The organism is Priestia sp. GS2, assembly GCF_036409025.1.
In the GTDB taxonomy this organism is placed as follows: Bacteria; Bacillota; Bacilli; order Bacillales; family Bacillaceae_H; genus Priestia; species Priestia aryabhattai_A.
This window is the reverse complement of sequence record NZ_JAZGJX010000001.1, coordinates 1,857,382-1,915,052: the sequence shown is the minus strand read 5'-3', so window position 1 is coordinate 1,915,052 and position 57,671 is coordinate 1,857,382. Positions and strand designations below refer to the sequence as shown.

Genomic DNA, 57,671 nt, shown 5'->3' with positions numbered 1-57,671 from the left:
TTCACCCGTTAGTTTCACGCTAATTTTATCGTTTTCAATTGGAATATCTCGAAGCGCCTTCATTTCATTGTCTAAATCAACCGCTGCTTTGTTGAAATGAATAATGCCATACGCAAAGTTACCATCAACGGTATCACTATCTAGAGAAGGAGCATCAACTTTTAATACATAGTCCTTTTTATTAATGTTCTCTAAGTAATTGCTTGCGCTCTTAATAAGTTCTTTGTTTGAGACGTTACCGTTTGTTTCAAATAAAACAATCGCTTGAGATTCGCTGACGTCAAATTCATCAACAAGAAGCTGTTGTGTTTGCTTAAATTCACCGTCCATCTCAAAGCCATTACCTCCAAGGACAGATGGGAGCTTGAGGGCGAAGTAACCAAATGTAACAATCAAAACAATCCATATAGCTAAAAAAAGTTTACGATATCGATATAAAACTGTAGATAGCTTTTTCATAATAACCTCCATTTCTATATAACTACTAGCCTATTTTATAACAATCACTCATACAAATAGAAGTTATTTGGCACATTTAGTAGCAAATTAATTGTCAGTTGTAACAAAGAAAAACTTGTTTATTTTCTTCATAAAAAAGGAACACTACACTATACAATCATTTGGGTAGGTGTTTTAATGAATCTAGAAAAAAAATTCTTTTGTCAAACGGAATATGACGTTTTAAAAGAAGTAATTGTTTGTCCTCCTACATATATGGAAATTAAAGAAGTCATTAATGAAACACAAAAGCACTATGCTGGAGAAAATATTGATGAAAACAAAGCTAGTAAGCAGCATAAAACATTTGTACAGTATCTTCGTACACAAGGTATTAACGTTATTGAGCTAAAAGCAGACAAAAGGTTTCCAGAACAAGTGTTTACACGAGATATTGGATATGTTCTTGGCGACGTAATTCTTGTTTCTAAGATGGGCAGCGATATTCGTGAAGGTGAAGAAGCCTATTTGAGAGAATGGTTAAACAATCATCACTTGCCTTATTATCAAGTAAGGGATGACTCAATTGAAGGCGGCGATGTAATTATTAACGGAGAGGATATTTATATTGGCGTAAGTGGTAGAACGACTATTGAGGCTACCAAGCAGGTTCAGGCAAAGCTTCCTCACATGAACGTTATACCAGTTCCTATTAAAGATGGATATTTACACTTAGACTGTGTTTTTAATATTATTTCTAAAACAGAAGCGTTAATTTATCCCGATGCTCTTGATAAAAAGGAAATCGCTTTATTAAATGAACGATTTGATTTAATTGAAGTAACGGAAGAAGAGCAGTTTACATTGGGGACGAACGTATTTTTAATTGGAAATAAAACGGTCATTAGTTTACCTGTAAATAATCAAGTGAATGAAACGCTTCGCAAAAGAGGGTTTGAAGTGGTTGAAATTGATATTTCGGAGATTATTAAATCAGGAGGATCGTTTCGATGCTGTACGTTACCTCTTCAAAGAGAAGCAAAGAAATAGGATTACAGAGAAGAGAAACCGGGAAAGAACAAGTTGAAAAGTTATGAAATGGGGGATTCAATGCAAGGCATCATTGGTTTTGTAAAAAAACTAATAACTGAGATTAAAAAGGATAATGCTACTGGACTTGCAGCAGAGCAAGCATATTACTACATGCTTTCGCTGTTTCCGATGCTCATTTTGCTTTTGTCAATAATACCATATTTATCTATTGATACAAACGATGCGATAAGCGTATTAGAAAGCGTTATGCCAGGTGAAACAGCAGATATATTTAAAGAAAATGTCGTTCAGTTTATCAATAACCCAAACGGTGGCTTGTTGACAATTGGTATTTTAGGGACAATTTGGTCAGCATCAAATGGAATGAACGCATTTATGCGAGCGATGAATGAAGCGTATAATGTAAAAGAAACTCGTTCATTTATAAAAGTGCGTGGCTTATCAATACTCCTAACAATTGGATTAATTGTAACACTTGTAATGGCACTTATTTTACCTGTTTTTGGGGGGGTTATTTTAAAAGCGCTAGTAAGCTGGGGGTTGCCAGCTAGCTTTGGGGCGTTTTTAAGCGTTTTAAGGTGGATTATAGGTATAACAATTACGATTGCTGTATTATCTATGTTATACCGGTTAGCACCTAATAAGAAGTTTCCTCTTGCACATGTATGGCCTGGTGCTGTGGCAGCAACGCTTCTGTGGCAGCTTACGTCTCTTGGTTTTTCATTTTATGTAAGTAATTTCGGTAACTACTCAGCTACTTATGGAAGTTTAGGAGGCGTAATCGTGTTAATGCTATGGTTATTCTTAACCGGTTTAATCCTAGTTGTTGGCGGTGAAATTAACGCGATATATCATCGAGATCGAACGATACCTCCTGTTACAAAAAATGACCAAATAGCGGTCGATTAGGAAAAAGACGGCTTCTTATTGGAAGCCGTCTTTTTTTACTACTCTTTTACATGTATCAACTGTATATAAAAATGCTGCTTGTTTATAAGCAATATCATTTTTAATAGCAGCCTGGGTTTCCGATAACTGATTCGATTGGTATTGGATAGAAGAAATACCATGTTGAATAGTCTCGTTTGCTATTGTTATTTGGTCCATAGTTGGCGTTATCTCTTTTTTAAAAGTGATAATGCGATAAATGAAAAAACAAGTAGACACAATTATAAGTGCAAGGCTTAAGTAGATAATAACCAAACTCTTCAACTCCTTAAGTAAAGTGATCTTATGAATAAATTACCCTCATCTCCTGTTTTTAAACGAGGAGTAGATATGGAGCTTAATCTCAATACGCAAATATTACTTCCTCTTTATGTTTGGAATTATTTTCTTGTTTTTGTTGATTCAAAAAAGAATAAAATGGTACAATAGACTTATAAAATATGATAGAACGTTGTTTTAACAGGTTTTATTGATAACAAATAAGGTGATTTTTTGAACGATAGAAAGCATGTAGGAAAACTTATTCAAAATTTACGAAATATAGCCAATTTATCTCAAGAAGAGCTTTCGGACGGTATATGTTCTAAAGAAGAACTTGATTTGTATGAAGCAGGAGCAGAAGCAATTCAAGGTGACATTTTGTATAAAATATCAAAGCGTCTAGGTGTAACCATGAATTATTTTTTTGAAGTAGGAGAGCTAACTCCTAACGATTATTCTAAAGAAATTAAAGAGACGATTCGCTATTATATTCGCAAAAGAAATTATGAGATGGTGTTGCATGTAGTAAGCAAAGAAAAGGAAAACCCAATGTTTCAAGATCCGTTTCATGCTCAGTTTTTTTTATGGCATGAAGCGATTTGTGACTATTATATTCATCATTCTTTTCCAACAGCCCTAGAAAAATTAGAGCGAGCTATTTCGTTCACTCGAACTAGTGAGCACTTTTATTCTGAAAAGGAAATAGCAATTTTGAACAGTATTGCTATTATTTATGAGGAAGAAGGACATTTAAAAAAAGCATTTAGTACGTATATGGAAGCTCTTCAACATATTACGCTTCTTCCAAAGTTAAAAGATCCGCTTGTGAAAATTCGCATTCTCTATGGACTCTCAAAAGCGTTGTGTGAAATGGAACGTTATGAAAAATCGATTAAGTACGGGAAGCTTGGCTTAGAACTTTGTGTAAAGCATGAAACGTTATATTTATTGGGTGAGCTACATTACCAAGTAGGTGAGTCCTTATATAAAATTGGTAAAAATGAAGAAGGGCTATCCTATCTCCAAAAATCGATACACGTATTTGAAATTGAAGAAAACGAACAATTTGTTTCGTTAGTTGAGAAAGAGATACAGATATTACAAAACGACATACAACAATTGTAGGAAACGAAAAGAATCTAGCGACGTTTTAGGTTCTTTTTTTTGATTAAAAATGAAAAATAAGTAAAAATAACTAGGTCATGGAAACGTTTCTTATCAAACTGATATTCGAATGCTATTTTATTAAAATAATGGTTTATCTTCTTGTTGATGGTGGAAATCCTGATTGATTGTTCATTTGATTAATTCATCGAATAAGCTAATACTTTCGTAGAATTTTAGATTTTTTTGTGTTTAGTCAGAATATATGACAAAAGCAAGGGTACAAGGATGTTTTTTTACATAGGATCCAAAAAAATAAAAACGATACAAATGACTCTTGTTTTCCCTTTTTGTTTCCAAAAAAGTAGGTATATTAACAATGCATAAAGAGATGTTTACAAATAAATCGAAAAATTTACAACTTATTAAAATCTTTTCTGCTATACTATTTTTTGAACAGTCTACTAATCTACTTGAAAGGTGAATGATACATGAAAAAGAGTAAACACAACAAAGCAAAGAAAATATTATCAACCTCTCTGGCGCTATCATTATTATCAATGCCTATTGTAACAACTACTGTATCCGCTTCTAGTAATCATGAGAACCACCAGAATTCATCCGCAAAAAAAGAGAAGCATTCAGGGAAAAAAGATTCAATTGTCAAAATGCGCTTAATGGAAACAACTGATATTCATACGAATCTATTAAATTATGATTATTACAAAGATGCTCCTTATGAAAAAGTAGGATTAGTGAAGACGGCTTCGCTTGTTAAGCAAGCGCGCAGCGAAGTGAAAAACAGTTTATTAGTTGATAATGGTGACTTAATTCAAGGCACACCGTTAGGTACATATAAAGCAACGGTAAAGCCGCTTAAAAAAGGTGAAGTTCATCCCGTTTTTAAAGCAATGAACGAAATGGATTACGATGTTGCAACTCTAGGAAACCATGAATTTAACTACGGCTTAGATTATTTGGAAGAAGCTTATAATGACGCTGAATTCCCTTACATCAATGCCAATGTATATATTGATGACCATGATAACAATCCTGACAATGATAAAAATAAATTTACACCTTATAAAATTGTAAATAAAAAAGTTGTAGATGAAAATGGAAAAAAACATGTTATCAAAGTAGGTTTTATTGGTTTTGTTCCTCCACAAATTAACGAATGGGATAAAGCAAAGTTAGACGGTAAAGTAATTACGAAAGACATTGTAGAAACAGCGAATAAGTTTGTGCCAGAAATGAAGAAAAAAGGAGCAGATGTTGTCATTGCTCTAGCTCATTCTGGGTTTAGCAGCAACAAAAATAACTCTGAAGATACGATTTATGCGCTAAGTGAAGTACAAGGTATTGATGCGATTACATTCTCTCATACGCATAAAGTATTCCCAGCAAAAACAGAAGCAGCACTTGATGGCTTATTTTTAGATGCAAATAAAAAGCCGCTTCCAGGCGTAGATAATGCAAAAGGAACAATCAACGGTGTGCCAGCGGTACAAGCTGGTTATGGTGGAGGTTCTCTAGGATTAATTGACCTGTCTTTAGAAAAGAAAAAGGGCAAGTGGGCCGTTATAAACTCACAGTCTTCAACAAGAGAGATCTATAAAGATGTAAAAGACCCACAAACAGGAAAAACAGTAACACAAAGTACGGTAGAATCCGACAAAAAGATTTTAAAAGCAATTCAAAAAGATCATATGGATACAGTAAATTATGTAAATACGCCGATTGGTAAAACAACGGATGATATTCACAGCTACTTTGCGCTTGTTCAAGACGACCCGTCTATTCAAGTTGTCACAAACGCTCAAAAATGGTACGCAGAAAAATATATTGCTGATAACAAGCCTGAATATAAAGACCTTCCAATTCTATCAGTGGGTGCACCGTTTAAAGCTGGTCGAAACGGAGTAGATGAATTTACAGAGATCAAAAAAGGCGACTTAACTATTCGCAGCGCAGGCGATTTATATTTGTATGATAATACGTTAAAAGCAGTTAAAGTAAAAGGTTCAGTTGTAAAAGAATGGATTGAAATGTCAGCTGGGAAATTTAATCAAATTACGCCTGGGAAATCGGAAGAGCAGCAGCTTTTAAACCCGTCATTCCCTGTATATAACTTCGACGTAATTGATGGTGTTCAGTATCAAATTGATGTAACGAAGCCAGCTAAATACGATGGAAATGGTAACGTAATTAATGCGAACTCAAGTCGCGTTACGAACTTAACGTATGACGGTAAGCCAATTGATTTAAACCAAGAGTTTATCGTTGTAACAAATAACTATCGTGCAAGTGGAGGCGGAAACTTCCCAGGTCTGAAAGGCAGTGAGCTAGTTGTAGATTCGGCAGATGAAAATCGCCAAATCTTAATGGATTATATTACAGAACAAAAGGAAATTACGCCAACTGCTGACAACAATTGGTCTATTGCGCCGATTAAAGGAGAAGCGAATGTTATCTTTACATCGTCTCCAAAAGGAGAAAGCTATGTAAAAGAAGGTAGCAACATTTCTTACACAAATAAAACAAATGACCAAGGATTTGGAATTTTCAAACTGAACCTAAGCGGTGGAACTTCAACAGATCCGGTTAAGGTTCAACTATTAGGAATGAACGACCTTCACGGTCAGCTAGATACGGATACAAAATTAACCCTAAACGGACAAAGTGTTCTTGCCGGTAGCATGGAGTACACAGCAGCAGCAATCAAACAGCGTGAAAAAGAAAATGAAAACACGCTTTTAGTTCATTCAGGGGATATGATTGGTGGAAGTCCACTTATTTCAGCTTTGTTCCAAGATGAGCCAACGGTTGAAGTAATGGAGGCAATGGGCTTTGATGTAGGTACGCTTGGAAACCATGAATTTGATGAGGGAATTGCTGAGTTACACCGCATGATAAAAGGTGGCGATCATCCAAAAGGCAATCCAGGATACGATGGCATGAACTTCCCAGTTGTAGCAGCAAACGCGTATGATACCTCAACAAATAAGCTAATTACCGAGCCTTACGCAGTTAAAGAAGTAGGGGGCCAAAAAATTGGTTTCATTGGAGTTGTAACGCAAGAAACTCCTTCGATGATTGTTCAAAAAGGAAATGAAACGTTAAAAATCACTGATGAAGCAACAGCAATTAACAAGTATACAAAAGAGTTAAAAGACCAAGGTGTAAAGGCAATTGTTGTACTAGCTCATAACCCATCTGTGCAAAACGGACGAGCAGATGCGTTTGATGCTGCTGACATTGCAGAAAAAGTCGATGATGAAGTAGATGTGATTTTTGCTGCTCATAACCATGCAAAAGTTAATCAAGTTGTTGATAATAAATTAATTGTTCAAGCGTATTCATACGGTTCTGCGTTTTCTGATGTAGATGTTGAAATAGACCCTACTACAGGAGATATTAGTAAAAAACAAGCAGAAATTGTGACTGTATATCAAAAGGATTATACGCCAGACCCTGCGGTTTCAAGTATTTTAAAGAAGTATGAAGAAAAAACAGCACCAATCAAAGCAGAAGTTGTTGGTGAATCATTAACAACATTACCTAAAGGGTACCCGACAAACGGTGAAGTGGGAGACGTTGCGTTAGGCAATTTACTAGCTGATGGAATGAAGTACGCAATGGATTCTGATTTCGCTTTAATGAATGGTGGTGGTGTGCGTGCTCAGCTTGATGCCGGTGAAGTAACGTTTGGTGACTTGTTCTCTATTCAACCGTTTGGAAATGTCTTAAACAAAGTGACCCTTTCAGGCACTGATCTTGAAAAGGTATTAAATAATCAAATTGCAGCTTCTGGACTCGATTTTCATGTTGCGGGCTTTCATTACACATGGGATCCAGCTACGCTAAAAGTAGTTGATTTAACTTTACCTGATGGAACGCCACTGGATCCAACAAAAGAGTATACAGTTGTTGTAAATAACTATATGTACGGAAATGCAAAGTACGGAATTGGCGAGCTGTCTAAGAATATGGAAGTTGGCCCGGAAGATTTAGAAGCTACAATCGCTTATGTAAAGACGCTTCAACAACCGTTTGATTACAAAGTAGAAGGTCGCATCAAGCAAGCAGTTGTAGGTGTTAACGGTCAGCAAGTAGAGTTAAAGAAAGCTCAATAATAAGATGTTTTATGTAAAAGGAACGTTCAATTGTGAACGTTCTTTTTATTATATAAGCAAGCTTATTTCGCTACGTTCAATGAATATTCCATAATGATAGGTGCTGATGCACAAGTGAGCAGAAGAATAATCCCTAATAGGGACGAGTGTAAAAAAATACGAACACAGATTCATTAATTAAGTTAAAAACTTAAAAAAAATAATTAAGTTAAGTTTTTTTCTGGTTTTCCTTATTTCTTTTCGCTATAATTAGCTCATATAAAAGTAAAAGGAGGGTATTTCAGTGTATCAAGAGCAACGCATGAGTGCGATTGTTGAATATCTTCATAAACACCGTACCATTACGTTAGAAGAAATTTGCGATATGTTTACCGTTTCAAAAGATACGGCGAGACGTGATTTAGTGAAGCTTGAAGAAAACGGTGAGGTTATGAGAGTAAAAGGCGGGGCGACGCTATCGTCAAGTCATATTATAAATTATAGTGAACGAACACCTACAAAAGCGAAAGAACAAATTGCTAAAGAAGCGGCTTCATTTATTTCTGAGGGGTATGACGTGCTCTTAGATACATCTTCGACAATTGCATTGATGGCAAAATACATGGATGTAAAGCACGTTACTGTTATTACAAATTCAATTGATAATATTCATTTTTTGGATCAGTATACGGCGTGCGACATATTTTTACTACCCGGAAAGTTCAATGGTAAAAGTCGTAACGTTACGGGGCCAAGAACCATTTCTACTTTACAAGAATACAAAGTAGATCAGCTGTTTTTAGGTACGTGCGGTGTCGGTGCAGATGGTATTACATCTCCAAGTGAAGAAGAATCTTTTTTAAAAAGACAGATGATTCAAAGTGCAAGACAAGTAATTATGCTTGCGGAACATAAGAAATTTGAACGTGAATTTTTACACCGAGTATGTGATATTAGCGATATTGATGTCTTAATTACGAATAAAGAGCCGGAAGCAGATATAAAAGAAAAAATAGAACAAAATCAGGTGCAGCTTATCGTAACAAATTTTAATAAAGGAGACGAAACAAGATGAAAAAAATAAAAGTAGGACTAGTAGGATACGGATTCTCAGCAACAGTCTTTCATACCCCTCTTTTAAGCGTATTGGAAGAATTTCAGATTTCAAAAGTCATGAGTTCAAATCCTGAAAAAGTAAAAGGTGACTTAGAAGACGTTGAGGTCGTAGGGACTCTATCTGAACTTTTAGAGGATGACAGCATTGATTTAGTTATTATTACAACACCTAGTGGTATGCATTATAAAATGGTTGAAGACGCACTGCTTGCAGGTAAGCATGTAATTGTTGAAAAACCGATGGTTATATCGGAAAAAGAAGCGAATGAATTAATTCAATTAGCGAAAGAACAAAATGTTAAATTAAGCGTTTATCATAACCGCAGATGGGATAATGACTATCTAACTGTTAAACATCTGATTGAACAAGGAAAATTAGGCGATGTTAAGATGTATGAGGCTCACTTCGATCGCTATCGTCCGACTGTTCGAGATCGCTGGAGAGAAAACGAAGGGCCTGGGTCAGGAGCTCTTTATGATTTAGGCTCTCATTTAATTGACCAAGCCTTAGATCTTTTTGGAATGCCTGACTTTGTTCAAGGAGATGTGTTTGGTCAGCGCGACGGCGCACGCACCGATGATTACTTCCATTTAGTGCTTGGATATGGGTCCCGTCGCGTTATTTTGCACTCAAGTGCCATTGTGCCAAGCAACGGTCCGCGCTTTCAAGTTCATGGAACAAAAGCAACCTACATTAAATACGGTATAGATGGCCAAGAAGAGTTGCTAAGGTCTGGTAAGAAGCCTGAGGACGATACGTGGGGAGCAGACAATCCTGAAAATTACGGAAAATTGACAACAGGTGAAGGCGAGGAAAAACAAATTAAAACCCTCCACGGATCTTACCTTACTTATTATAAAAAAATAGCTGACAGTTTACTTCGAGGAAATGAGCTTCCCGTTTTAGCAGAGGAAGCACGTGATGTGATTAAAGTGATTGAAGCGGCATTTGAAAGTAATAAAGAAAAACGAGCTGTCTATTTTAACGAAGGGGCGAAAAAAGGTTGACTGACCATTCGGTAGAGAAACTGCTTGAAAAAGTAGTTCGGCAAGAAAAAGAATTAGTTCTTCAGCAATTTACAAATGACCAGGCTTTGCAGATAGGAACTGCAATCATTGATACAGCCAAAAGCAAGGGAAAAGCAGTCACGGTAAACATTAAACGAAATGGTCAAACTTTGTTTCATTATGCAATGGAAGGTGCCATTCCCGATCACGAAGAATGGATTAAGCGAAAGTCAAATGTTGTTCTTCGTCATCATCACAGCTCATATTATATGAAACTATACTGTGAGTTAAAAGACCGTTCCTATGAACAGTTTTATGCAGCTGATCCTCAGGAGTTTGAAGCGGTAGGCGGGTCTTTTCCTATATCGATTAAAAATGTTGGTGTAGTTGGAAGTGTGACAGTATCAGGGATGTCACAAGAAGAAGATCATGCACTTGTGGCGGGCACAATTCGAAACTTTCTTTAGTAGTTCGGGGATCGAGATATTGGTATGTTAAACAGTTACCTATCCGAACGATTGAGAGATACCTCTTAATCGTTCGGATTTTTTGTTGATTTGAAAACTAATAAAAAATAAATGATGATAAATCACGCATTCTATTAACCTCTTTTAACTGACCTTTAAACTGCAAAGTATAAAATAAGAAAAAATAACAGGAATACTTTGAAAAGAAAAGTATATGCTTTAAATTATTTGAACTCATGTAACAAAATGTCTACACTAAACACTGAGGTAAATTAAGTGAGGAGAACGTGGACAATTTATGAAGTTAATTTCGTGGAACGTAAATGGTATTCGCGCTTGTGTGCGAAAAGGGTTTTTAGATTATTTTCAAGAAGTCAATGCTGATGTATTTTGTATTCAAGAGACGAAGCTGCAGGAAGGACAAATCGATTTGCAGCTAGAAGGTTACTATCAGTATTGGAACTATGCTATAAAAAAAGGGTACTCTGGAACGGCTGTATTTACTAAGCAGAAGCCTTTATCTGTTTCATACGGTGTTGATCAAGACTCTGAAGAAGAAGGGCGTATCGTCACCCTTGAGTTTGAACACTGCTATGTGGTAAATGTGTACACACCAAATTCGAAAAGAGATTTAAAGCGACTTAACGAACGGCTTCAATGGGAAGATAATTTACGTGCGTACGTAAAAAGATTAAATGCTCATAAAGCCATAATTCTTTGTGGGGATTTGAACGTAGCGCATGCAGAGATTGATTTACGCAACCCTAAATCGAATCGTGGGAATTCCGGTTTTACAAAAGAAGAACGAGAAAAAATGACGCAATTATTAGCAGAAGGATTTGTTGATTCGTTTCGGTATCTTCATCCAAATAAAGAAGGGATGTATACATGGTGGTCGTATATGAGTACGGTGAGAGAACGAAACATTGGATGGCGCATTGACTATTTTCTAGTTTCAGAGCAGTTGAAAAGTCGATTAAAACGCGCAGATATTCACTCTCATATTTTTGGAAGTGATCATTGCCCTATATTGCTTGAGCTTAATTAAGGAGGAATATACATGACAACCTATCGAAATCGAAAAGATGTACCAGTTCAAGAAACGTGGAATTTAGCTGATATTTACCCAAATATAGAGGAATGGTATGCTCAGTATAATCTTATTGACCAAAAGGTTTCAGAGCTAGAAGACTTTAACGGGAGAATCTCAAACGCTGAAGAGCTGTACCAGTTTCTAAGTTTAAAGGAAGAAATAACCTATGAATATAGCAAGCTATATGTGTATGCGTTTTTACAACATGACTTAGATACACGAGTTTCAACTTCTCAAGCACTTCTAGATAAAGCTAGGCACTTAGGCCAAAAAATAAGCAGCGCCACTTCATTCTTTATGCCATTTTTATTATCACTAGATGAATCTACGCTTACATCCTACATAAACGAAGTAAAAGAATTAACTTATTTCGAGGATTCGTTACTTGAGTCGTACAGATACAAAAGGCATGTGTTAAGTAAGGAGCAAGAAGAGATTTTATCGAAAATGGGAGATGCGCTAGGCTCTCCGCGTCAAACATTTGGCATGATCAATAATGCTGACATTCGATTTGGTGACGTAACGAATGACTCTGGTGAAAAGGTCACATTAACAAGAGGGATGTATAGCAAATTAATTGAGGATAAAAACAGGGAGAAGAGAAAAGAAGCATTCCAAGCATATTATAAGCCATACATGCATTTACAACATACAATCGCTTCAACGTTAAGCTCAGCAATTAAAAATACGAAAACAACATCTGAAATTAGGCAGTATCCATCTACTTTAGAAAGAGCGCTGTTTTCGGATAACGTTCCAAAAGAGGTATATGAGAACTTAATTCAAACGACAAAAGCACATATTCAGCCGTTGCATGACTATATGGATATTCGAAAAAAAGAGCTTGGCTTACAAGAGCTTCATCAATATGACTTAAGTATCCCCTTAGTGAAAAACCAAAAGCTAACGATTTCATATGATAAAGCATATGAAACAATGTTGGAGAGCTTGTACCCACTCGGCGAAGAATATGTCAATACACTAAAGAGCTTTAAGGAAAAACGATATATTGATGTAAGAGAAACACCAGGGAAACGTTCCGGAGCCTATAACTTAGGTTTATACGGCGTTCATCCATTCGTTTTATTGAATCATCAAGATGATTTATCCAGCTTATTTACGCTCACTCATGAAATGGGTCATGCGATGCATAGCTATTATTCAAATCAATATCAGCCACAAATTAAAGCTGGGTATTCAATCTTCGTAGCAGAAGTAGCATCGACTGTTAATGAAGTTCTTTTAATTCGTTATCTCATTGACCGAGCTAAAACAGAAGAAGAGAAAAAGTACTTAGTGAATCATTTTATTGATCAATTTAAAGGTACCTTCTTCACACAAGTAATGTTTGCTGAGTTTGAACAAATTACGCATGAAAAAGCGCAGAAACAAGAGTCGTTAAATGCTGAAGTATTTAGTGATGTATACGGGGACTTAATGAAACAATATTATGGGCCAAGTCTCGTAGCAGATGAAGAAACTAAGTTTGGGTGGGCTAGAATTCCTCACTTTTACCGTCCATTTTATGTGTATAAGTATGCGACTGGGTTCGTATCAGCTATTGATATTGCAGACCGTCTCATTAAAAAAGAAGAAGGAGCAAAGGAAGCATACCTACAATTTTTGCAAAGCGGAAGCTCGGATTATCCGCTTGAACTATTAAAGTCTACCAACGTCGATCTTTTAAAACCAGATGCCATTACCAATGCGATGTCCGTCTTTGCAGAGTTAGTTAAGCAGTTAGCGAAATAATTGATAAAAAGAGGCTGAAACATAAGTAGTCCAGCTAATGATAAACCTGAACGGTTGAGAGCTCCTCGCTTGTAATCGTTCAGGTTTTTGGTTATGGAGAAAAAACAGTTTGAAAACAGGGTGGAATGGAGCATAGGACACTCCACTCCTGAGGGAACACCCAGCTCACGAGGAAGCTCAAGGCTCCTGGCCGTAGCGTAGCGGAACGCACTTGTCCAGATAACGTAAAGAGATGAGCAAAGGAGCGTTCGTCTTTTTGGTAATTTGTTTTGTTATGGCTACCTTCTTTATCTTTATTTGAAAAAATTTCGAATGTCGAAAAAAATAGGTGAAAAGGATAGTGCATGTAGTTCAAAAGTGTGTTAAGATACGATTTGGTTGAAAAAGGATATCGGTAAAGAGGGTGAGGATATGACCGCTGTTGAGGTCAAAAAGGGTTCTGGAGAAAAGCTAAATCTCTTCTTTTTAACATGGCCTATTTTTTTAGAAGTTTTTCTTTTTATGCTGATGGGAATTGCCGATACGTTTATGCTAAGTGCGCTTTCCGATGACGCAGTATCAGGAGTAGGGGCAGCAAATCAATACCTACATATTGCTATTTTGATTTTGGAGGTAATTGGTAATGGTGCGGCGATTGTAGTTGCTCAGTACATCGGTTCCAAGCGCTATATGGAAGCTGCAAGAATATCTGCTTTAGCTGTTACCATGAATTTAATTGTTGGGTTAGTCATTAGCGGTTTCTTTTTACTATCTGCACGCAGTATGATGGCGGCCATGAACTTGCAAGGTGAAGTGTTGAGCTATGCACAAAGCTACTTAGCGATTGTTGGTGGAGCAATTTTCTTACAGGCAATTATTAATTCGCTAGCAGCTATAATCCGTGTTCATGGTTTTACAAAGCAAGCTATGTTTGTGTCTCTTGGTATGAATTTATTCCATATCGTTGGAAACTATCTATTAATCTTTGGAAAGTTCGGATTTCCGGAAATGGGCGTTCAAGGGGCTGCTATCTCAACAGTTGTCAGTCGTTTACTTGCACTAATTGTTTTCTTTTGGTTGCTATATCAAGTAATGGAGTACAAAGTAAAGGTTCAATATTATTTATCTCTATCCAAAGAATATGTAGGGAAAATATTAAAGATTGGACTTCCATCAGCATTTGAACAAGTGATGTACCAAGGTTGTCAAATTGTCTTTTTATATTATGCAACGTACCTTGGTTCAGAATCGTTAGCAGCTAGGCAATACGCTACTAATATTTCAATGTTCATTTACTTGTTTGCTATTGCTATTGGGATTGGAACGTCCATTATCGTAGGTCGATTAGTAGGTGGAAACGAAAAAGATGAAGCCTATACGCGCGTCTGGCACAGCGTAAAGTGGGCTGTCGGCGTTACGCTTGGAATGGTAGTGCTTGTCATTTCGTTTCGAACAAAACTAATGAGTTTATTTACAGATAATGAACAGATCATCACACTAGGAGCTACTGTCTTAATGCTAAGCATTGTCTTGGAAACAGGGCGAACAATGAATATTGTTTTAATCAATTCTCTACGTGCAGCTGGTGATGCTAAATACCCGCTATTTATCGGCTTATTTTCAATGGTACTCATGAGCTTACCACTGGGTTACTTTTTTGTGTTCCATTTAGATATGGGTCTAGCTGGCATTTGGTTAGCGATTGCTGCAGACGAGTGGACGCGAGCGGTAATCATGTTCTTTCGATGGAAAAGCAGAGCGTGGGAAAATCATGCACTTGTTAATCATGAGCAGACAGAGCCTGTGCAAGCATAAAAACCTTAAAGAATCTTTCTTTAAGGTTTTTTCGTGTGGAGAAAAGTTATACATCAGTAAAAACGTTAATATGATAGTGTCATAGAGCTTGACCACAATAGGGAAGTAGGTGGAGGCATGGGAGCGTTTTTAACAGATCTTTTAGAGCTACTAACTAGCTTTGGGTACATCGGTATTGCATTAGGGTTAATGGTTGAAATAATCCCGAGTGAGGTTGTATTAGCTTACGGTGGTTACATGGTAACGAAAGGAACGATTACATTTTGGGGAGCAGTTATTGCTGGAATAATTGGTGGCACGATTGCTCAATGGTTTTTATATTGGATTGGAGCTTATGGTGGACGTCCGTTTTTACAAAAGTATGGAAAGTACTTATTTATTCGTGAAAAGCACCTAGACGTTTCAGAAAAGTGGTTTAGAGAATATGGGACGGGAATTGTATTTAGCGCCCGGTTTGTACCCGTAGTTAGGCATGCTATTTCCATTCCAGCTGGCATTGCAAAAATGTCGTTTTGGAAATTTACGTTCTTAACTATTTTAGCAATGATTCCTTGGTCCATGCTGTTTATCTATTTAGGCATTCAGCTGAAAGAAAACTGGATCAATATTGAAGAAATTGCTACTAACTATACGATTCCTTTTATTGTCTTTGCGTTTGTAGGCGTCGTTTTGTATTTCGTTTTTAAAAAGCCTGCTCCTTCTCAAAAGTAAAAAGAGAAGCCAATTAGTTGTTCTTATGTAGAAGGTAGTGCTATGATGCCTATACGTAAGGAGTGATATAATGATAAATGAAGTATGGCTAAACGACAAAGAGTTTGTAGTTCGACATTTTCAAGAAAAGGAAGAACAAGAAAAACGCTATATTACATTTGAATTTGACGTAACAAGTGAAGCGTATCATGATGTTACAACTTTATTATATAAAAATAAATTTTATGTTCGTATTCCGGCCAAAAAGGAGTCTTTTGTGGCTGTCATTCACACATACTTTACATCAGTTACAAACTTATACAAGGAAAATCAAATAGGAACGTTTACCTTAACTCTTGCTGAGGAGCAACCTAGATGAAGCTTAGCATACTCGATCAATCACCAATAAGAATAGGTCAAGAACCTCAACATGCGCTAGTTGAATCTGTGGAGCTTGCAAAAGCAGCAGATAGACTGGGATATACGCGTTATTGGATGTCTGAGCATCATGATTTAAAGGGATTAGCAAGCTCTGCGCCCGAAGTCATGCTTAGCTATATTGGTGCACAAACAAAGAGAATTCGTCTTGGCTCTGGAGCCGTTTTGTTACCATATTACAAACCGTATAAAGTAGCGGAAGTGTACAATACACTTTCAACGATGCTTCCGGGTCGCATTGACGTTGGCTTAGGTAGAGCGCCAGGAGGCGGAACGGACGTAATGACGACTCTTTCAGATAACTTTCTACAGCAAGCGTTTAATATGCCTGCTTTAGTAGAAGAGTTACTTCATTTTCTACAGTATAAAGAAAGAGTTGATACCACTACCTTAAAAGCAGCTCCTTTACCTTTGGTTCCGCCTGTACCGTGGATTCTTGGAACAAGCAAAAAGAGCGCATTATTAGCAGCTAAGTACGGCATGCCGTATGCATTTGGACAATTTATGAGCGCTAAAGACCCAGGAGAGGTTTTACACGAGTACCGCATGAACTTTCAGCCTCATCAAGCACAGCATCATTCAAAAGCTTTGTTGACTGTATCTGTTATTTGTGCAGAAACAGATGAAAAGGCCAAAGAACTTGCCCTTAGCGCGATAGCCTGGAATATTCAAAGTGAAAGAGGAGAGAATAAAGCGGGCCTTCTGCCGATTCGAGAAGCAAAGGAATATATCGATAAATTGAAAGATAGTCAGGTTAAAGCAGAGATTGAAAAGAAAATACTGATTGGTTCGCCAAGGACAATCAAACATAAGCTTAAATCTATGCAGGATGCTTATCAAGTTGATGAGTTTATGATTGTTACATTCATTCCATCTCTTGAAGAGCGGCTTCAGTCTTATACATTGCTAGCTAATGAAATAATTAACAAAAAAACTTCCTGATAAAGGAAGTTTTTTTGTGAGGAAAATTAGTTATTTGCTAAAAATAATGGATTACTATTGAATTTTCATAGATATTATTGTATAAATATTTATATTGTTGTTTATTTATTCATAATTTAATGAAAGTAAATAGATAAGGATTAGCGGAAAGGAAGGGAGAGAATAATGGCTTACATAACAACAAATCGATTGCCTGCGTTTCATCAATTTGCATATCTTCATGAAGTGAGTGGCTTAAAGAAAAGTAAAAAAGCAAGCTATACGAAAGAGCAGCTTTACGAAGCAGTGTGCAATAGCTTTTATACTTTTTCCATTTATGATGATAATCAATTAATTGCTTTTGGTCGAATGATTTCAGATGGTATATATCAAGCTTTAATTTGTGACGTGATGGTAGACCCAAGTTATCAAAAAAAAGGGTTAGGAAAACAAATTATTAACGGACTTATAAGTAAATGTAATGAAAGAGGAATTGAATCCATTCAACTTTTTGCTGTAAAAGGGAAAGGGCAGTTTTATAAAAAACTTGGGTTCCAAGAGCGGGATGCAGAAGCACCTGGCATGTCGTTAGTACAATAATAAAAAGGTAGGCGAAAGCCTACCTTTTTATTATTGTACAGCATCGAATTTATTTACTTTCCATGTAGATCCTGATTTATAGAATGTGACGGTACGTTTTACAGTACCACCTTCCACGTCAGGAACAGTGAATTCGTAAGAGCGTACATCAGAACGTTGATATGTTAATTTTACTTTAGCCTTATTCCACTCTAGCATGTTGCCACCATCACCAACTGGACGAGCCAATTTACCGTTGTGTGTAATAAAACCGTATTTTGATAGTCCTGCATTAATTGCGCTATTTGTATAAACTCCACTTAAGTAAGAAGTAACTTTTTGTTTTGTATCAAATTCGTTGCAAACATAAGAATAATAAGTGCCTTTATAAGTAAATGCTTTTTGTGTACAAGCTTTTTGTTTGTATCCGTGTAAAGTATTCCAATAGCGAGCATTTGCATCCGCTGCAATTTTAATAGCTTGGTTATTTGATAGGGTTGCTGACGTTGTTGCGGCTGTAGCACCTGCAGTCATTGTAAAGAAAAGAGCCATTGTCATTAGAACTAGTTTAAATTTTTTCATTGTGATTCTCCCTCCTAAATGAATCATCTTTTATGTAACACTCATGTTGCTTTTGTTACAGTTATGTTACATTTATATTACAACATAATTCGAAAAAAGAAAAGAGTTTTCCCGAATTATGTTTATTTTTCCCTTTATATTTTAAAACAAACCTGAAGTTACGAAATGATTGCGACAAGTTTTGAATGTAGTTTGTTAAATGATATGGCTGTGGTAAGATAGGTATGTCTAGATTACACTGAAGGAGAGAGCGTAATGGGTTATTTGTTTGCAGCAACTATCTTTTTAATTATTGCTGTTGTTGTTGGGTTTCTAGTAACGGTTGTGAGTATTGCAAGACGAAATAAAAATGAAGGATCTAAATAAAAGCAAAAGTCATTTTAAAGTGACTTTTGTTTTTTTATGTATATATAAATACGACTCTCTTAGCTCACACCCCTTTGTAAAAAAAGAACTAGTTTTGTCATCTTTATGTCGTTTTATTGGAGATTCAAAGAGAGGTGTTTATTGATCTGTATGTAGTATAAAGGTTTAGCTATGAACATTTGTTATAAGTCAGGCAAGAAATCATTAATTATAAATTACGAAGAGGAAAAACAGTGTTTTTGTATAATTTGTTATAAAGTAAGAGTTTGCTAGGAGTTCTACCATAAAAGGAGATTTGCATCGATGCTTATGTCATAATAATGGATATTCATTTTCGACATCAAGTATTTTCCACATCATTCATTTTAAAAGAAACGAAGGAGTGGTTGCTTTGCAAAGACAAAAATTAGTAATAAACGGTAAACGGTTAAAACAAGAGCTTGAAGCATTTGCTGAGTATGGAAAAACAGCTCATAACGGCGTTACAAGGCTATCTCTATCTAAGGAAGATCGACTGGTACGTGATTATTTCTGTGAATGCTGTAAGAAGTTAGGCATGACGGTTAAAATTGATGATATGGGATCTATCTATGCAACTTTACAGGGAGTTGAAGATAAGCCACCTATTGTCATGGGTTCTCATCTCGATACGGTAAAAAAAGGTGGCCGCTTCGATGGCGTACTAGGAGTGGTTGCAGGGTTAGAGCTTGTAAGAACTCTTGTAGAGAACAACGTTAAGCCGAAAGTTCCTATTATGATTGTGAATTTTACAAACGAGGAGGGAGCTAGATTTGAACCTTCAATGATGGCTTCGGGGGTTTTGTCTGGAAAATTTGATAAACAGACCATGTTGAAGAAACAAGATGTGGAAGGAACAACCTTTGAGCAAGCTTTAGCAGCAAGTGGTTATGAAGGCGATATTACAAATCGCTTAACAGAAGCTTCTGCATTTTTGGAGCTACATATTGAACAAGGACCTGTATTGGAAAGCGAAAACCTCTCAATTGGAGTAGTGGAGTGCGTTCTTGGGATGGTTTGCTATGAAATTAAAATTACAGGTGAATCAGATCACGCAGGTACTACACCAATGAAAATGAGAAAAGATGCGCTTTTTGCCACTAATACAATTATCCAAAAAGCACGTGAAAAACTAAGCCAAATAGATGAAGAACTCGTCTTTACGATAGGACGTCTGAACGTTTTACCAAATATTCATACCGTCATTCCAAATCAAGTTATTTTTACCATTGAAGCTAGGCATAAGGATATGAATATTCTTGGAGAAGTAGAAGAAATAATTAAAAACCTATCTTCTCTAGTAGCAGCGGAAGGCTGTATGATGCAAGCAACAAAACAATGGGGACGAGATACCGTATGGTTTGATGAGAAAGTATGTGGAGTTATTGAGAAAGCAACGCAAAACCTAACGTATTCGTACAAACGAATGGTAAGCGGAGCGGGTCACGATGCGCAATTTATTGCTAGCTATATACCGACGGGGATGATTTTTGTACCAAGCTTGAATGGGAAAAGTCATTGCGAGGAAGAGTTTACTGATTGGAAGCAGTGTGAACAAGGCGTAAATGTATTATTAGAATCGGTGATGCAGCTACTAGAATAGAAGGAAAAGAGAGCTAACTCAAAGTTAGTTCTCTTTTTTTAATGAAGACTGCTCAACGTTTAGCTCAATTAAATTCCCATCAGGATCTGCGCAAAAGATTTGGGCAAAGCCGCTTTTACTCTTTCGTTTGTCAAGGATCTCGATTCCTTTAGAGGTTAAATGACGAAACGTCTTATCATAATCAGCAACTCGAAGAGCAAAGTGACCTTCACGACTGCTTAGCTTTGTTGTTCCACGCAAGGTTTGAGCAGTAGGAAAAGCAATCAAGTGGATTTGTTGATTTCCAACTTTGTACCAAGCTCCTTCAAAATCAAAATTCGGACGCTCAATCTCCTGTAATCCTAAAACATCTCCATAAAAATGTTTAGCTTTTTCAACATCTGTTACGGCTATGCTTACATGATGTATGGCTTCATATGTAATCATGATAAATTCCTCATTTCTCAAGAGTTATTATGTAAAACGATATCATAAAAACAAATAGATGACTACAAGCGAATGCATACTGAGGATAAACTTGTACACAATGAAAAAGTACAAAAGAAGGGAGTGCATGAAATGGATATGGAAATGCAAGGTAGTCCATCTACTGAGCGATTTATTCCAGTAACATCTGTAGCTAATGGCAAAGGAGTGGAGGTAGCTCCTGATATTTATAGTTATACCACCCAGATTGTAAACGTTTGCTTTTTGGGCAACCCGGAACATGAGAATGAATTTGTGTTAGTGGATGCAGGAATGCCAGATTCGGCTCCGATGATTTTAAAGGCAATTGAAGACCGGTTCGGTGTGGGTGCTCAGCCCAAGGCAATCGTTTTGACACATGCTCATTTCGATCATATTGGCTCTATTATTGACCTAGTTGATAAGTGGAACGTTCCTGTCTATGCTCACGAGTTGGAAATGCCTTATTTGACAGGTCAAAAAAATTATCCACTACCGGATAGTACAGTAGAGGGGGGGCTTGTAGCCAAATTATCTCCTCTATTTCCTACTGAAGCCATTAATCTAGGAATGCATGTTCAAGCTCTTCCAAAAGACGGCTCAATTCCCAGTCTATCTAATTGGAAGTGGATTCACACACCAGGTCACACGCCAGGGCATATTTCGTTGTTTCGACATCAAGACCAGGCTTTAATTGCTGGAGATGCGTTTGTTACAACAAAGCAAGAGTACCTTTTAGATGTTTTAAAGCAAGAGCTAGAAATTAGTGGACCACCTCGCTATTTAACTACGGACTGGTCAGCGGCAAGGCTGTCTGTTGAAAAGCTTCACTCATTACAACCAAAATTAGCAGTAACGGGTCATGGACAACCAGTTTCGGAAACATGGCTAGCTGAAAACCTGTTGATGTTAGTAAAAGATTTTGATCGAATTGCAATTCCTGACCATGGTCGTTATGTTGAAGAATAATGAAAACAAAAAAAGCGGATTTATGTTGGGGTCCGCTTTCTTTTTGTGTAGGAAAATTAACAACAAGTAATCAAGAAAACTCTACAGCGCTTTGTGCTTCTTTTAAGTGCTTTAAATGCTCTTCTGCTTTTTTTAACTCATTGCTATCTATCCCTTGGCTCTTTAACGTGATAATGTGTTGTTGAGCAATAGCTAGTTGGTTTTGTGCTTTTTGAAACTGTTCAGGAACAGCGTTCATTTGAAATTGATACACAGCATGTTCTGCCATTTGTAAGCTTTTTTCTATACTAGTAAAATCAGTCATTTATCGCTTCATCTCCATCTTTAAACTGTTAACTTTAAGATGTACGAATTTCATTTACTTTAAACGACCTGCGTTACTATTATTAAATTTTATGTTAATAGTGCATAAGCCTGAATGCCGAAATATATGCCAAAACCAACTAATGACACCCCAGAAACAATCGATATAAGCGTTAATAATTTTAAACTTAAGTATCTTCGGAAGGTACTGGATAAAGCAGCCATTGTGATATCCCATATCAGGATACCAACAAAGATTGCACAGCTAGAAATCATTAACTCTTGAACTGTAGATGTAGCCGCTGTTTTAGCCAATACAGACCCGTATATACCTAGCCAGAACAAAATTGTTAACGGATTAGTAAGAGAAAGCAAAAAGCCAGAAGCAAAGCATTTTAATACGGACTCTCCGCTTGTTTTTCTTGTCTCTGTGATGGTTTTTGCCGTTACTAAACCTTCAATACCCGTATAAATTAACACGAAGCAACCGAAAGAAAAAAGCAGCGTTTTCATAAATTCACTATTTAATAGGTGAACGGAGCCGAAATAAACCACCATCATATATAAAGCATCTACTAAGGTAGCCCCAATACCTAAGAACCAAGCGTGTAAAAAGCCGTGCTTAATGCCTTTATCTAGCTGGGCAGCATTAATTGGTCCAATTGGTGCTGCCAATGAAAGCCCCAAAATTATGTAGCTGAAAAAAGACCCCAACATCATTACCCCCTTATTTACCTTTGGATGTTCATGTGGACTACACTAAATTTATGCAGCTATAGTGGCTTGTACAACAAATTTCTTCATAAAACACATCTTTTTTACTCTAAAAGATGTATAAACTTCTAGTTCCTCACAAACGATAGGTTAGTGTAGAAGAAGATAGGAGGAATTGTCATTGAGCTGCGGAAGTCAAGTTCAAGGAGAGTTAAAATGGTGGCAATTATCTTTACTTGGCGTAGGTTGTACGATTGGAACGGGTTACTTTCTAGGATCAAGCATTGCGATTAAATACACAGGGCCTTCTGTATTAATTGCGTTTTTACTAGCTGCATGCGGTACGTTTATTGTATTTGAAGCTCTTGCTAAAATGAGTGCAAAAGACCCTCAAGAAGGTTCGTTTCGCTCGTATGCTAAAAAAGCACATGGTAGATGGGCTGGTTTCAGTAGCGGCTGGGTATACTGGAGTTCTGAAATGATGATTATGGGAAGTCAGTTAACGGCTTTATCTATTTTCACACGATTTTGGTTTCCTCATCTTCCTCTCTGGGTGTTTGCATCCATTTATGCAGTGTTAGGAATCGTAGCTGTAGCTATTGGTACAAAAGGGTTTGAACGCTTAGAAAACATCTTTGCCGTTATAAAGGTAGCTGCAATCTTTATGTTTATTATATTGGCCTGCTTAGCTGTATTTGGTTTTTTAGATGATGGTGCTAAGGAAGGGTTGCCAAACGGACTCAGTGGGTTTTTTCCAAAAGGAGCTATCGGTCTCTGGGGAGCGTTATTATACGCTTTTTATGCTTTTGGAGGAATTGAAGTAATGGGCATTATGACAATGCGATTAAAGGATAAAAAAGATGCAGCCAAAGCGGGAGCTGTTATGCTCTTACTACTTGTGAGTATCTATGTTATCTCTCTAGCTTTGGTAATTTATATGGTGCCTTTTCAAGTGCTTCATGAAAACGAGAGTCCCTTTGTTACAGCTTTAGAAACGTATAAGCTACCATTTTTTCCTCATGTTTTTAATGGAGCAATGATTATTGCTGGATTTTCTACGATGGCAGCATCTTTCTTTTCAGTGACAAAAATGATTATTACGCTGTCCAAAGAAGGAGATGCACCTGCTTTATTTTCAAAACAAAAATCAAAAAAAATGGAGTTTCCTTTACCAGCAATTTTATTGACAACATGTGGATTAATTATTTCAATTGTTCTTTCGCTGCTACTACCAGGGAAAATCTATGAATACATTACGACAGCAGCTGGTCTTATGCTACTATATAATTGGTTTTTTATTTTAATTTCCCGACAAAAGCTACTCAAATTAAGTGTAGGAGATAAAATTAAGCAAATTGTAGGAATGATTCTCATTGTATTAGCAGTATCTGGTACGCTCTTACACTCATCAAGCAGACCAGGTTTCTATGTGAGTATAGGATTTCTTCTTATTATTGCGCTTGTCATTTTAAAACTAAGACCTCAATGGAAGAAGGAAGAGAAAGAAGCTACTCATTAATAAAAAGCTCCTAATGTAAAGGAGCTTTTTATTTTTGTTTTACGTTCCATAATGCAAGAACAGTTCCCCATATGAAAATGACAAAATAAAATAATCGCTGTAATAAACCAACGGGCATTGGAAAGAAAAAAACAAACAGTACAAGCACTAGAATAAGAACTAGTATAATTAAACAAGCAAGGGTCCAGTTGCGCCCTGTCGGTAAAAGCTTCGCGTACATCCCAAGTCCGGCTATAGTAGTAAGCATTCCTACCTGAGCAATAATGGAGTGCCAAAACAAGTCAATATCAGCTGGAATGAACCCAGAAACAATATTTCCTAATGCCAATAGTAAAAGGAAGATTGTTGCTAGATGTCTCACTTTTGTTTTTTCAAGATGTTGTGCTAAATATAAGATTCCGATGGAAAGGGTTAAACCGTTTATAATAAACAAAGCGTTCATCCAAAGGTGGTGAGGAGAACAGATAGCATAGGGTGCCAGAGCGTAGGTATATTTACCACATGAAGTAACACCAAGATCGCTCATAGCGTGGTATAAAAAACTATAGGGAACAAGAGAGGTATAAATAAAAAACGGTTCAATTAAAAAATAGCAGCAAGTAACAAGCCAGCTTAAAACGCCAATTTTTTTTGATATATACAGTGTAATCACCTCTTTTAAAGTGTTATACAGTTATTGTATATCCAAAAAAAACCAAATTAAATAAGACTATAAGAGGAGTTTACGATAAGACTTAGGTCTGGTAAAGGTGGCGTTTCTTAGAGCAACGTGTTTTTTATTATTTTGTTTCTGTCCGAAAAGCTTGTAGCGTTGTTTTTAAAGAAGCATAGGAACCAATGGCGCCATATCCATAAAACCATCCCATAAAAAGGCCAGCAATTAAATTTTTTGGTGGCTGATAAAGCCAGAAACTGCCAATCCTATCAATAAAGCAACTGTTGGTACCTATTTTTATTGATTTTAAAGAAATTTTTTAGAGGCTGAGTTGCAATCATCACGCAAAGCACTGCGATTGTTGCATCCCAAAAATTTGTGTGAATTGTTGGAAAGTCCATGTAATCCCCTGTTCACATAAAAGGGATAAAAATGGCTGTGTATATAGTTAGAGTCTTCAGTTCCTTTCTTTATATGTAGAAAAGAGTAGAGTAGGTGCAATAGAAAGAAAAGCTACCAGGTTCTTTGGTAGCTTTTGGGTACTAACCTTTATAGGATTTAAAATGTTCAATCGTTTTCAGTAAATGCGTATACATGTCGCTAGAGGGTTTCCAGCCAAGCGTTTGAAGTGCTTTTTTGTTGTTTAATTGACTGTGTAAAATTTCCCCGTTTTGTCCAGGTAAGTAGTGAGGTATAGTAGATGGAGAAAGGGTTGCAGCTAATAGCTTGAATAGTTCATTAATGCTAATTTGTTCATTGCTGCTAATATTAATAATTTCATTTTCTCCTTTTGTAATAGCGAGAACGTTTGCTTTTGCTACATCTTCAACAAATACAAAGTCTCTAGTTTGATTTCCACTTCCGAAGATAGAAGGAGTTTTCCCATTTAGTAGTTGGTTAATAAAAATACTTATAACGCCACCTTCTCCGTCTGATTTTTGACGTGGTCCGTATACGTTAGCATAGCGGAAAATGGTAAAAGAGAGTCCGTGTAGCCGTTGAAATAACTGAATGTAAGACTCGGATACAAGTTTGGACGTTCCGTAAAAAGAGAGAGGAGATGTGGACGTTTCTTCATCGATAATTGTGTCAGCATCACCGTATACAGCACTAGAAGAAGAGAAAATAAATTTTTTGACCGCATGCTTTTGACACATATCTAGCAGGTTAATAGTTCCTAAGATGTTGGTTGCTGCGTCTTCAACGGGAGCTTTTAAAGAAGTCGAAACATTGACCTGTGCCGCTAAGTGGATAACAACTTCTGGTTTTTCAATTTTAAATACATGCTCAATCTCTTTTGACAAAATTGACATGTTGTAAAAAGGGACGTCATCAACAAGATTGTTTTTGGTTCCGCTTGATAAATCGTCAAGGACAACCGGAGTGTAACCATTTTCTAATAAACACTCAACAACATGAGAGCCAATAAAGCCTGTTCCACCTGTCACTAATACTTTCATAATTTATCACAATTTGATTTATTCATCACATTCATTCTCCTTTTCTGTATTTGCCTTCCACCACTCTTCATAGACTGCTTGTATTTTAGTGATCATTGCATCCACCGTTAAATGAGTAGTTGCAAACTCAAAGGCTTGATTCGCTATTGTTTCACGATATTCGTCATTACAAATAAGTTCTTCAATAGCTTGCTTTAATTCAGTAACATTTCCAGGTTTACAAATGATTCCTGAATGTCTGTTCGTAATAATCTCAGGTATCCCTCCACATTCGCATGTTATAATGGCTTGTTTTGCATGCATTGCTTCAATGATGGATAAAGGGAGGTTATCATTTAAAGTTGGCAAAACATAGATATGAGATTGTTGAAGAATGTCAAAGATATCATGACGTTTACCAAAAAACGTAACAAACGATAAATCTAGATCGCTACGAACTTTTTCAAGATGCTTTCTCATAACACCATCACCAACAATCCAGACTTCAATAAAACCTTCGAACTGTTTTAGGTGAGAAAGAGCTTGAAGAAAGAACTCATGACCTTTTCTAGGTCCTAGTCGTGCGATGCAGGTAATGATTAGTTTATTGGTTGCTTTGTTATAAGAAGTACGCAGTAGAGGAGGTTTCACACCGGTATGAACAGTTCTTAATTGCTGATCTGATGCTCCAAGCTCTTTTAGCCGTGTGTAAAATGAATCGCTGATGGTGATAATTCGGAAAGCCCCTCGTATGCCAACTCTCTCAATCTCTGTAAAATAAGCTTCTTCAAGGGATCCTTTTTCCATCTTGTGAAAATCAATACGGCTTTTAGTAAAATGACCGTGCGGAGTAAAAAAAATGGGTTTGTGAAGTTTTTGGTTGAGGTGAGTGAGAAGGTATGCTGCAAAGAGATCTTGAGCATGGATAATATCATAATCTTTAAGATTCTGTCTTTCTAAAAAAGCGCTAAAAACAGTAAGGAAGCTTGTGTTTTTAATTACTTTCTCGCTGATCAACCCATAGCGCTTGTTCATAAATTCTTTTGCTTTAGAAGCTTGGGCTGGAATATGAACCTCAATCTCTTCTTTTGACATGTTAAGAGGGGAAAGGACATCAACATGGTGTTCAAGCTCTGAGAAACCATCTTTAACGTGATTGATATAGTGAGCTAACCCTCCTGTATTTGGATAACGTAAAAAGGTTACATATAAAATACGAAGCTTCGACTTTCGAGTGAGCGCTTTTGTTGGTTGAAACCCTGGGCTAGGGATGAAAGCTGGATTGGTTGATGAAACAGCATAAAATTTATCCATGGTCTGCAATAAATCAGGGAAAAACGGAGGGAGGTTTGTAAGAAAAAAATCGTTCATAACATAACACCTCGATTTGTTCGCTTGCTATTTATAAATTCCAAGGTCTTTACCCCAAGTTTCAAGTTTATGAAGGTGATAAGGTAATAGTTCACCACCTCGATTTTCATAAATTCTTCTCAGCTGTGTTTGTAGTCCCTTTTCAAGCGTTCGTTGCAAATATGCCATTTTATAAAGGTGGGTGGGATTTTCTTCAAAGGAAATACCGTGTTTTTTCATCTCTTGAAGATAGGTTTTAATACACTCTGTTCGAATAGAATTGCCGTCTTTTTGCCAGTCTTTTCGAAAAGCAATTAACAACTCAACTAATACAATCAAATCTAGCCAAGAAGGAGCATATTTTGCAGACTCCCAGTCGATAAATTGAATTGGCCAAGGGCCGTTGTTTGCCGTATCATGGCTACAGATATTCTGCATGTGTAAATCGCCATGTGTTAATGAAGAACCGCTTTGTAATAACTCAGGGAAAAAGTCTGGGCCCTTTTCGTATATTTTAAATAACGAATTTTTATGAGGTGCAAGAACGGATTTTAACTCTCGATTCTTTGAGGATTCTTGAAGGAAATTTACCGTGTTAGCAATTGCTTTTGAGCGTTCTTTTCGCATGGTAGCTGAATCATATATAGGTAACCACGAACTCCATTCATTTACTTGTTCATTAAAGTGACTATCAAACGTCTGGGAATGCAGTTTTGCTACTGATGGAATAATGGACTGAAAATGCTTTGGTGTGAATACCAATTGACCGCGAATTTGGTGAACAAACTCCATAAATATCCATGTTTCTTCTTTGTATTCTTCTACTAAGTAGATAGTTGGGAAAAAGGACTTTAACGTTGAATAACTTTTTGTGTACATATTGATTTCAATATCGTTTTTATAATTAGCCTTACTGTACGTTTTAAAGATAAGAGGAAACGAATCATACTTTGTGTGCACAATCAGTTTATAGATACTACTTCGAGTTGTGGATTTTAAGCATTTCAAGTCAGTAGAATCGATTTTAACTTTTTTTCCAATGGAAGCTGATAACTTTTCTTCTATTTTTAAGCGGTGAAACGTAGAATATAATTCTTTTGGTTGATACATTTCTTATTTCTCCTTTCGCTTGTTTTTCCATGCGTTGACTAAATGTGAATAAGCGCTTCGAACAAAGGGCATCGGATCTCGTAAGTTGAACAATGCCCATTCTTTTTCACCTTTAAAACCTGATAGAAAATCTCGTAACGTCATGCCTTCATGCTTTCGCTTTGTAAGGTAGGTTAAGTAATAGCGTACGAGGTAAATCCATTTCACTCCGTCTTTTTGAACGAGGTGAGGAAGGGGCTTTTGTCCCGTCATAGATAAATAATAGAGGTAAACAAAGTCAATACCGGCTGCCCCTGTTAAGCTATGTGTTAGCCAAAAACGGGGGTTTATTTCGATAAATTTATAAATACCATCTCTTGGATCTTTTTTAAACTCAGCCATCGCAATCCCTTTTAAATGAATATCTTTAAAGAACGGGATACAAATATCAAATAGTTCTGGAATCGTTTTACTTACAATATGTGCCCCTGTTCCAAACTGAGCAGGAAACTGATGATTTTTTTGGAGAGAAAACTTCGCCAGCAAGTTCATGTTTTCATCAAAAAAAGTAGCTACCTTGTAAAAACAGCTGTTATCACCTGGAATAATCTCTTGGACAATTAGCTCTCCAGCTTGTTGATAGGTAGGGTATTCTGCTTGCAGCTGTTCAGGAGTTTGAATTAAGATTGCTTTTTTGTTAATAATCTTCCGAAATTCATGACCGAGTACAGGTTTTAAAATACATGGAAATTCCAGCGTATCTATGGCTGTCTTCATATCATCCGCATTTTTAATGATTAAAGTTTGAGGACAAGGGATGTTATGTTTTAAGGCAAGGTCATAGGCCAACTGTTTATCTAGCACTTGCTCAATTACATCATGGTCAGGGAATAGAAATAAAAAGTAGTTGGAAAGCTCCTCTCGGTGTTTGGAAATAAACATGACATAATCATCAGCACCCGTATACAAGACTGGTTTATATTCTTGTTCCTTAGCAAGCGTAATAAGAACATCGAGCAGGGCTTTCTCTTCGGTAAGAGGACTCGGACAAGGGTTACAAGCAGCTAACTTTGTTTTTCCAATCCGATAAGGTTTTTCTGTATCAAAAGCATATATTTGAATGTTGCGTTCCGCTAACCTTTTAATAATTCCTAATCCATTTGCGCTAAGATCGAGTACTACGGCAGCGTGTTTGTGGTTCATATCTTTTCACCTACCTTAAAAGCAGCAAGCCCTTGAACATAAAGGTTGTTTATAAAAGAGACCATTTTTTCGTTTGTTAATTTTGCTTTTGCGAAATGCTTTGCATTAGTAGCCATCCGCTCCCGTGCTTTTTTATTAGTAATGAAAAACGAGAGTGCTCGAGCTAACGTTTCAGTATCTCCTGGTTCGATAATAATTCCGGTTTTATTGTGTTTAACAATCTCTGGGATGCCTCCACATTCCGTTGAAATAATTGCCGTTTCAGCATGCATCGCTTCAATGATAGATAAGGGTAAGCTATCGTTCAACGTGGCGAGAACAAAAATATCGGTTTCATGTAAGATTTCTGGAACGTCGGTTCGAGTTCTAAGGAAATGAACCATATCTAAATTTAGTTGTTCTTTTTGTTCTTCTAACTCTTCGCGCATTTCCCCATCACCTACAATAAGAACTTCTACATTATCTAGCTGATGATTAATTGTAGACAGGGCCTTTAATAAATCTTTATGCCCTTTTCGGGGACCCAGTCTAGCAATTGATGCAATGGTAATTTTTTGATCTTTTTCTTTACGCTTTTTAGCGTACATCTTATTTTTAATTCCGGTGTACACGGTTGTCATATGCTCTTGTTTAGCACCAATACTTTCAAGGGGTGAGCGAAACCCATCATGTAAAATGATGATATGGCTTGCAAACGAAACAGCTTGCTGCTCCATGCGTAGATAATACGCTTCTTCAACCGAGCCTTTATCAAAAATATTGAACTTTAAGCGGTTAAAAGTATACATGCCATGAGGGGTATAAAAGAGAGGCTTTTGAAGAGATTTGTTGAAGTTCCCTAAAATATTGGCGGTGAATAAATCTTGAGCATGAAGGATGTCATATCTTTCTAAATCTACAGTCTTTAACATTTGTTCATAGATATAAAGTAAGCGGTGATTTTTTAAAATAAGATTGTTTACTTCACCATAACGAGTTGAAAAAAAGTCTTCGAGTTCTGGAACAATTTCATTGCGCATTTCTTCTTTTTTAAAAGATGGAAACTTGCGGGGAGAAATGACATCCACATAATGACCTTGACTACGTAAAGTAGCGCTTAGTTCTGAGATATAATTCGATAGCCCGCCTGTATGGGGATAATCCCAAAACGTTGTGATTAAAATTGACAGCCTGCGCTTTTGTGAGCCTTGTTTTGCTGTGAGTTTTAGTTTTTTGCTAGGTTGAAATGAACTGTATTTTTGAACATCACTCTTATTATTAACCCCATAAAATGTATCCAACGTATCAATTATATATGGATATGGGATGTTGCCACTGTGTTTCACAACCAAACCCTCCTTATAATTTCAAACGCTTCAGCATATGGAACACCAACGGTCATTCCACGAACTTTGGCTAATGCTTTGACACCTTCATATGATCTTGGGTGCGGAAAATCACGCATTTCCACGTCATATTCTTTTAGCGCTTCCACTTTTAAATCCATTGTATCAGTAACATTTACAAAATAATTTGGTTTAAATACTTGATCGTGTGTATACGTATTCCATTCGGTAGAAGATACGGTTTCAAATGTAATTAGCTCGATTGGTTTTTTGTTAGGAAGCGGACGAGTTGCGGTTAAAACTGCTTCAAATGTAATACGGTGATCGATGTTCATATCGCCATGATGATGAGTGAAAATTTTGCTCGGATTATATTTTGTTATTAATGCTTCGATTTCTTTTGTTAACTTGTGACGAGGCATCATTTCTAACTCTAAATTTTTATGACCTAGAAAAATAACTTCTTCTATGCCAAGCTTTTGGTTAGCTAGACGGCCAAATGCTTGAATGTGATGAGCTTCTTCTTTACGCCCTAACGCTGTAACAACAGATACGACTGTATACCCTTGATCAATCAAGCGTTTGATAGTTCCTGCAGAGCCTAAAAGTTCATCATCAGGGTGGGCTCCGATAACTAATATATAATCTTTCATTCCGATGTCACTCCTTATAGCCTTCTGTCTATATTACAATCAATATATGCGTAGCCTTTGCTGAAAAGAAACTGGCATTCGCGGAAAAAGAGCAAATAATTTCATAAGAAGTTCAGCATGAGCTTATTGATAGCGAACCCATTCTTTATATAGATCCGGACGTAGAGTTTGAACGCGTCGAAGGAATAAAGGTAGTGCTCCAAGTTTTCTTAAACCTTGGAATAGCTTCGTTGGAATAGATGTTGTAGAAGTTAACGATCGCTTTAAATCAATCACTTTTAGCTCTGTTGCATCTGTAATTAAAATATGACGAACCTCTGCATCCCATCTAGTAAATCCAATCGCTTTCATTTCATCAAAGAGTAGTAAAATCCTTTCAACTAAAGCAGAGGGAAGGCGATTATACTCTTTGATGTATTTTGAAAGAGATATAGCATGAATATATTCCATAACGGTGTAGTTTTGTCCGCTCTCGTATAGAACAGGAACGATAGATGATACCTGCCCTAGCTCTAAAGCCTTCAGTTCTTGCTGTTGAGTTGTTTCATCATAGTATACTTTAATACATTTATCTTGAGATAACCGATACACTTTTCCATCTTTTCCGCTTCCAACAACAGGATAATCTGCTAAGCTGCTAAAGGCAATGCGGCGGTTTGTTTTCTTATGTGGACTCATATTTTGTACTCCTCCTTTCATTTCATATGTTTTCAACTAATTATCTCTTAATAGTCTATGAGACATCTTATTGAGGTGGAACTGTTAAATTCTGTGCGATTTACTTAAAAATATGAGATGATAATAACAAGTACTATGTGGTAAGAAAGGGCGATGAGTGAAATATGTCTAAGCAGCCATATATTAGAGTAGGTTTGGCAAATCTAATGAAAGGACTAGAAGGTGTAGGAGGTAAACTGTATCTAACTTCAACTGAGCTTACACATAAGTCACATGCAGTTAATGTTCAACGAGGTACTGTAACATTGAACTTAGCAGATATTGAAACGGTAGAGAGAGTCCGTAACAAATTATTGGGAGTGCCTTTATTAAAAAATGGCCTAAAAATAACAACAAACGAAGGAGAAGAGCTTCAGTTTGTTGTGAACAAAGCCGACCAATGGATAGAAGATATTAAACAAGCGTTAAATAAAGAAAAGCCGAACGTTATGTGACAACGTTCGGCTTTTCTTTATTTACTATTCATGACTTCAGAAACAATTTCATATGAGCGTAGTCGAGCTTTGTGATCGTATATTTGTGCGTTGATCATCAATTCATCAGCATTTGTTTCAGCGATAAACCCTTCCAGCTTTCTCTTTACAGTCTCTGGTCCGCCGATAATCGATGAACCTAGCTGTTGCTGGAGAGTTGCCTTTTCAAATTCACTCCAAATCTCGTCCATGTTATCAACGGGTGCTTTCAGTTTTCCCGGTTTGTTGCGGATTAAGTTTAAGAACTGCTGTTGAAGAGACGTAGCTAATCGTTCCGCTTCTTTATCTGTATCTGCTGCAATTACATTAACACCTAACATTGCATAGGGTTTATCCAATACGTCAGATGCTTGGAAGTAGCGGCGGTACATTTGAAGCGCTCCAAGCGTATTGTTTGGTGAAAAGTGGCTTGCAAACGAAAACGGTAAGCCAAGCTGAGCCGCTAACTGCGCACTAAATCCACTTGAACCAAGTAGCCAAATTGGTACTTCAAGGCCTTCTCCAGGAACAGCCCTTACTGGTAGCGGATGCTCATCCGACGGAACAGCAAGATATGCTCTCAGTTCATCTAATAGATCAGGGAAATCTTGACCGTCACTCATGCGTCCTCTTCTTAAAGCTTGGGCAGTCAATTGGTCCGTACCTGGTGCGCGACCTAACCCCAAGTCAATTCGTCCTGGAAAAAGAGATTCTAATGTTCCAAAGTGTTCCGCAATAACAAGTGGTGAGTGATTGGGTAACATAATGCCGCCTGAGCCCACTCGAATAGTAGATGTACCAGCAGCCACATGTCCAATTACGACAGAAGTAGCAGAACTTGCGATTCCTGACATATTATGATGCTCTGCTAACCAGTAGCGGTTGTAGCCCCATTTTTCGACGTGCTGTGCTAGATCAAGCGTATTTCTAAGTGCGTCTGCTACCGTGCTACCTTCTACAACAGGTGACAAATCAAGCACTGAAATTGGAATGTTTTTTTTGTTGTTTGGATGTTGGTCCATTGACATATGCTCATCCTCTTTTCGTAATCATAATTTAATTATTCGATAATCATCGAACTATCTACAGGTTCCATTGTAACAAGAATGTGAAAGAGAGAAAAATAAAATGCCTGTGTCTAAACAGAGAAAAAATAATTCGACTATTCAATTATAGTGTGTTAGGTTCTCTTACAAAAATAACAAAAAGAATAAAATATTTGGTGATTATAGCTAATGTGAAATTTTAAAATTATCATTTATGTTAATGATTCTTGAAATTTAATGTAATAAAATAAACTTATTACACAAAAAGTTACATCTTATTACATCTTATGTTAAAAATTCAGAAAATAAAAAATTTTCCGAAGAGGTGAAAGCGTCATGAACAAACGGTATAGCGGTTCCGCATTTGAAGAGAATTTCTTACCAAGATTATCAAGTGTAGATATTGAGCAACTCTCTAAAGAGGATGCACTAGTCATTTTACCAATCGGTGCAGTTGAACAACATGGTCCACATCTTCCTGTTTATACCGATACTTTAATTGCAGAAGGGCTTTTAGAAGAAGCGTTACTTCAGCTTCAGCACGAAAATATTTGGGTTCTTCCAGCCATTCCTTATGGTAAAAGCAATGAGCATCTAGGTCTATCGGGAACAATGAGCTTATCAGCTTCTACATTACAAGCAGTTGTAATGGATTTAGCTATCAGCGTCCGTAAAAGTGGCTTTAAAAAGCTTTTGCTTTTCAACACACACGGTGGAAATCATGACCTGCTTAATATGATGGCAAGAGAAATACGCATAGAGACTGGGTTGATGGTATTTCGGTTGAATCCTGGATTTGAAGAAGTCAATCACTTAATTTCACAACAAGAGCAGCGCTTTGGAATACATGGAGGTGAAGTGGAAACATCATTAATAATGGAGTTGAAGGGGGATTGGGTGCAATTCGATAAAAGTCCAACAGAGTTTGTTAATTTGTCCAATAACCCTCATTTACATTTGAAAGGAAATAGTTACTTTGCTTGGGTAATGAACGATATTTCAAACACGGGTATAGCTGGAGATGCCAAACAGGCAACGAAGGAAAAAGGGAAAATGATGAAAGAACTCATCGTTGGTGAGCTTGTTAAAACATTAAAAGAAATGAAGCATTTTTCATTAGGTGATTTAAAGAAAGACTATGTAAATAAATGAAGCGAGGTGGTCAAATATCGTGAGCATTCAGCAGGTGAATCAAGTAAATGAGATAAACCACGAGAGTAGTCCAACAATTGTACAAATGAATCGTGTGAATAAAATGTATGCAAACGGTAAAGTCGCTGTTAAAGATGTTAATTTGGTGATTCAACAAGGAGAATTCGTTTCATTTGTCGGCCCCTCAGGTTGCGGAAAATCAACTATTTTCAAAATGATTTCAGGACTGATTGATCAAACAAGTGGTCACGTTGACATTCTTGGGAAGACACCTCGAGACGCTCAAAAAGAAAGTACCGATGTGGCGTTTGTATTTCAAGATGCTACGTTACTACCATGGAGGTCAGTTATTGATAACGTAATGCTTCCTTTAGAGTTTCGTAATATAGCTCATTCTGAAAAGAAGGAACGCGCTTATAAAGTACTAGAAATGGTAGGGCTGAAAGAGTACATAAAAGCGCTACCTCGAGAATTATCAGGTGGAATGAAAATGCGTGTTTCTATTGCCAGAGCATTAATTGCAAAGCCAAAGCTTTTGTTGATGGACGAGCCGTTTGGTGCCCTTGATGAAATTACAAGGCAAAATTTACAAAGTGAGCTATTACGAATTTGGGAAAACGAAAAGATGACGGTACTTTTTATTACACACAATGTATTTGAAGCCGTGTATTTATCGACCAAAATTGCCGTAATGACGCCTAGCCCAGGTAAAATTGAGTCAATGGTAGAAGTGAATCTACCCTTCCCTCGTGAAGCAGAAATTCGGACAGATCCACAGTTTAGTAGTATCGTTGCTAACGTATCTCACGATTTGAAATTTAAAATGAGGTGAATTATGGTGTGGTTACAAGAATTCATAAATGAGTTTGGAACTGATGCTGTTATTGTAAATGAGACCTTAAGAGAAAAGTTATCAAAAGACTACTATTGGTATTCTCCAGTACTGTATGAGCAGCTTAAAAATAAAATTGCTGATTGTGCAATTGCGCCTACATCAATTCATGAACTACAGCGTATCGTTTCGTTTGCCGTTAAAAATAAAGTACCTATTACACCAAGAGGAGCGGGAACAGGAAACTACGGTCAAGCAATTCCATTACAAGGTGGAATCGTTATTGACTTAACAAAACTTGACCGCATTGATATGAAAGGAGATCGCTTAGTTTCCGTGCAGGCCGGTGTGCGCTTAGGTGTATTGGAAAAAACGCTGCGTCAAAACAATCGGGAGCTTCGTATTTTTCCCAGCACTTATATGAAGGCAACAGTAGGTGGATTCTTATGCGGAGGTTCCGGTGGAATCGGATCGATTCGCTGGGGGAATTTATGGGACGATAATGTAAGTAGCGTTACTGTGATGACCGTTGAGGAAACGCCCCGGCTGTTAACTATTTCAGGTGATGATATGCAGCAGTACATCCACAATTATGGCACAACCGGTCTTGTCGTTGAAGCGAAGCTGCCGGTAGAACCAAAGGTGTCATGGTCACAGCATATCGTTTTCTTTCATGATTTTCGTGAAGCTATTAAGTTTAGCGATGAATTAGCTCATAGTGAAGAAATCCCTAAGCGTTTGGTTTCCGTTTGTGAATGGCCAATTCCATCTCACTTTCATCCCTTGAAGAAAGTATTACGGGAAGGTCAGTCAATTGTCATGCTTGAAATTGAAGAAAAATCAGTTCATCTATTAGATTGTTTGGCAGATAAATATGATGGAGACATAGGGTACACAATTCCTGCTGAAAACTATCAAAAAGGACTAAAGCTTTCTGATTTTACATGGAATCATGCGACACTATGGGCTCATAAGCATGGAGACAATTTAACCTATTTGCAAGCTCGCTTTCAAACTGATCGAATATTTGAACAGATGGCAGACCTTCGAAGTAAATTTGGTGATGAAATTCAGTTTCATTTTGAATACATTAAAATTCAAGGGGAAATTGTACCCGCTTCGCTACCGGTGGTGAAATATAAGTCAAAAGAGAGGTTGTATGAGATTATCCAGTTCTGTAGAGCGATCGAAGTAGAAATTAATGATCCGCACACATATATACTTGGGTTTGGTGGATACAACATGAGAATGAAAGAGTTATTAAAACGAAAAGAGCTAAACGACCCTTATAACTTATTGAATCCTGGTAAGTTGCCGACGGCTAAAGAAGTCCAAGAATTTCAGTTATAGGAGGGAAAACATGGAACATTCCCATCAGGAGTTAAATCGAGTCCAAGATGTACACGTTACCTACAAGAAAAATACATGGCCAATACTAAATACGTATCTTCCGCCTGTTATCGTATTTATGCTGTTTATGCTATTTTGGCAGTTTGGCACCCAACTGCTTCAAATTCCACCTTATTTATTACCAAAACCAATGGATATTGTAGAAGCTGCCGTAATGAACTGGAGTAATCTAAGTAGTGCTGTTATTCGAACGATTACAGAGTCGATGCTCGGGTTTATGTTTAGCGTAATAGGCGGAGTAATTGGAGCACTATTAATGTCTAGCTCTAAGCTTTTAGAACGCAGCTTATATCCATATGCCATTTTATTACAGACTATTCCTATTGTGGCTATTGCACCGATCATCGTGATTTGGTTTGGTTCAGGTATGAATGCTATTGTAATCATTGCGTTTACAATTGGCTTTTTCCCTATGCTATCCAACACGCTCATTGGCTTAAATGCAACGGATCGTGGCATGATTAATTTGTTAAAGCTTTACCAAGCGTCACCTTGGCAAATTATGTGGAAAGTGCGAATTCCAGCTGCTCTTCCTTATATCATGGCAGGATTAAAAATTTCCTGTACCTTAGCAGTGGTAGGAGCTATCGTAGGAGAATACATAGCCGGTATTGGTGGGGGTGACGGGGGTTTAGGCTATGCTATTACGGTAGCTTCGTCCCGGATGGAAACGGCTTACCTATTCGCTTGTGGTATTTCTGCCTCTATTTTAGGTGTTGGCTTTTTCTTATTGGTCAATCTATTTTCTAAGCTTTTATTAGGTTCATGGCATGAGTCAGAAATGAAGAGAGAGAATTAATTGTCTAAAAGGGGGAAATGGGTGTGAAACAAGGGGTTTTTAAAAAGATCGGCTTAATTGGTGCTGTATCACTGTCGTTATTGGTAGCAGGATGTGGAAGTGAAGAGACGTCTGGGAGTGATAATACGGAGAAAAAACTAGAAAACGCAACCCTTATTACAAACTGGTTTGCACAGCCCGAGCATGGCGGCAATTACGCGGCGTTAAAAAAAGGGTTTTATAAAGAAGAAGGTCTTGACATGAAAATTGAACCGGGAGGACCTCAAATTTCATCAACTCAAGTCGTTGCTTCTGGAAAGGCTGAATTTGGCTATACGCAAGCGGAAGATATTTTAATTGCAAGAGATAAAGGAATACCTCTTGTTGCGATTGGAGCAATTTTTCAAAAAAGCCCGCAGGTATTAATTACCCATAAAGGAACGGTAGGAGATTTTAAAGAGCTGAACGAAAAGACAGTGTATACAGCACCAGGGAGTGGTTATTGGGAATATATTAAAAAAGCCTATAACTTAGATAGGGTAAAAGATCGTGCGTATACGGGCTCATTAGCAACCTTTATTGAGGATGAAAATGCGGTCACACAAGGGTACGTGACGTCAGAGCCGTTTTCTCTTGAACAAGAAGGGGTAGAAAATGACTATTTATTCATTCATGATGCAGGATTTGAAACGTATGCAAACGTAATTTTCACAACTGAAAAGATGATTAAAGAAAAACCTGAAGTGGTTCAATCATTTATGAATGCTACGGTAAAAGGCTGGGAGTATTACCGAGAAAGTTCAGATGAAATCAATCCGTTCCTTCAAGAGAGAAATCCAGACTTGAAGATAGAAGCGATGGAATACGGTGCAAAAGCACAAGAAGAATTAATTTTTGGAGGAGATGCTGTTGAAAAAGGCTTCGGTTATATGTCATCGGAGCGCTGGGATAAACTTCAAATGCAGCTTCTGGATTTAGGGATTATTAAAAATAAAGAAGCTACCAAGGGAATTTTTACAACAGCATTTTTAAAGAAATAAACCGTAAGTGTAGAGAAAAAGAGAAGAGTAGATCTTCTCTTTTTTAGTAGAAAGGAAGATGCTGATGTATGATATGGTCATTAAAAATGCACGATTGTTACACGAAGCGGAAGTTGTAAATATAGGAGTGTCGAATGGGAATTTTGTGCATATTACAAAAGGTCTAGTAGATGGAAAGAAAGTGATAGATGTCAAAGGGGGGATAGCTATTCCTCCTTTCGTAGAGTTACATACTCATTTTGATACCGCTTTGACTGCGGGTTGGCCAAACTTTAATCAAACGGGTACACTACAAGAAGGAATTTCAATATGGAATAAACGAAAAAAAAGTCTTACCATGAAGGACGTGAACGAGAGGGCTGAACAAGCATTAAAGATGTACATCAAACATGGTGTGTTAAGTGTTCGAGCAGCAGTGGACATATCTGATGATGATTTAACGGCTTTAAAAGCTATTCTGCAATTAAAAAAAGGGTATGATCAAATTATCGATTTGCAAATTATTGCTTTTCCTCAAGATGGATTGAGGAAGTGTTTTGAAAATCAGGAGCGAATGCAAAAAGCGCTTGAAATTGGAGCTGACGCAGTAAGTGCTGTGCCGCATTTAGAACGTAGTCGAGAAGAAGGGGTGCGTTCTTTGGAATACTGCTTTCGCCTCGCCAAAGAGTATGGAAGCTATATTCATATTTTTTGTGACGAAGTAGACGAAGTAAGCTCAACATTTGTACAAGAAGTAGCGAATTTAACGATTGAAAATGGGTTTGAAGGTAGGGTTGCAGTCAGTCACGTAAATGCGCTGGCCTATTATGAAAGTAAATATGCTGAATCAGTAATGGAAGCTATAAAAAAAGCGCGTTTAACCGTTGTTAGCTGTCCTCTTATTAACAGTTCGATGCTAGGAAGAAATGATGCATATCCTAAAGCGACGGGAATTACAAGGGTGAAAGAATTGGATGCTAAAAATATTAATATTTGTATTGCTCATGACGACATTCAGACTCCTTTTTATCCCTTCGGAGACGGAAACATGCTAAAAGCCGCTTTTATGGGAGCGCACTTAGCTCATATGACAGGAGAAGAGCAAATGAAAAGAGTGTTATCCATGATTACAGAACGACCGGCGGCTGCTTTTGGGAAAGGCAAAGCGTATGGAATTCAACAAGAAAGCGAAGCTGATTTTTTACTTTTTGAGGAGCGAACGATTCGTGAGCTTATGCTCAATCAGTCGGTGCCTAGATATGTAATTAAGAGAGGGGAAGTTATAGCCGAAACGATTCCAGCTTATACAAAGTGGGGGTGTTCTTTGTAACTCACGTGAAAAAAGCCAACGCAAACATGCGTTGGCTTTTCTTTTATTAATAAGCTAGAGCAAATAAACCTTTAATGTGTGATAAGTAACGAACATTACTTGCTTCTTTCATTAGAGAAGCTGGTAAACCTTTTAATTGCGTTTTATTTCCGCCGATTGTACCAATCGCATCTTTACGGCCAAGACTTCCTAACGTACCAGAGAATACTGGAGAGAACCCGTGCATTGCGCCACCTTTAATAGCTACTGCTAAGTTTACACCAATAACTTCTCCCATTTGCCAAGCTAGCTGTGCAGTTGGTGGGTAAGGACGTCCTTCAGGTCCCATTACAACCGCGCTGTCACCAGCTACGAAAATGTCTTCGTGAGAAGTAGATTGTAAGAATTCGTTTACAAGAGCACGGCCACGGTTTACTTCGATACCAGAGTTAGCAACTACTGAATTACCTTGAACTCCGCCAGTCCATACCATTGTTTTTGTTTCAATTTTGCTACCGTCTTTAAGCTCAACTGTTGTAGCATCCATTTTTGTAACAGGAGTTCCTGTTACAAACGTTACGCCACGTTTCTCTAAGCTTGTTTGAGCGCGCTCTACTAGCTCAGTTGGGAAGCCAGGAAGAACAGTTGGAGCAGCTTCTACACAGTATAGAGAAACATCTTTTGGATCAATACCGTGTTTTAGACAAAGGCTTGGCATAAGGTCAGCATATTCACCTACAAGCTCGATACCTGTTAAACCGCCGCCGCCGACAACGATTGTTCCGTCAGCTTTGTTTTTTGTTTTGCTAAATTCAACAATGCGCTCTTCTACGTGTGCACGTAGGCGATTTGCATCGTTTACTGATTTCAATACAAAGCTGTTTTCTTCTAGTCCTGGGATACCGAAGTAAGCAGTTTCGCTACCTAATGCAGTTACTAAGTAATCGTAGCTTAATTTTGTTCCGTCTTCTAATGCTACTTCACGTTGGTCTGGTGAAATTTCTTTTACAGTAGCAATCTTTAATTCTACATCTTTACCTTTTAGTAACTTTTCTAATGGAAGAGCTACTGCTTGTTCAGATAGTCCACCTACTGCTAAACGGTGCAGTTCAGTAATGATTTGGTGAGTAGAAAAACGGTTTACTACTGTAATTTTTGCTTCAGATGCACTTAAGTGTTGACGAGCTGTTAGGGCTGTTAATAGACCACCATAGCCGCCACCTAGAATTAGAATATGTTTTGACATAGTAGATCGATCCTCCGTTCGTGCTTTATAAAATGATAAGTTTTTATTATTTTTGTTTTTCGCCTGTTACTTCTAAGTAAGCTTGCGCAAAGCGGAATAGCTTTTGAACTTGTGGATCTTTGAGCATGCGTAATAAACCAAATAAACCGATAGTTGTTGATTGGTTAGCTTCCGCACGATCATTTGCTTCGATTGCTGAAGCAGCAAGATCTTTTACTTTTCCTTCAACTGGTTCGATAAATTCTTTAGCACCAGCAAGTAAATCTTCTTTTAACACGTTATCTGTTAATAGAGATTGTGTTAAGTCGTACGTTTTTGTTAATACAGTTACCATTTCAGCTAACTTTGGTAAGTTGTCAACAAGTACTGTTAGTGATTCTTGAACTTCTGGCTTTAGCAATTGATCAAGTACATCTGATTGAGTTGCACCTTTAGCTTGAACCGCTTCTTCAGCCGGCTTTTGAATAGTTGATTGAGACATAAGAACGTCCTCCTTTGCTGTATATTGTTGCATATGTAGACACTTTAGCTGCTAGACTTCTAGTTTTGTTGTGAAGTCCTGCACATTTATCTATTGTAAATTTATTGCCTTATAAAAGCAACCAGTTTGTTGGAAAAAACTAAGAAAGAGTCGAACGATGCATTTATTGAAAATAAACTCTATTTATTCAGAAAATAAGAATAAATTTTGTTTTTTAGATTGACGGTTTCATCAATTCTCACATATAATCTAAAACATAACATTTAATGTGAGGAGATATGACATGAGGGTTGTGAGTGAACTATATCAAACAGTTATATTTGAAGTTAATCGTGAAAAATTAATAGATCAGTTAACGAAATTAAAAGAAAGTCATGAAGAGCAGATTGTCGTTATTAAAGACAAAATTGAGAAATATGAGCAGAAAAAAAGAGCCCAAGAAACGTGGTATCAATCGCTTTCTCCATTTCGTAAAATTTTTACTGGAAGACCTTTAAGTCACCATGAAGCTGTTGAGTATATGGTCCATGTAAAGGACAGGTTTCGTAAAATTGAGCAGTTTAAAGGGAAGATCCGTGAAGTCGAACGTGTAATTGAGCTGCTAACACAAGAAGTTGACATCGAAGAAGTCGTTTTAACATCAACGATTGTAGAAGGCTTATCACGAATGGAGGAAAGATAATGGGAATCGAAGAACTTAGCTTAGGTGTCAATACGACGTGGGTAGTACTAACCGCTGCTATGATTCTATTAATGGAAGGAGGATTTGCATTATTAGAAGCTGGATTTGTTCGGTATAAAAATAACGTTAATATTATTATGAAGGTATTTGCTGACATTACAATCGGAACGCTTTGCTTTTATATTATTGGGTTTGGACTTATGTATGGAGCTGATTTAGGTGGTATTGTTGGTACAAATGGTTTTGCGTTAACAGGTGATTTATCGCACTTAGATATTCCTATTGGTTTGGAAACGTTCTGGCTGTTTCAATGTGCATTTGTTATTGCCGTAATTTCTATTGTGTCTGGAGCCGTGGCGGAACGAATTAATTTCCGCGCGTATTTATTATATGCAATGTTAATGACAGCCGTTATTTATCCGATTGCAGGTCACTGGATCTGGGGTGGGGGCTGGATTGCATTACTTGGAGTGCAAGATTTTGCAGGGTCAGCTGTTATTCATGCGTTGGGTGGTTTTTCAGCTCTTGCTGCTGCCATGGCTATTGGGCCTCGTACAGGAAAGTTTACAGCTAACGGAGTGAGCTCAATTGCCTTACCCAGTAATTTGCCGTTAGCATCTGTTGGCGCGTTTTTGCTTTGGTTTGGTTGGTTTGGTTTTAACGCAGGGAGTACGTTAAGTGCAACTGATGTAAGAATTGGTCACATTGCGCTTGTTACCATGCTATCAGCTGCATCAGGTGGTGCTGCAACTTTATTCTACACGCTTTTTAGACATAATCGTTCAGATGCTCCATCCGTTATTAATGGATCGCTTGCTGGATTAGTGGGAATTACAGCCGGATGTGCATTTGTAAGTACACCTTCAGCTATATTTATTGGTGCAGTTTCGGGGCTGTTGATGATGGCTGCAACAAATTGGTTAGAGACAAGACGAATTGATGATCCTGTTGGCGCATTTCCAGTTCATGCTGCGGCTGGGGCATGGGGAACTGTTGCTGTAGGGTTGTTTGCTACAGATGGAGGTTTATTCTTCGGGGGGGGCTTCGAGCTATTAGGAATTCAGCTAATTGGCTTAGTAGCACTTTCAGCTTGGGGCTTTTTAGCAACATGGTTTGGTTTGAAAGCAATCGGGCTAGTTGTACCGCTTCGTTCCACTGAGGAAGAAGAAGAAGTGGGATTGGATATTAGTTATCACGGTATTATGGCGGCTAATCAGTCTCATGAGTTTATTCAGTATCATAATCAATATGAGCAAACCGAACAGAAATAAAGATGGGACATAAGCATCTCAGCAAACTAGGTATCCGAACGATTGCTAACCTGCAATCGTTCGGATATTTTTTGTTGATTTCCAAGTGCTGTTTAGCAATGAGCATACTGGAATAAATGTGTTTCTGCAGCTTTAAGCGGCTTTTTTCTAAGAAAACATCATCTTGTTATGCCTAAGCTTTAGTTGTATGGAGTACGAAAAAAATATAGATTCCCACAAAGATGATTGAAAAGTCAGAAAATTTATGTTATAGTATAAAAAAGACAAGGAGTTGATTTCTTATGAAGAAAAATTTGCTGAATTCGTCGCCGAAATCGAATGTGAAAGTGTTAGATTCCCTAATTGCCGAAATGTTCTTAGATAAAGTGATTGCAAACTTTCAAAAAGCTAAATTAAAAAAAGAAATCGACCAGTCATTAGAAAAGAAAAACAAAGAAGATTTCTTAAAGTTAACCAATCAGCTAAAGAGTATTTCCTAATAGATAGCAAAAGCTGCGTTCTTTAACTAAGAAGAACGCAGCTTTTGTGTTTTAGAATATTTAAAATATGATACACTAGAAGCAAATCAAAGGAAAGAAGTGGATAGTATGTCTGAAACCCTACAATTAATTAAACATTTGGTTTCAATTCCAAGTCCGTCTGGAAATACAGCTCGTGTAATCTCATACGTAGAAGATTTTTTAGATGCAATTCAAGTAGAATCAACGCGTACATATAAAGGTGGTCTCCTTGTAACGCTAAAGGGAAAAAATGATAATAAGCATCGTTTTTTGACCGCTCACGTCGATACCTTAGGAGCTATGGTAAAAGAAATTAAACCAAATGGAAGGTTAAAGCTAGATTTAATTGGAGGTTTTCGCTACAACAGTATTGAAGGTGAATATTGTGAAGTTGAAACATCCAGTGGAGCAGTTTACACTGGTACAATCTTAATGCATCAAACCTCTGTGCATGTGTACAAAGACGCTGGAACTGCGGAGAGAAATCAAGCGAACATGGAAGTCCGCTTGGATGAAAAAGTGTCTACTAAAGAAGAAGTGGAAAAGCTAGGGATTGGAGTAGGAGATTTTGTAAGTTTCGATCCTCGCGTAACCATTACTAAAAGCGGATTTATCAAATCTCGTCACTTAGATGACAAAGCAAGCGTTGCGATTTTGTTACAATTAATTAAACAAATCAATGAAGAGAATATAGTGCTTCCTTATACGACTCATTTTTTAATCTCAAACAACGAAGAAATTGGGTACGGTGGAAATTCCAATATCTCACCCAAAACTGTTGAATATTTAGCTGTTGATATGGGCGCGATGGGAGACGGGCAATCTACCGATGAATATACTGTATCCATTTGTGCGAAGGATTCAAGTGGTCCTTATCATTACGGGTTACGAAAACATTTAGTAGAGTTGGCTAAAGCGTATGCTGTTCCCTACCAAGTTGATATTTATCCATTTTATGGGTCCGATGCTTCAGCAGCAATGCGCGCAGGGCATGATTTAATTCATGGTCTAATTGGTCCTGGAATTGATTCTTCTCACGCATTCGAGCGAACGCACCAAGATTCTTTAGAAGCAACAAGTCGTTTACTGTGGCAATATGTTCAATCTGAAATGGTTTATTGATATCGTAACAACCTGAATGAACAAAATGAACTTTTTAAATAAAATGTTTCTTCTGACTAGTTTTGTAGAAAGGGTTCCCAAATCGTTTAATTCTGTCCATAATAGGTGGTGTTAAAGCAATTGTTGAACTAACTTTTGATGGGGGGACTTAGAAGTGTGGATTATTACCGTATATGCGAAAGATGAGACGAGAATGTTCGAGTATGACACAGAAAACCAAGCACGAGAAGCTTTTTCAAAGTTAAATGGTTGCAAAGTCTTATCGGAAGTTGTTTATTTTAATGATGCTAGACTAAAGTTGTCAGCAGTATAAAGATAACAAAAGTAAAAAAGCTGCAGGTGTTTAGGTATTCTAAGCGCCTGCAGCTTTTTCTATTCTATTAAAAGGAGTTGAAAAATTCAGTAATATAGGCTACTATGTGAAGGATTATCACGATAGGTATAGTGGGATATTGCACATTACATAAGTAAGGAGAAGGGAGATTGCATGTCTAATCGAAGAATAGTCATTGCAGGAATTGAAAGTGGAGTAGGCAAAACAACTCTTACAATTGGTTTGATGGGAGCACTTCGCCAAAAAGGTTATGTTGTACAAGGCTTTAAGTGCGGACCAGACTATATAGATCCAACGTACCATACAGCTGTTACGGGCAGGATTTCAAGAAACATTGATAGCTGGATGCTTGAGGAAAAGATGATAGCAGCAATTATAAACCATGCAAGTGATGGAGCTGATATATCAGTTGTAGAAGGAGTAATGGGTTTTTATGATGGAAAAGCACCGACAAGTAATCATGGAAGCACTGCTGAGCTTAGTATTCTAACAAACAGCCCCGTTATTTTAGTCGTTGACTGTTCTGGAATGGCAAGAAGTGCGGCTGCAATTGTGAAAGGCTTTCAGCTTCTTTCAGAAGAAGTAAATATCGTAGGTGTTATTGCTAACCGAGTAGGCAGTCAAGGACACTTTCAACTAATTCAAGCAGCCGTTGAGCAAGAGTGTGGAATTCCCGTTGTTGGCTACTTGCCAAAATACGAACAGTTTTCCATGCCAGAGAGACATTTGGGCCTTATCCCATCAATAGAGCGTGGTGACTTGCAGCCCTTTTTTCATGAGCTAAGTGAAGCAATTTTAAAAACAATTGATGTAGAAAAAATTTATAAGCTTGCCAAGGCGCCAACCCTTAAAGGAGATACTACTATCTTTTCACTTCAAACACCTTTTAAAGTAAAAATCGCTGTGGCAAGAGATGCGGCTTTCAATTTTTATTATGAAGAAAATTTACAGTTATTAAAAGCAAAGGGTGCGGAACTTATTTATTTTTCACCTTTGCAAGGTGAAGTAGTTCCTAGTAATATAGATGGTCTTTATATTGGAGGGGGGTTCCCGGAAGAGTTTGCAGAGGAGTTAGCGAGTAGAAACGAAGTGAAAGAGTCCATTAAGCAAGCAGTTCATCGCGGAACACCGACGTTAGCAGAGTGCGGAGGGTTTATGTATTTAACCGAAGCAATCGTCACGACAGATAAAGAGAAGTTTGAAATGGTTGGCGTTATTCCTGGAGAGGCATATATGCAAACGCAGCTTGCTGCGCTTGGCTACAGAGAAATTGAAGGCGCTAAAGGCAACTTTTTATTAGAAGGCGGAGTAAAAGCGAAAGGGCATGAATTTCATTACTCAACGTTTCATTCAGCCGAAAAGCTTCCGCACGCTTATCGAACAACAAGCATGATAGGTGTAAAGGATGAAGGATACTTAAAAGAAAATCTTATTGCAGGCTATACGCATTTCCACTTTGGATCATCAGCGAAGCTTGTTGAAAACTGGATAAACAAATGCGAAAAATTTAAAAAAGAAAGAAGCGATTCAATATGACAACTGGGAAAGTATTTCTTGTGGGAGCGGGGCCTGGAGACCCGAAATTAATTACAGTGTATGGCGTTGAATGCATTCAACAATCAGATGTTATTCTATATGATCGATTGGCTAATGAAAAATTACTAGATTATGCAAAAGCTGATGCAGAGCTGATTTTTTGCGGGAAGTTACCGGGAAAGCATGGGGTTATTCAAGATAAAATTCATAGTTTATTAGTAGAGCATGCGCTTGCTGGAAAAACAGTCACCCGTTTAAAAGGGGGAGATCCGTTTGTATTTGGACGCGGAGCAGAAGAAGCACAGTTTCTTGTTCAACATGGCATTCCTTTTGAAGTAGTACCTGGAATTACATCAGGAATTGCGGCACCTGCTTATGCTGGAATCCCTGTGACCCATCGCGATCATGCAACATCGTTTGCAATTGTAACAGGACATGGTCGAGAAGAAAAAGGACAGGACTTCCTAAATTGGCCCGCGCTTGCAACAGGTATTGATACGATTGCATTTTACATGGGAATTGGTAATCTGCCGTATATTTGTGAGCAGCTCATTAAGCATGGACGAAATCCGCATACGCAGGTAGCGCTTATTGAATGGGGAACAACAGAGAAGCAGCGAACGGTAACAGGAAAATTGGGAGATATTGTAACAATCGCACAAGAAGAGAAAGTGGCGCATCCTGCAATTGTCCTTGTAGGAGATGTAGTCGGAGTAAGGGAAGCTATTCGTTGGTTTGAATAACAAAATTAATCGAGTGGGCTACTATATCTAATGATATGTGATTTTTGAGAATTTTTCTAAAAAAAAGCGACTAAAGATGGTGTACCTGAAGTAGTAAAAACTTTATAATAAATGTAAAAGAATCCAAAGCTACGGGTGATTACAGTGAATAAAGTTGTCAATAAAGATGCGCTGACAGATATACTTCAAATAGCCATTAACCTCATTAAAAGTCGCACGGTTTTTATCGGCACGCTTGATGACGTGTTTTCAATTATGAAAATTGTAAATAGTGAAGGTGGAAGTTTACTCCATGAGGGATTAACGTTACCAATTGAGCTTTCAATTTGTAATTTGGTAACGTGTGAAGAGTCATTAGTTATTTCCGATACAAAGTGTGATGTTCGAACAAAGCATTTGCAGGCCATTTATGATGCAGATGTAGGTTCTTACTTAGGTGCACCAATTGTATTGGAGAATGGCAAACTCTTTGGAACTCTATGCGCAGTAGATCCGAATCCACAGACGTTTACAGAGCAAGAAGTTTCATCAATTAAGCGTTTAGCAAATGTACTAGGCACCATCATTTCTCAACAGCAGCAGGTCATTGTGCCAGAGTTTGAAGAGAAAATGCAGCACTTAGATAAGTTAGCGCTTGTAGGTCAACTTGCTGCTGGGTTAGCCCATGAAATTAGAAACCCTATGCAGTCAGTAAAAGGCTTTATTCAATTTCTATTTGAAGAACATAATGAAACGAGCAGTCATATTAAAGATCTTGTATTAACAGAATTAAATAGAATGAATGAGTTGATTAGCGATTTTTTACTAGTGACGCAGCCCACTGCGCCTAAAAAGTCACTAACGTCCATTACTGACGTTATGCAAGCAACGATTGGTGTATTGCAAAGTGAAGCAAACCTACATAATATTTCTATTTGTTTGGAAACGGACGACTATGTGCCGAAGCTGTGGCTTGATGCTTCACAGATGAAGCAGGTGTTTTTAAATATCATAAAAAATGCTATTGAAGCGATTGGTCATAATGGGAAAATAGGGGTTTATGTTCAAAATAAAGGGGATATCATCTGTTTGTTTATAAAAGATAGTGGTCCTGGTATTCCTTTGTCGATTATTAATAAAATTGGAGATCCTTTTTTTTCAACGAAAGATGAAGGGGTAGGGTTAGGTCTTTCTATTTGTCAAAGTATTATTAAAGAGCATCAAGGTTTTATGAGTATTGCAAACGATTATGAAGGGACGGTTGTTAGTATTCAACTACCCGCTACAACATAAGAAGAAGCTGCCAAAAGGCAGCTTTTTCTTATGATTCATTTCCGCTAACCTTTTCAGCATCCCAGTAAAATTCACTGAGAGCATCTGCTAGCGCTTTTACGGTATTTGTTAACTCTTCCATATTGTTATCAACGCCTCCAATTTCAAGGAGAATAGCATTAGTGGATAAATCTTGGTTGTAAACTCCGTTTCCACTCGCTTTACTTTTACCGAGTACACCACGACTTAATCCAGGATATTTCTTTTCTAAGCTTTCATGAAGCGCTTTTGAAAGCTTTAAGTTTTGCTCAAAGTTTTGATTTTCCTTCCCTAATACAAACATGACGCGTGCATACGGTTTATCATTAATTTCAATAGTTGTATCTTTTTTACGAAGGGAATCTCGATGCAGGTCAATAAGATAAGTTAAATCTTTATTATTAGCCATCGCTTCTTGTACGATGGTACGAGACATTGCATAAGAGCGAGGTGTTTTCCATCCTTTTTCATTTAGCTTTGCACCGATATTGGTTGTATCGACTTCAGCTCCAATACCTTGTGATTCTAGCTCTTTTCCGAGCATTTCACCGACCATGCTAATATTGGTTTTACTATCCGTCGCTTTATCAGCATTAGAGGCGCCTTCTAACCCTAATAAAGGCAAATAGGACTCCCAGCTGTGCGTGTGATAGATATAGACAACTTTTCTCCCATTTGTTGTGTTGGCTGGAGGCTTTTCTTCTTGGTCTTGTTCCTTTTCCGTCGAAGGCTGTTCAACTTTTTCTTTGGCTACTTCTCTTTCTTTTAACACTTCTTCAATTGGAGGAGCGGATTCTTTTGGGAAGTTTGTAAAATTAGTTCCTTCACCCGCAATAATTAAATTTGAGTCAAAAATGCTAAAACCTGGAATTTCAGAGCCGAATAAGCTTCGTGCATCTTGCGTCCGTATGCTAGTAGAAAGTTCTAGTAGAGTGGAAGATAAAGAAGGTGTAGAAAAATTTTCGTCAAATGCTTTCTTAAAGTGCTGGTTTTCTTGACTCATTAAATAAAATAAGCTTTCCGCTTTATGTTTTGATAACGTCTGATACACAATTGATGAATGAAACTGCTCTTTGAATGCGGAGTAGCTTACTACAAAAACTGCCGAAGAAATGAGTACAACAACGCATATAATGACCATAATCATTCTATATGTGAGAACAAAAAAGTTAGCACGATTATCGTTACTAGATTTCAATATCGCTTACTCCCTTCAAGAACGCTTTTGAATCTAGTAACTAGTTTATGAGGATTAAGAAGGAAATATGAGGACATTTTCTAAAATAATAGAGTAATTGCTAGAAAAAATGCTAGCTAAACCAAATCGGTTAGCTAGCAGAAGAATGTTTACCTTGCAGCAGTTGATAAATTTGCTGACCTCTAGGAGTCAGTGTAAAGCCTCGGCTGTTCTTTGTTATGAGTTCTAAATGTTGAAGCTGGTTAAATACTGCTATAATATGCTTTCTCTTCACGTTTTTTAAGAGCCCGTGTGCGTGTAGGTCTGTTAACCCTTTTTGACGCATGCTGTTTGTAGATTGGCCTTCAACTATTTGAAAATAAACTTCTTGCGCTTGAGAATCCTTTAGTAGATCTATTAGCTCTAAAAGCTTATAAAAAGACAGAGAAGAAAGTGGTTTCTTTTGAACCATTATCGGTGCTTTTAAAGATCCCTTTTGAATCTGCTCTAATTCTTGTTTATACATAGTTGAAAACTCATCGAGCTGCTGATGGATGACATTTTCATTTAGTAAGGCAACATAGTCTTCCATTGTTTGAAATAATGCAGTCTGAGATTCAACGTTCCACTTAGAGAAGTGGGGTAGTGACAGCTCAATTTCTTCGTTGATAGGGATATCAAGTGTAAGTAAGTCATTCATAAAAGCAAGAAATGGAGGCTCGTCTACATGATTAGAATGCAATGAAAACTGCTCAATTTGTTGAATTGTTTGGTTAATGTTCGTGATTACTAAACGATAATTCTCCGCTGCTATTTTCCATTTTTGGAGCTTACTCATTTTACAAATCAAGTCGTTGTTTTCTTTCAACAGCTCTTTGAATAAACGCTGCGTAGTGGCGAGGCGTTTGTTTGCTAACACGATATGAAACTCCTCACTTAGCGTAACGCAATCATCGATAATATGATAGGTTAGGGATAACCCTAAAGAGGAACAGTGAATCAGCAACGCTTCTTGGTCAGGTACGATTTGAATGATGCTTTCGTTTACACATGTTTTTATCCCGTATTCAAAAGCCTCATAAGAAAGCGAACGGAACGGTCTTAAACCAACTTCTAAACGGTTGCGAAAGTGCGCAACTTTTTCGGGGTTGTTCATTAAAAATAACAAAGGTGAGTTCTCACACTTTTCCATGGCTTGAATTGCTTCTTTGTTACGATTATAAAGTGAAACAAGCGGATGATCAAAAAAGCGACTGTTGACATGAAGCAGCCATTCTTCACGAGATGAATCGTGAATTCTCGCGCAAAACATATATTCTTTTACCAATTTTGAGAGGTAGCTATGTAGTTCTTCCTTAGACATGTTGCTAAAGTTCTCAGGGTAAAATTCATGCTCATGAATCGGGACACCACGATTTTTGTTGTAATCTTTCCATAGAAATGACTGAGGTTTCCAAAGGTGTGGATAAATTGTTTCCATTCTATCAATCGGAATAGGAAAACCGTCAGCTGAATTATTGTATAAAAATGAATTAAGAAGTAATTGTTCATCTATTGAGTACGTTTGAAGAGCTAATGAAACAGCTTCATTTAAACGAGTGAGCAATGCTTTTGTTTTTTTAGTGCTCAGTGAACGAACCGTTTTATTTTTGCGACCAAGCGGTATAAAAGTTAGCTGCGGATAGTCTTCAAACTGAATCGATAAGTTTTCAGGTACTGCCATTATCGTAACTCCTTTCTTGTAGCTTGTATTGTAGCTATATTTTCGTAAAAGAAAAAGTTTTGATGTGTTAATTCGGAATATTTTTTCATGGTTTAAATAAAGAGAAAAGTATATAACGTTAACTGTATTTATAAATGAAAGAAGGAATTAAGAACCTATTTGTGTAATTAGTGTATGTATGTTTTTTTGTTCAATCCAAAAATAGGAGGATCTTATGGTCAAAAAAACAATAAAGGCGTTAAAGCAGAGGCTATGGGAAAATAACGATGTAATTGAAGTGTATAAAGGAAATGGAGAAGTTGATTTCGTCACGTGCACATTTTACGAGGGTTTAGTAGAAGAAGCAATTCATCAGTTTGAACAAAAGCATACGTATGTTATGCCAAAAGACTACAGAGAATTTTTAAAGGAAACGAACGGCTGTCGCTTATTTGAACCAACTATAGAAGAAAAAAGCATTGTCTTATACAGTTTGGAAGATTTGGAGGGGCAATGTAGTGAAGGCTGCATGATCATTGGAACTTTGAATGACAAAGAGGTTTTACTTCGGAGAGAAGAAGCAAGCGAGCACTCAGTCATAATAAAAAGCAAATATGAGCCGGTTGAGCAAGCAGTGAACTTACATATGACTTTTGAACAGTGGTTTGATCGACTAATAATGAGCCAAGGGAATTTATTTTGGACGTGGTCTGTTCAGCTAATTCCTGTACGAATTAAACGATTTCAATGACAAAACGTGCTGCTATGAGCGGCACGTTTTGTCATTTGTCAGATCATAGGTATATAAAACATCTTCTAGAAGTACCCCTTCAAATTCATGAGGGTGTGTTTTTACAAACTGTGCTCCTTGACGTTTGTAAAAGTTGATCGCGTGCGTATTCTTTCCCAACGCCCAAATATCAATTGACCGAACTCCTGAGAAATAAAGGTCTCTTTTGATAAAGTCCATTAACAAGGTGCCAATTCCTTGACCCTTTGCGTGATCTGAAATGTATAACGCAACCAATTCACCTTTATGTGATGAGTCGCTGTACGGTTCGTATGCACCAAAACCAACGATATCTTGCTTATCGTCGAAGGCTGCCACAACAGAAGTCCCGTCTTTCTGTAAAAAAGTGCTCCATTTTTCCTCGCTGTCTTGATAGGAAAGCTTTTCTAAATAAGAGTCTGGAATTAGACCATGATAGGTGGTTTTCCAACTATCAGTATATAACGTTGAAATGCTGTGTATATGGCTGAAATTAGCTTTCATTAGCTGCAATGTGTGACCCTCCGTATACAAAAATGAATGAATAACATGAATAAATTGTAAATGAATGTAATATTAGACCATATTAAGAGATTCTTACTTTTTTTTATGATATGGTTTAATTATCAAAATAGTTTAATAATAATTTCTTTTTCAGCAAGAAGAAAGGATGTGGACATGTCATTAAAGCTTCGCTTTTTATTAACCTATCTTAGCATGGTTTTGGTTTTTGTGCTTTTACTTTTGCTTTTTGGATTTTTAGTGTTCTTTTCAATTACAGGAGATGCTAATTTTTTGCAAAAAACATACTCAAATGCATATGTATATAAGCTCTTAACACCGGAAGAAGAAACCACATTTCTAAATGTAAAGCTGCTGAGTCAAGAAGACCCAAACCAACTTCTGAATCAACAACTAATCAAAAGCTATGAACAAGAAGGCATTGATATAATTGTCAGAAAGAATGAAGAAGTGACGTACTCATCGTTTGCTATAAATCGACGAACAGTGCACAAAGAGCTGCCGTATTTTAATGAAAAGAGTACAAAGTCAGCTACATATGAACAAGATATTATTCGAATTCAAAATAAGTTTTATTCATATATCAAATTGGATTTTTACTTCCCCAACCGCGATGAAGGAAGCGTTTTGGTTTTACGAAGCATTAGCCCTTACGTCGGAATTGTTCATAAAATCTTTCCGTTTTTATTTATTTTTCTTTTGCTTTTATTCGTTGTGATTATTGGTTTTGTTAACTATGTTGTGTCTAGAAGCGTTATTAAGCCAATTTATACATTAAAGCGAGCTGCTGAACGCATTCGTCAAGGAGACGTTCATTTTTCAATACCGTACAAGCATAATTCCAAAGATGAAATAAACGAGTTAACCAATTCTTTTGAAGAAATGAGAAGAAAGCTGCAATCATCTATTGACCTTCAAGTTCATTATGAAGAAAACCGTAAGCAACTGCTGTCAAGCATTTCACATGACCTAAAGACGCCTATTACATCAATTATTGGTTATGTTGAAGGGATACAAGACGGCGTAGCCAACACACCTGAAAAGCTTGAAAAATATCTATTGACCATTTCGACGAAAGCAAAGGATATGAACAGCTTAATTGACGAGCTCTTTTTATTTTCTAAGTTAGATTTACATGAAGTACCATTTCATTTTGAAACTGTGAGTATTAATGACTTTATGGAGAGGCTTAACCAGGAGCTGCAATTTGAATTGGAAGAAAAAGGAGTGTTGTTGCATTTTTATACTACGCTTTCCAGAAGAGCGTATGTAAAAGCAGACACAGATAAGCTGCGGCGAGTAATAATGAACTTAATTACAAATAGCATTAAATTCATGGATAAAGAGAACAAGCGTATTGAGCTGATGCTGAGTGAAAACGAAAGTGAAGTAATTGTAAGAATAGTAGACAACGGGTGTGGCATCGAACCAAGAGCGCTTCCATACATATTTAACAGGTTTTATCGAGCTGAAGAATCGAGAAGTACGCAAACGGGAGGAAGCGGTCTGGGATTAGCAATTGCCAAACAAATTATTGATTCACATGGTGGATCGATTTGGGCAACAAGTACATTACATAAAGAAACAAGCATCTATTTCTCTTTGCAAAAAATAACTAAATAGAGGTGATAGTAAGAGTGAAGCGGATATTACTAATTGAAGATGAGCCCAGTATTGCAGAGCTACAGCGTGATTATTTAGAAATTAACCAGTTTGAAGCCCATGTTCAGCATAGCGGAGAAGAAGGGTTAGAAAGAGCTTTGAACGAAGAGTTTGACCTCATCATTTTAGATATTATGCTCCCAAAGCTAAACGGGTTTGAAGTGTGCAAACGAGTTCGGGCGGTAAAAGATATACCTATTTTACTTGTATCAGCTAAAAAAGAAGAAATTGATAAGATTAGGGGTTTAGGGTTGGGTGCTGATGATTATATCACAAAGCCGTTTAGCCCTGGAGAGCTTGTAGCGAGGGTCAAGGCTCATTTATCTCGCTATGAGCGCTTGAGCGAGCGCAATCATACAAAAAAACGAATTAATGTTCATCACATTGAATTGGATAAGCTAGCTCGTCGCGTCTTCGTTTATAATCAGGAAGTAACATTTACCACAAAAGAGTTTGATTTATTATTATTTCTTGTTACTCATCCAAACCAAGTACTTAGCAAAGAACAGCTGTTTGAAAATCTATGGGGATTTGACTCGACTGGAGATATTTCAACGGTTACGGTGCACGTAAGAAAAGTGCGTGAAAAAATTGAACAAAATCCTGCTCAGCCTCAGTACTTAGAGACAATTTGGGGAGCGGGATATCGGTTTAATATTTAAGGGGGAAAGAAATTGCGAGTGAGAACAGCTACCACATTAGATTATCCAGAACTGCGATTTATTTATCTGAAATCTCGCAGTCGTCACTTTCATTGGTTGAAACCTGAAGTCCTTCAGCTTGAAGATTTTGATAGGGATACAACAGGTGAACATATATTAGTTGCTGAGATTGATCGTAAAATAGCAGGATTTGTGTCTTTGTATCTTCCTGATAATTTTATTCACTGCTTGTTTGTACATCCCGACTATTCAAGGAAAGGTGTTGGAACAGCGTTATTAGATGCATCCATTCAAAACATGAATACGCCACTGCGTTTGAAGTGCGTATCAAAAAATGACAAAGCACTACTGTTTTATAAGAAAAATGGGTGGGCGCAAGTGGTTGAGGAAGGACCGATAGAGGAACGTTACTGGGTAATGGAGTACCGATAAATAAAAAAACGAAAAATCCACGAATATGGATTTTTCGTTTTTTGTTTAAGAAGAAAATGCGGGTTGTTTTGATTTGTTAGCATATGGCTTACTCTTTGTATGAAGGAAAGATTGTGCGTAATCAAGAGCTTTACTTGCTTGAGAAAAAAAGTGCTGTTTACCAATTCGGTCATAAAGACCTGTTTTAAGAAACATTTCTTTTGGCTGAGCATCTAGTCCTGTAATTAATAACGCTCGGTTATCCTCATCAAGCCTTTGATGAACGTTTGAAAGTAAATCTTCGCCTGAGGTGTCAATAAACGAAACTTGCTCCATTTTTAAAATAACAACGTCTGCATTCGATTGAATGATACTATCAGTTGCTTCTTCTAATCGTTCAGCTGAGCCGAAAAAGAGCGACCCTTCTAGCGTGTACATTTGAAGCTGGGATTTTTCATCATCGTTGTTTGTTTGTGAAACATGAAGTGATTGACTCATACGCTTGACAAACATAATAATGGCAAAGAGTAATCCTACGCCAACACCTGTTGTTAAGTCGAAGAATACGGTTAGCAAGAACGTGATTGCTAAAACCGCAGAGTCTGCAGTTTTTGTTTTGAAAATATGAGCAAATTCTTTTCGTTCGCTCATATTAAAAGCAACGACCATTAATACAGGTGCCATACTTGCTAGTGGAATATGAGAGGCATATGGTGCTAATACCAACAGAACGATTAGTACAACGAGGCCATGTACAACTCCTGAAATAGGTGACGTTCCTCCGTTACGAATATTAGTTGCTGTTCGAGCGATTGC

At 37.3% G+C, this 57,671-nt stretch carries 57 protein-coding genes and 1 pseudogene (2 of these 58 only partly in view); 36 read left to right on the top strand and 22 right to left on the bottom strand.

Translation table 11 applies throughout. From position 1 onward, the window contains the following. On the bottom strand, positions 1 to 459 hold the 5' end (the start) of the coding sequence (locus tag V2145_RS10015) for an MMPL family transporter (protein WP_330987657.1). 1,710 nt of this gene lie to the left of the window's left edge; 459 of the gene's 2,169 nt are visible here — the first part of the coding sequence; its start codon is at positions 457 to 459; its stop codon lies off the left edge, out of view. 177 nt (positions 460 to 636) lie between these two features. Between V2145_RS10015 and V2145_RS10010 the strand changes: the two genes are divergently transcribed. Both V2145_RS10010 and V2145_RS10005 read left to right on the top strand, forming a co-directional pair. Continuing rightward, entirely contained in the window at positions 637 to 1,488 is an 852-nt protein-coding gene (locus V2145_RS10010; protein WP_330987656.1) for a dimethylarginine dimethylaminohydrolase family protein, read from the top strand. 60 nt (positions 1,489 to 1,548) lie between these two features. Further along, positions 1,549 to 2,400 carry a YihY/virulence factor BrkB family protein gene (locus V2145_RS10005; RefSeq protein ID WP_330988135.1) on the top strand — a complete coding sequence of 284 codons (852 nt, stop codon included), beginning with the start codon at positions 1,549 to 1,551 and terminating at the stop codon, positions 2,398 to 2,400. A gap of 15 nt (positions 2,401 to 2,415) precedes the next feature. On the opposite strand, the gene V2145_RS10000 is transcribed toward V2145_RS10005, so the two are convergent. Then, complete coding sequence (locus V2145_RS10000; protein WP_330987655.1) at positions 2,416 to 2,694, bottom strand: hypothetical protein; 279 nt, start codon at positions 2,692 to 2,694, stop codon at positions 2,416 to 2,418. 237 nt (positions 2,695 to 2,931) lie between these two features. On the opposite strand from V2145_RS10000, the gene V2145_RS09995 reads away from it, so the two are divergent. The 12 genes from V2145_RS09995 (at position 2,932) to V2145_RS09940 (ending at position 17,798) form a co-directional block, all read left to right on the top strand. Then, positions 2,932 to 3,825: a helix-turn-helix domain-containing protein gene (locus V2145_RS09995; protein WP_330987654.1), complete on the top strand. Its 894-nt coding sequence runs from the start codon at positions 2,932 to 2,934 to the stop codon at positions 3,823 to 3,825. A 470-nt stretch (positions 3,826 to 4,295) separates the two neighbouring features. After that, the gene (locus V2145_RS09990; protein WP_330987653.1) at positions 4,296 to 7,940 is read left to right on the top strand and encodes a bifunctional 2',3'-cyclic-nucleotide 2'-phosphodiesterase/3'-nucleotidase; all 3,645 of its coding nucleotides are present in this window, start codon (positions 4,296 to 4,298) and stop codon (positions 7,938 to 7,940) included. A 283-nt stretch (positions 7,941 to 8,223) separates the two neighbouring features. Then, positions 8,224 to 8,994, top strand: coding sequence for a DeoR/GlpR family DNA-binding transcription regulator (locus tag V2145_RS09985; protein ID WP_330987652.1), 771 nt, complete (start codon positions 8,224 to 8,226; stop codon positions 8,992 to 8,994). Then, a complete protein-coding gene (locus tag V2145_RS09980; RefSeq protein WP_330987651.1) occupies positions 8,991 to 10,043 on the top strand; it encodes an oxidoreductase in 1,053 nt (350 codons plus the stop codon). Before V2145_RS09985 ends, V2145_RS09980 begins: the two co-directional genes overlap by 4 nt. Beyond that, the gene (locus V2145_RS09975; RefSeq protein WP_330987650.1) at positions 10,040 to 10,510 is read left to right on the top strand and encodes a heme-degrading domain-containing protein; all 471 of its coding nucleotides are present in this window, start codon (positions 10,040 to 10,042) and stop codon (positions 10,508 to 10,510) included. The genes V2145_RS09980 and V2145_RS09975 overlap by 4 nt, the downstream gene beginning before the upstream one ends. Positions 10,511 to 10,808: 298 nt before the next feature. Continuing rightward, a complete protein-coding gene (locus V2145_RS09970; RefSeq protein WP_131886800.1) occupies positions 10,809 to 11,558 on the top strand; it encodes an exodeoxyribonuclease III in 750 nt (249 codons plus the stop codon). A gap of 12 nt (positions 11,559 to 11,570) precedes the next feature. Further along, a complete protein-coding gene (gene pepF, locus V2145_RS09965) occupies positions 11,571 to 13,355 on the top strand; it encodes an oligoendopeptidase F (protein WP_094909967.1) in 1,785 nt (594 codons plus the stop codon). A 411-nt stretch (positions 13,356 to 13,766) separates the two neighbouring features. Continuing rightward, positions 13,767 to 15,149: an MATE family efflux transporter gene (locus tag V2145_RS09960; RefSeq protein WP_094909968.1), complete on the top strand. Its 1,383-nt coding sequence runs from the start codon at positions 13,767 to 13,769 to the stop codon at positions 15,147 to 15,149. 117 nt (positions 15,150 to 15,266) lie between these two features. Further along, positions 15,267 to 15,860 carry a DedA family protein gene (locus V2145_RS09955; protein ID WP_330987649.1) on the top strand — a complete coding sequence of 198 codons (594 nt, stop codon included), beginning with the start codon at positions 15,267 to 15,269 and terminating at the stop codon, positions 15,858 to 15,860. A gap of 70 nt (positions 15,861 to 15,930) precedes the next feature. Then, positions 15,931 to 16,218, top strand: a complete 288-nt coding sequence (locus V2145_RS09950) for a DUF3219 family protein (RefSeq protein ID WP_094909969.1) — start codon at positions 15,931 to 15,933, stop codon at positions 16,216 to 16,218. Beyond that, positions 16,215 to 17,219, top strand: a complete 1,005-nt coding sequence (locus V2145_RS09945; protein WP_330987648.1) for an LLM class flavin-dependent oxidoreductase — start codon at positions 16,215 to 16,217, stop codon at positions 17,217 to 17,219. Before V2145_RS09950 ends, V2145_RS09945 begins: the two co-directional genes overlap by 4 nt. A 165-nt stretch (positions 17,220 to 17,384) precedes the next feature. After that, positions 17,385 to 17,798, top strand: a complete 414-nt coding sequence (locus V2145_RS09940) for a GNAT family N-acetyltransferase (RefSeq protein ID WP_094909971.1) — start codon at positions 17,385 to 17,387, stop codon at positions 17,796 to 17,798. Between the two features lie 30 nt (positions 17,799 to 17,828). On the opposite strand, the gene V2145_RS09935 is transcribed toward V2145_RS09940, so the two are convergent. Next, positions 17,829 to 18,359 (bottom strand): IseA DL-endopeptidase inhibitor family protein, encoded by a 531-nt coding sequence (locus V2145_RS09935; RefSeq protein ID WP_094909972.1) that lies wholly within the window; start codon positions 18,357 to 18,359, stop codon positions 17,829 to 17,831. A 757-nt stretch (positions 18,360 to 19,116) separates the two neighbouring features. Between V2145_RS09935 and V2145_RS09930 the strand changes: the two genes are divergently transcribed. Beyond that, positions 19,117 to 20,346, top strand: a complete 1,230-nt coding sequence (locus V2145_RS09930) for a Zn-dependent hydrolase (RefSeq protein ID WP_330987647.1) — start codon at positions 19,117 to 19,119, stop codon at positions 20,344 to 20,346. Between the two features lie 24 nt (positions 20,347 to 20,370). Here V2145_RS09930 and V2145_RS09925 read toward each other — a convergent pair whose 3' ends face one another. Further along, complete coding sequence (locus tag V2145_RS09925) at positions 20,371 to 20,772, bottom strand: VOC family protein (RefSeq protein ID WP_131886795.1); 402 nt, start codon at positions 20,770 to 20,772, stop codon at positions 20,371 to 20,373. Between the two features lie 132 nt (positions 20,773 to 20,904). Here V2145_RS09925 and V2145_RS09920 point away from each other — a divergent pair, with 132 nt between their 5' ends. Further along, positions 20,905 to 21,759, top strand: coding sequence for an MBL fold metallo-hydrolase (locus V2145_RS09920; protein ID WP_311858298.1), 855 nt, complete (start codon positions 20,905 to 20,907; stop codon positions 21,757 to 21,759). A gap of 70 nt (positions 21,760 to 21,829) precedes the next feature. Here V2145_RS09920 and V2145_RS09915 read toward each other — a convergent pair whose 3' ends face one another. After that, a complete protein-coding gene (locus tag V2145_RS09915; protein ID WP_094909976.1) occupies positions 21,830 to 22,063 on the bottom strand; it encodes a hypothetical protein in 234 nt (77 codons plus the stop codon). An 89-nt stretch (positions 22,064 to 22,152) separates the two neighbouring features. Beyond that, entirely contained in the window at positions 22,153 to 22,776 is a 624-nt protein-coding gene (locus V2145_RS09910) for a LysE family transporter (RefSeq protein ID WP_094909977.1), read from the bottom strand. A gap of 181 nt (positions 22,777 to 22,957) precedes the next feature. Here V2145_RS09910 and V2145_RS09905 point away from each other — a divergent pair, with 181 nt between their 5' ends. Next, entirely contained in the window at positions 22,958 to 24,295 is a 1,338-nt protein-coding gene (locus V2145_RS09905) for an amino acid permease (RefSeq protein ID WP_256993247.1), read from the top strand. 28 nt (positions 24,296 to 24,323) lie between these two features. Here the strand turns inward: V2145_RS09905 and V2145_RS09900 are convergent, their stop codons facing one another. The 9 genes and pseudogenes from V2145_RS09900 to V2145_RS09860 form a co-directional block, all read right to left on the bottom strand. After that, positions 24,324 to 24,938 (bottom strand): DUF998 domain-containing protein, encoded by a 615-nt coding sequence (locus V2145_RS09900; protein ID WP_179289192.1) that lies wholly within the window; start codon positions 24,936 to 24,938, stop codon positions 24,324 to 24,326. Between the two features lie 136 nt (positions 24,939 to 25,074). Further along, positions 25,075 to 25,351, bottom strand: a pseudogene (locus tag V2145_RS09895) (hypothetical protein). Positions 25,352 to 25,492: 141 nt separating this feature from the next. Continuing rightward, complete coding sequence (locus V2145_RS09890) at positions 25,493 to 26,410, bottom strand: NAD-dependent epimerase/dehydratase family protein (protein ID WP_094909979.1); 918 nt, start codon at positions 26,408 to 26,410, stop codon at positions 25,493 to 25,495. A gap of 18 nt (positions 26,411 to 26,428) precedes the next feature. After that, a complete protein-coding gene (locus V2145_RS09885) occupies positions 26,429 to 27,760 on the bottom strand; it encodes a glycosyltransferase family 4 protein (RefSeq protein WP_330987646.1) in 1,332 nt (443 codons plus the stop codon). A gap of 27 nt (positions 27,761 to 27,787) precedes the next feature. Beyond that, positions 27,788 to 28,849 (bottom strand): phosphotransferase, encoded by a 1,062-nt coding sequence (locus V2145_RS09880; RefSeq protein ID WP_330987645.1) that lies wholly within the window; start codon positions 28,847 to 28,849, stop codon positions 27,788 to 27,790. A 3-nt stretch (positions 28,850 to 28,852) separates the two neighbouring features. Beyond that, on the bottom strand, positions 28,853 to 30,031 hold the full coding sequence (locus V2145_RS09875) for a carboxylate--amine ligase (protein WP_131886793.1): 1,179 nt from the start codon (positions 30,029 to 30,031) through the stop codon (positions 28,853 to 28,855). After that, positions 30,028 to 31,356 carry a glycosyltransferase family 4 protein gene (locus V2145_RS09870; RefSeq protein WP_330987644.1) on the bottom strand — a complete coding sequence of 443 codons (1,329 nt, stop codon included), beginning with the start codon at positions 31,354 to 31,356 and terminating at the stop codon, positions 30,028 to 30,030. The genes V2145_RS09875 and V2145_RS09870 overlap by 4 nt, the downstream gene beginning before the upstream one ends. After that, positions 31,353 to 32,009 (bottom strand): PIG-L deacetylase family protein, encoded by a 657-nt coding sequence (locus V2145_RS09865; protein ID WP_094909984.1) that lies wholly within the window; start codon positions 32,007 to 32,009, stop codon positions 31,353 to 31,355. The genes V2145_RS09870 and V2145_RS09865 overlap by 4 nt, the downstream gene beginning before the upstream one ends. 123 nt (positions 32,010 to 32,132) lie before the next feature. After that, a complete protein-coding gene (locus V2145_RS09860; protein ID WP_330987643.1) occupies positions 32,133 to 32,687 on the bottom strand; it encodes a kinase in 555 nt (184 codons plus the stop codon). 164 nt (positions 32,688 to 32,851) lie between these two features. On the opposite strand from V2145_RS09860, the gene V2145_RS09855 reads away from it, so the two are divergent. After that, on the top strand, positions 32,852 to 33,181 hold the full coding sequence (locus V2145_RS09855) for a GRAM domain-containing protein (RefSeq protein ID WP_131886790.1): 330 nt from the start codon (positions 32,852 to 32,854) through the stop codon (positions 33,179 to 33,181). 17 nt (positions 33,182 to 33,198) lie between these two features. Here V2145_RS09855 and V2145_RS09850 read toward each other — a convergent pair whose 3' ends face one another. Beyond that, on the bottom strand, positions 33,199 to 34,227 hold the full coding sequence (locus tag V2145_RS09850; RefSeq protein ID WP_330987642.1) for an LLM class flavin-dependent oxidoreductase: 1,029 nt from the start codon (positions 34,225 to 34,227) through the stop codon (positions 33,199 to 33,201). Between the two features lie 354 nt (positions 34,228 to 34,581). On the opposite strand from V2145_RS09850, the gene V2145_RS09845 reads away from it, so the two are divergent. From V2145_RS09845 to V2145_RS09820, 6 genes are all read left to right on the top strand, one after another. Further along, the gene (locus V2145_RS09845; protein WP_330987641.1) at positions 34,582 to 35,397 is read left to right on the top strand and encodes a creatininase family protein; all 816 of its coding nucleotides are present in this window, start codon (positions 34,582 to 34,584) and stop codon (positions 35,395 to 35,397) included. A gap of 25 nt (positions 35,398 to 35,422) precedes the next feature. Next, positions 35,423 to 36,229 (top strand): ABC transporter ATP-binding protein, encoded by an 807-nt coding sequence (locus tag V2145_RS09840; protein ID WP_434223163.1) that lies wholly within the window; start codon positions 35,423 to 35,425, stop codon positions 36,227 to 36,229. A gap of 3 nt (positions 36,230 to 36,232) precedes the next feature. Next, positions 36,233 to 37,579 (top strand): FAD-binding oxidoreductase, encoded by a 1,347-nt coding sequence (locus V2145_RS09835; protein WP_330987640.1) that lies wholly within the window; start codon positions 36,233 to 36,235, stop codon positions 37,577 to 37,579. Positions 37,580 to 37,589: 10 nt separating this feature from the next. Further along, positions 37,590 to 38,438 carry an ABC transporter permease gene (locus V2145_RS09830; protein WP_094909990.1) on the top strand — a complete coding sequence of 283 codons (849 nt, stop codon included), beginning with the start codon at positions 37,590 to 37,592 and terminating at the stop codon, positions 38,436 to 38,438. A 17-nt stretch (positions 38,439 to 38,455) separates the two neighbouring features. Next, positions 38,456 to 39,457 carry an ABC transporter substrate-binding protein gene (locus V2145_RS09825; protein WP_094909991.1) on the top strand — a complete coding sequence of 334 codons (1,002 nt, stop codon included), beginning with the start codon at positions 38,456 to 38,458 and terminating at the stop codon, positions 39,455 to 39,457. A 64-nt stretch (positions 39,458 to 39,521) separates the two neighbouring features. Continuing rightward, complete coding sequence (locus V2145_RS09820) at positions 39,522 to 40,766, top strand: amidohydrolase family protein (protein WP_094909992.1); 1,245 nt, start codon at positions 39,522 to 39,524, stop codon at positions 40,764 to 40,766. Between the two features lie 46 nt (positions 40,767 to 40,812). Here the strand turns inward: V2145_RS09820 and V2145_RS09815 are convergent, their stop codons facing one another. Both V2145_RS09815 and V2145_RS09810 read right to left on the bottom strand, forming a co-directional pair. Continuing rightward, positions 40,813 to 41,991: an NAD(P)/FAD-dependent oxidoreductase gene (locus V2145_RS09815; RefSeq protein WP_094909993.1), complete on the bottom strand. Its 1,179-nt coding sequence runs from the start codon at positions 41,989 to 41,991 to the stop codon at positions 40,813 to 40,815. Between the two features lie 46 nt (positions 41,992 to 42,037). Further along, the gene (locus tag V2145_RS09810) at positions 42,038 to 42,472 is read right to left on the bottom strand and encodes a DUF1641 domain-containing protein (protein ID WP_094909994.1); all 435 of its coding nucleotides are present in this window, start codon (positions 42,470 to 42,472) and stop codon (positions 42,038 to 42,040) included. Positions 42,473 to 42,755: 283 nt separating this feature from the next. On the opposite strand from V2145_RS09810, the gene V2145_RS09805 reads away from it, so the two are divergent. The 8 genes from V2145_RS09805 (at position 42,756) to V2145_RS09770 (ending at position 49,932) form a co-directional block, all read left to right on the top strand. Beyond that, positions 42,756 to 43,154: a hypothetical protein gene (locus V2145_RS09805; RefSeq protein WP_131886787.1), complete on the top strand. Its 399-nt coding sequence runs from the start codon at positions 42,756 to 42,758 to the stop codon at positions 43,152 to 43,154. Next, on the top strand, positions 43,154 to 44,425 hold the full coding sequence (locus tag V2145_RS09800; protein WP_094909995.1) for an ammonium transporter: 1,272 nt from the start codon (positions 43,154 to 43,156) through the stop codon (positions 44,423 to 44,425). Before V2145_RS09805 ends, V2145_RS09800 begins: the two co-directional genes overlap by 1 nt. A gap of 281 nt (positions 44,426 to 44,706) precedes the next feature. Then, the gene (locus tag V2145_RS09795) at positions 44,707 to 44,904 is read left to right on the top strand and encodes an IDEAL domain-containing protein (RefSeq protein ID WP_094909996.1); all 198 of its coding nucleotides are present in this window, start codon (positions 44,707 to 44,709) and stop codon (positions 44,902 to 44,904) included. 108 nt (positions 44,905 to 45,012) lie between these two features. Continuing rightward, entirely contained in the window at positions 45,013 to 46,047 is a 1,035-nt protein-coding gene (locus V2145_RS09790) for a M42 family metallopeptidase (RefSeq protein ID WP_131886786.1), read from the top strand. A gap of 154 nt (positions 46,048 to 46,201) precedes the next feature. Continuing rightward, a complete protein-coding gene (locus V2145_RS09785) occupies positions 46,202 to 46,360 on the top strand; it encodes a hypothetical protein (protein WP_165932486.1) in 159 nt (52 codons plus the stop codon). 174 nt (positions 46,361 to 46,534) lie between these two features. Continuing rightward, entirely contained in the window at positions 46,535 to 47,917 is a 1,383-nt protein-coding gene (locus V2145_RS09780) for a cobyrinate a,c-diamide synthase (protein WP_330987639.1), read from the top strand. Further along, positions 47,914 to 48,660, top strand: coding sequence for a uroporphyrinogen-III C-methyltransferase (gene cobA, locus V2145_RS09775; RefSeq protein WP_311858286.1), 747 nt, complete (start codon positions 47,914 to 47,916; stop codon positions 48,658 to 48,660). The genes V2145_RS09780 and cobA overlap by 4 nt, the downstream gene beginning before the upstream one ends. Before the next feature lie 144 nt (positions 48,661 to 48,804). After that, positions 48,805 to 49,932 carry an ATP-binding protein gene (locus V2145_RS09770; RefSeq protein ID WP_330987638.1) on the top strand — a complete coding sequence of 376 codons (1,128 nt, stop codon included), beginning with the start codon at positions 48,805 to 48,807 and terminating at the stop codon, positions 49,930 to 49,932. A gap of 28 nt (positions 49,933 to 49,960) precedes the next feature. Here V2145_RS09770 and spoIIP read toward each other — a convergent pair whose 3' ends face one another. Together spoIIP and V2145_RS09760 are read right to left on the bottom strand one after the other, a co-directional pair. Beyond that, entirely contained in the window at positions 49,961 to 51,148 is a 1,188-nt protein-coding gene (gene spoIIP, locus V2145_RS09765; RefSeq protein WP_330987637.1) for a stage II sporulation protein P, read from the bottom strand. Between the two features lie 130 nt (positions 51,149 to 51,278). Next, on the bottom strand, positions 51,279 to 52,850 hold the full coding sequence (locus V2145_RS09760) for an RQC-minor-2 family DNA-binding protein (RefSeq protein WP_330987636.1): 1,572 nt from the start codon (positions 52,848 to 52,850) through the stop codon (positions 51,279 to 51,281). Positions 52,851 to 53,064: 214 nt separating this feature from the next. Between V2145_RS09760 and V2145_RS09755 the strand changes: the two genes are divergently transcribed. Then, entirely contained in the window at positions 53,065 to 53,580 is a 516-nt protein-coding gene (locus V2145_RS09755) for an SMI1/KNR4 family protein (RefSeq protein WP_131886782.1), read from the top strand. A gap of 12 nt (positions 53,581 to 53,592) precedes the next feature. On the opposite strand, the gene V2145_RS09750 is transcribed toward V2145_RS09755, so the two are convergent. Continuing rightward, positions 53,593 to 54,102, bottom strand: coding sequence for a GNAT family N-acetyltransferase (locus tag V2145_RS09750; RefSeq protein WP_286175208.1), 510 nt, complete (start codon positions 54,100 to 54,102; stop codon positions 53,593 to 53,595). Positions 54,103 to 54,276: 174 nt separating this feature from the next. On the opposite strand from V2145_RS09750, the gene V2145_RS09745 reads away from it, so the two are divergent. Genes V2145_RS09745 through V2145_RS09735 form a run of 3 tightly spaced genes read left to right on the top strand, consistent with a single transcriptional unit; the run spans position 54,277 to position 56,876 of the window. Then, positions 54,277 to 55,743, top strand: a complete 1,467-nt coding sequence (locus V2145_RS09745) for a sensor histidine kinase (protein ID WP_330987635.1) — start codon at positions 54,277 to 54,279, stop codon at positions 55,741 to 55,743. Positions 55,744 to 55,757: 14 nt separating this feature from the next. Beyond that, positions 55,758 to 56,444 (top strand): response regulator transcription factor, encoded by a 687-nt coding sequence (locus V2145_RS09740; RefSeq protein WP_131886779.1) that lies wholly within the window; start codon positions 55,758 to 55,760, stop codon positions 56,442 to 56,444. 18 nt (positions 56,445 to 56,462) lie between these two features. Then, a complete protein-coding gene (locus tag V2145_RS09735) occupies positions 56,463 to 56,876 on the top strand; it encodes a GNAT family N-acetyltransferase (protein ID WP_434223164.1) in 414 nt (137 codons plus the stop codon). A 45-nt stretch (positions 56,877 to 56,921) separates the two neighbouring features. Here the strand turns inward: V2145_RS09735 and V2145_RS09730 are convergent, their stop codons facing one another. Then, a protein-coding gene (locus V2145_RS09730; protein WP_131886777.1) for a SulP family inorganic anion transporter crosses the window boundary here: on the bottom strand, positions 56,922 to 57,671 show its 3' portion. Its footprint extends 900 nt past the window's final position; the window shows 750 of its 1,650 coding nt (coding positions 901-1,650); the start codon falls outside the window, past its right edge; its stop codon occupies positions 56,922 to 56,924.

Coding starts and splice junctions, on each gene's coding strand:
- V2145_RS09865 (WP_094909984.1), bottom strand. CDS start 32,009: ATGAAAGATTATATATTAGTTATCGGAGCCCACCCTGATGATGAACTT.
- V2145_RS09875 (WP_131886793.1), bottom strand. CDS start 30,031: ATGAACCACAAACACGCTGCCGTAGTACTCGATCTTAGCGCAAATGGA.
- V2145_RS09885 (WP_330987646.1), bottom strand. CDS start 27,760: ATGAACGATTTTTTTCTTACAAACCTCCCTCCGTTTTTCCCTGATTTA.
- V2145_RS10010 (WP_330987656.1), top strand. CDS start 637: ATGAATCTAGAAAAAAAATTCTTTTGTCAAACGGAATATGACGTTTTA.
- V2145_RS09890 (WP_094909979.1), bottom strand. CDS start 26,410: ATGAAAGTATTAGTGACAGGTGGAACAGGCTTTATTGGCTCTCATGTT.
- V2145_RS09950 (WP_094909969.1), top strand. CDS start 15,931: ATGATAAATGAAGTATGGCTAAACGACAAAGAGTTTGTAGTTCGACAT.
- V2145_RS09810 (WP_094909994.1), bottom strand. CDS start 42,472: ATGTCTCAATCAACTATTCAAAAGCCGGCTGAAGAAGCGGTTCAAGCT.
- V2145_RS09970 (WP_131886800.1), top strand. CDS start 10,809: ATGAAGTTAATTTCGTGGAACGTAAATGGTATTCGCGCTTGTGTGCGA.
- V2145_RS09780 (WP_330987639.1), top strand. CDS start 46,535: ATGTCTAATCGAAGAATAGTCATTGCAGGAATTGAAAGTGGAGTAGGC.
- cobA (WP_311858286.1), top strand. CDS start 47,914: ATGACAACTGGGAAAGTATTTCTTGTGGGAGCGGGGCCTGGAGACCCG.
- V2145_RS09855 (WP_131886790.1), top strand. CDS start 32,852: ATGTCTAAGCAGCCATATATTAGAGTAGGTTTGGCAAATCTAATGAAA.
- V2145_RS09990 (WP_330987653.1), top strand. CDS start 4,296: ATGAAAAAGAGTAAACACAACAAAGCAAAGAAAATATTATCAACCTCT.
- V2145_RS09880 (WP_330987645.1), bottom strand. CDS start 28,849: ATGTATCAACCAAAAGAATTATATTCTACGTTTCACCGCTTAAAAATA.
- V2145_RS10005 (WP_330988135.1), top strand. CDS start 1,549: ATGCAAGGCATCATTGGTTTTGTAAAAAAACTAATAACTGAGATTAAA.
- V2145_RS09850 (WP_330987642.1), bottom strand. CDS start 34,227: ATGTCAATGGACCAACATCCAAACAACAAAAAAAACATTCCAATTTCA.
- V2145_RS09790 (WP_131886786.1), top strand. CDS start 45,013: ATGTCTGAAACCCTACAATTAATTAAACATTTGGTTTCAATTCCAAGT.
- V2145_RS09805 (WP_131886787.1), top strand. CDS start 42,756: ATGAGGGTTGTGAGTGAACTATATCAAACAGTTATATTTGAAGTTAAT.
- pepF (WP_094909967.1), top strand. CDS start 11,571: ATGACAACCTATCGAAATCGAAAAGATGTACCAGTTCAAGAAACGTGG.
- V2145_RS09845 (WP_330987641.1), top strand. CDS start 34,582: ATGAACAAACGGTATAGCGGTTCCGCATTTGAAGAGAATTTCTTACCA.
- V2145_RS09955 (WP_330987649.1), top strand. CDS start 15,267: ATGGGAGCGTTTTTAACAGATCTTTTAGAGCTACTAACTAGCTTTGGG.
- V2145_RS09800 (WP_094909995.1), top strand. CDS start 43,154: ATGGGAATCGAAGAACTTAGCTTAGGTGTCAATACGACGTGGGTAGTA.
- V2145_RS09945 (WP_330987648.1), top strand. CDS start 16,215: ATGAAGCTTAGCATACTCGATCAATCACCAATAAGAATAGGTCAAGAA.
- V2145_RS09815 (WP_094909993.1), bottom strand. CDS start 41,991: ATGTCAAAACATATTCTAATTCTAGGTGGCGGCTATGGTGGTCTATTA.
- V2145_RS09820 (WP_094909992.1), top strand. CDS start 39,522: ATGTATGATATGGTCATTAAAAATGCACGATTGTTACACGAAGCGGAA.
- V2145_RS09935 (WP_094909972.1), bottom strand. CDS start 18,359: ATGAAAAAATTTAAACTAGTTCTAATGACAATGGCTCTTTTCTTTACA.
- V2145_RS09860 (WP_330987643.1), bottom strand. CDS start 32,687: ATGAGTCCACATAAGAAAACAAACCGCCGCATTGCCTTTAGCAGCTTA.
- V2145_RS09745 (WP_330987635.1), top strand. CDS start 54,277: ATGTCATTAAAGCTTCGCTTTTTATTAACCTATCTTAGCATGGTTTTG.
- V2145_RS09940 (WP_094909971.1), top strand. CDS start 17,385: ATGGCTTACATAACAACAAATCGATTGCCTGCGTTTCATCAATTTGCA.
- V2145_RS09920 (WP_311858298.1), top strand. CDS start 20,905: ATGGATATGGAAATGCAAGGTAGTCCATCTACTGAGCGATTTATTCCA.
- V2145_RS09830 (WP_094909990.1), top strand. CDS start 37,590: ATGGAACATTCCCATCAGGAGTTAAATCGAGTCCAAGATGTACACGTT.
- V2145_RS09795 (WP_094909996.1), top strand. CDS start 44,707: ATGAAGAAAAATTTGCTGAATTCGTCGCCGAAATCGAATGTGAAAGTG.
- V2145_RS09835 (WP_330987640.1), top strand. CDS start 36,233: ATGGTGTGGTTACAAGAATTCATAAATGAGTTTGGAACTGATGCTGTT.
- V2145_RS09755 (WP_131886782.1), top strand. CDS start 53,065: ATGGTCAAAAAAACAATAAAGGCGTTAAAGCAGAGGCTATGGGAAAAT.
- V2145_RS09825 (WP_094909991.1), top strand. CDS start 38,456: ATGGGTGTGAAACAAGGGGTTTTTAAAAAGATCGGCTTAATTGGTGCT.
- V2145_RS09750 (WP_286175208.1), bottom strand. CDS start 54,102: ATGAAAGCTAATTTCAGCCATATACACAGCATTTCAACGTTATATACT.
- V2145_RS09960 (WP_094909968.1), top strand. CDS start 13,767: ATGACCGCTGTTGAGGTCAAAAAGGGTTCTGGAGAAAAGCTAAATCTC.
- V2145_RS09760 (WP_330987636.1), bottom strand. CDS start 52,850: ATGGCAGTACCTGAAAACTTATCGATTCAGTTTGAAGACTATCCGCAG.
- V2145_RS09925 (WP_131886795.1), bottom strand. CDS start 20,772: ATGATTACATATGAAGCCATACATCATGTAAGCATAGCCGTAACAGAT.
- V2145_RS09915 (WP_094909976.1), bottom strand. CDS start 22,063: ATGACTGATTTTACTAGTATAGAAAAAAGCTTACAAATGGCAGAACAT.
- V2145_RS09980 (WP_330987651.1), top strand. CDS start 8,991: ATGAAAAAAATAAAAGTAGGACTAGTAGGATACGGATTCTCAGCAACA.